Source organism: Enterobacter sp. 725m/11, from assembly GCF_011683705.1.
Classification (GTDB): Bacteria; Pseudomonadota; Gammaproteobacteria; order Enterobacterales; family Enterobacteriaceae; genus Enterobacter; species Enterobacter bugandensis.
Map to the genome: position 1 here is coordinate 57,672 of NZ_JAAQOK010000011.1, position 50,167 is coordinate 107,838.

At 58.1% G+C, this 50,167-nt stretch carries 42 protein-coding genes (1 of these 42 running past the window's edge); 12 read left to right on the forward strand and 30 right to left on the reverse strand.

What is annotated here, in order from left to right:
• Nucleotides 1–1,530: the 5' portion of a two-component system sensor histidine kinase RcsC gene (gene rcsC / locus HBA26_RS06670; RefSeq protein WP_166720828.1), read on the reverse strand. 1,317 nt of this gene lie to the left of the window's left edge; only the first 1,530 of its 2,847 coding nucleotides appear in the window; its start codon is at nucleotides 1,528–1,530; its stop codon lies beyond the left edge, outside the window.
• Between the two features lie 134 nt (nucleotides 1,531–1,664).
• Nucleotides 1,665–4,301 (reverse strand): DNA topoisomerase (ATP-hydrolyzing) subunit A, encoded by a 2,637-nt coding sequence (gene gyrA / locus HBA26_RS06675; RefSeq protein ID WP_028013903.1) that lies wholly within the window; start codon nucleotides 4,299–4,301, stop codon nucleotides 1,665–1,667.
• A gap of 146 nt (nucleotides 4,302–4,447) precedes the next feature.
• On the opposite strand from gyrA, the gene ubiG reads away from it, so the two are divergent.
• The 4 genes from ubiG (at nucleotide 4,448) to yfaE (ending at nucleotide 9,243) form a co-directional block, all read left to right on the forward strand.
• The gene (ubiG, locus tag HBA26_RS06680; RefSeq protein ID WP_020690665.1) at nucleotides 4,448–5,176 is read left to right on the forward strand and encodes a bifunctional 2-polyprenyl-6-hydroxyphenol methylase/3-demethylubiquinol 3-O-methyltransferase UbiG; all 729 of its coding nucleotides are present in this window, start codon (nucleotides 4,448–4,450) and stop codon (nucleotides 5,174–5,176) included.
• 347 nt (nucleotides 5,177–5,523) lie between these two features.
• A complete protein-coding gene (gene nrdA, locus HBA26_RS06685) occupies nucleotides 5,524–7,809 on the forward strand; it encodes a class 1a ribonucleoside-diphosphate reductase subunit alpha (protein ID WP_166720829.1) in 2,286 nt (761 codons plus the stop codon).
• A gap of 49 nt (nucleotides 7,810–7,858) precedes the next feature.
• Entirely contained in the window at nucleotides 7,859–8,989 is a 1,131-nt protein-coding gene (gene nrdB, locus HBA26_RS06690) for a class Ia ribonucleoside-diphosphate reductase subunit beta (protein WP_041908962.1), read from the forward strand.
• Entirely contained in the window at nucleotides 8,989–9,243 is a 255-nt protein-coding gene (gene yfaE / locus HBA26_RS06695; RefSeq protein ID WP_010433414.1) for a class I ribonucleotide reductase maintenance protein YfaE, read from the forward strand. The genes nrdB and yfaE overlap by 1 nt, the downstream gene beginning before the upstream one ends.
• A gap of 23 nt (nucleotides 9,244–9,266) precedes the next feature.
• Here yfaE and glpQ read toward each other — a convergent pair whose 3' ends face one another.
• Complete coding sequence (gene glpQ, locus HBA26_RS06700; RefSeq protein ID WP_126345350.1) at nucleotides 9,267–10,319, reverse strand: glycerophosphodiester phosphodiesterase; 1,053 nt, start codon at nucleotides 10,317–10,319, stop codon at nucleotides 9,267–9,269.
• 11 nt (nucleotides 10,320–10,330) lie between these two features.
• Nucleotides 10,331–11,683: a glycerol-3-phosphate transporter gene (gene glpT, locus HBA26_RS06705; RefSeq protein ID WP_028013908.1), complete on the reverse strand. Its 1,353-nt coding sequence runs from the start codon at nucleotides 11,681–11,683 to the stop codon at nucleotides 10,331–10,333.
• Nucleotides 11,684–11,933: 250 nt separating this feature from the next.
• Between glpT and glpA the strand changes: the two genes are divergently transcribed.
• From glpA to glpC, 3 genes are read left to right on the forward strand one after another with little or no spacing between them, the layout of a single operon-like run.
• Nucleotides 11,934–13,562 (forward strand): anaerobic glycerol-3-phosphate dehydrogenase subunit A, encoded by a 1,629-nt coding sequence (gene glpA, locus HBA26_RS06710; protein ID WP_028013909.1) that lies wholly within the window; start codon nucleotides 11,934–11,936, stop codon nucleotides 13,560–13,562.
• Nucleotides 13,552–14,769 carry a glycerol-3-phosphate dehydrogenase subunit GlpB gene (gene glpB, locus HBA26_RS06715; protein WP_088204778.1) on the forward strand — a complete coding sequence of 406 codons (1,218 nt, stop codon included), beginning with the start codon at nucleotides 13,552–13,554 and terminating at the stop codon, nucleotides 14,767–14,769. Before glpA ends, glpB begins: the two co-directional genes overlap by 11 nt.
• Nucleotides 14,766–15,956: an anaerobic glycerol-3-phosphate dehydrogenase subunit GlpC gene (glpC, locus tag HBA26_RS06720; protein WP_126345351.1), complete on the forward strand. Its 1,191-nt coding sequence runs from the start codon at nucleotides 14,766–14,768 to the stop codon at nucleotides 15,954–15,956. The genes glpB and glpC overlap by 4 nt, the downstream gene beginning before the upstream one ends.
• A 33-nt stretch (nucleotides 15,957–15,989) precedes the next feature.
• Here the strand turns inward: glpC and HBA26_RS06725 are convergent, their stop codons facing one another.
• The 4 genes from HBA26_RS06725 to tctD all read right to left on the reverse strand — a co-directional run bounded on the left by HBA26_RS06725 (nucleotide 15,990) and on the right by tctD (nucleotide 20,021).
• The gene (locus tag HBA26_RS06725) at nucleotides 15,990–17,189 is read right to left on the reverse strand and encodes a nicotinamide mononucleotide deamidase-related protein YfaY (RefSeq protein WP_126345352.1); all 1,200 of its coding nucleotides are present in this window, start codon (nucleotides 17,187–17,189) and stop codon (nucleotides 15,990–15,992) included.
• A gap of 93 nt (nucleotides 17,190–17,282) precedes the next feature.
• The gene (locus HBA26_RS06730; protein ID WP_028013913.1) at nucleotides 17,283–17,822 is read right to left on the reverse strand and encodes a YfaZ family outer membrane protein; all 540 of its coding nucleotides are present in this window, start codon (nucleotides 17,820–17,822) and stop codon (nucleotides 17,283–17,285) included.
• Nucleotides 17,823–17,950: 128 nt separating this feature from the next.
• Complete coding sequence (locus HBA26_RS06735) at nucleotides 17,951–19,360, reverse strand: sensor histidine kinase (RefSeq protein WP_126345353.1); 1,410 nt, start codon at nucleotides 19,358–19,360, stop codon at nucleotides 17,951–17,953.
• Nucleotides 19,347–20,021, reverse strand: coding sequence for a transcriptional regulator TctD (gene tctD, locus HBA26_RS06740; protein WP_028013915.1), 675 nt, complete (start codon nucleotides 20,019–20,021; stop codon nucleotides 19,347–19,349). The genes HBA26_RS06735 and tctD overlap by 14 nt, the downstream gene beginning before the upstream one ends.
• A 137-nt stretch (nucleotides 20,022–20,158) precedes the next feature.
• Here tctD and HBA26_RS06745 point away from each other — a divergent pair, with 137 nt between their 5' ends.
• The 3 genes from HBA26_RS06745 to HBA26_RS06755 are packed head-to-tail and all read left to right on the forward strand — an operon-like array spanning nucleotide 20,159 to nucleotide 23,108.
• Nucleotides 20,159–21,139: a tripartite tricarboxylate transporter substrate binding protein gene (locus HBA26_RS06745; protein WP_047363034.1), complete on the forward strand. Its 981-nt coding sequence runs from the start codon at nucleotides 20,159–20,161 to the stop codon at nucleotides 21,137–21,139.
• Between the two features lie 11 nt (nucleotides 21,140–21,150).
• The gene (locus HBA26_RS06750) at nucleotides 21,151–21,582 is read left to right on the forward strand and encodes a tripartite tricarboxylate transporter TctB family protein (RefSeq protein WP_048960702.1); all 432 of its coding nucleotides are present in this window, start codon (nucleotides 21,151–21,153) and stop codon (nucleotides 21,580–21,582) included.
• Nucleotides 21,583–21,593: 11 nt separating this feature from the next.
• Nucleotides 21,594–23,108, forward strand: coding sequence for a tripartite tricarboxylate transporter permease (locus HBA26_RS06755; RefSeq protein ID WP_166720830.1), 1,515 nt, complete (start codon nucleotides 21,594–21,596; stop codon nucleotides 23,106–23,108).
• Here the strand turns inward: HBA26_RS06755 and menE are convergent, their stop codons facing one another.
• From menE to HBA26_RS06795, 8 genes are all read right to left on the reverse strand, one after another.
• Nucleotides 23,109–24,470 carry an o-succinylbenzoate--CoA ligase gene (menE, locus tag HBA26_RS06760; protein WP_126345354.1) on the reverse strand — a complete coding sequence of 454 codons (1,362 nt, stop codon included), beginning with the start codon at nucleotides 24,468–24,470 and terminating at the stop codon, nucleotides 23,109–23,111.
• Entirely contained in the window at nucleotides 24,467–25,432 is a 966-nt protein-coding gene (menC, locus tag HBA26_RS06765) for an o-succinylbenzoate synthase (RefSeq protein WP_126345355.1), read from the reverse strand. The genes menE and menC overlap by 4 nt, the downstream gene beginning before the upstream one ends.
• The gene (gene menB, locus HBA26_RS06770; RefSeq protein ID WP_028013920.1) at nucleotides 25,432–26,289 is read right to left on the reverse strand and encodes a 1,4-dihydroxy-2-naphthoyl-CoA synthase; all 858 of its coding nucleotides are present in this window, start codon (nucleotides 26,287–26,289) and stop codon (nucleotides 25,432–25,434) included. Before menB ends, menC begins: the two co-directional genes overlap by 1 nt.
• Nucleotides 26,286–27,062, reverse strand: a complete 777-nt coding sequence (menH, locus tag HBA26_RS06775; protein ID WP_126345356.1) for a 2-succinyl-6-hydroxy-2,4-cyclohexadiene-1-carboxylate synthase — start codon at nucleotides 27,060–27,062, stop codon at nucleotides 26,286–26,288. Before menH ends, menB begins: the two co-directional genes overlap by 4 nt.
• Entirely contained in the window at nucleotides 27,059–28,729 is a 1,671-nt protein-coding gene (gene menD / locus HBA26_RS06780; RefSeq protein ID WP_126345357.1) for a 2-succinyl-5-enolpyruvyl-6-hydroxy-3-cyclohexene-1-carboxylic-acid synthase, read from the reverse strand. Before menD ends, menH begins: the two co-directional genes overlap by 4 nt.
• An 88-nt stretch (nucleotides 28,730–28,817) precedes the next feature.
• Nucleotides 28,818–30,113: an isochorismate synthase MenF gene (gene menF, locus HBA26_RS06785; protein WP_126345358.1), complete on the reverse strand. Its 1,296-nt coding sequence runs from the start codon at nucleotides 30,111–30,113 to the stop codon at nucleotides 28,818–28,820.
• 85 nt (nucleotides 30,114–30,198) lie between these two features.
• Nucleotides 30,199–30,504: a stress response protein ElaB gene (gene elaB / locus HBA26_RS06790; protein WP_028013924.1), complete on the reverse strand. Its 306-nt coding sequence runs from the start codon at nucleotides 30,502–30,504 to the stop codon at nucleotides 30,199–30,201.
• A 53-nt stretch (nucleotides 30,505–30,557) separates the two neighbouring features.
• Nucleotides 30,558–31,019: a GNAT family N-acetyltransferase gene (locus HBA26_RS06795; RefSeq protein WP_069733486.1), complete on the reverse strand. Its 462-nt coding sequence runs from the start codon at nucleotides 31,017–31,019 to the stop codon at nucleotides 30,558–30,560.
• Nucleotides 31,020–31,090: 71 nt separating this feature from the next.
• Here HBA26_RS06795 and rbn point away from each other — a divergent pair, with 71 nt between their 5' ends.
• Together rbn and HBA26_RS06805 are read left to right on the forward strand one after the other, a co-directional pair.
• The gene (rbn, locus tag HBA26_RS06800; protein ID WP_045629891.1) at nucleotides 31,091–32,008 is read left to right on the forward strand and encodes a ribonuclease BN; all 918 of its coding nucleotides are present in this window, start codon (nucleotides 31,091–31,093) and stop codon (nucleotides 32,006–32,008) included.
• A gap of 64 nt (nucleotides 32,009–32,072) precedes the next feature.
• A complete protein-coding gene (locus tag HBA26_RS06805) occupies nucleotides 32,073–33,077 on the forward strand; it encodes a chemotaxis protein (protein ID WP_028013927.1) in 1,005 nt (334 codons plus the stop codon).
• A 91-nt stretch (nucleotides 33,078–33,168) separates the two neighbouring features.
• Here HBA26_RS06805 and nuoN read toward each other — a convergent pair whose 3' ends face one another.
• The 14 genes from nuoN to lrhA form a co-directional block, all read right to left on the reverse strand.
• Nucleotides 33,169–34,626, reverse strand: coding sequence for an NADH-quinone oxidoreductase subunit NuoN (gene nuoN, locus HBA26_RS06810; protein ID WP_166720831.1), 1,458 nt, complete (start codon nucleotides 34,624–34,626; stop codon nucleotides 33,169–33,171).
• 6 nt (nucleotides 34,627–34,632) lie between these two features.
• Nucleotides 34,633–36,162: an NADH-quinone oxidoreductase subunit M gene (nuoM, locus tag HBA26_RS06815; protein ID WP_008500214.1), complete on the reverse strand. Its 1,530-nt coding sequence runs from the start codon at nucleotides 36,160–36,162 to the stop codon at nucleotides 34,633–34,635.
• A 76-nt stretch (nucleotides 36,163–36,238) separates the two neighbouring features.
• On the reverse strand, nucleotides 36,239–38,080 hold the full coding sequence (gene nuoL / locus HBA26_RS06820; protein WP_045629894.1) for an NADH-quinone oxidoreductase subunit L: 1,842 nt from the start codon (nucleotides 38,078–38,080) through the stop codon (nucleotides 36,239–36,241).
• Entirely contained in the window at nucleotides 38,077–38,379 is a 303-nt protein-coding gene (nuoK, locus tag HBA26_RS06825; protein WP_003861496.1) for an NADH-quinone oxidoreductase subunit NuoK, read from the reverse strand. Before nuoK ends, nuoL begins: the two co-directional genes overlap by 4 nt.
• Nucleotides 38,376–38,930, reverse strand: a complete 555-nt coding sequence (gene nuoJ / locus HBA26_RS06830; protein WP_008500212.1) for an NADH-quinone oxidoreductase subunit J — start codon at nucleotides 38,928–38,930, stop codon at nucleotides 38,376–38,378. The genes nuoK and nuoJ overlap by 4 nt, the downstream gene beginning before the upstream one ends.
• Before the next feature lie 10 nt (nucleotides 38,931–38,940).
• Nucleotides 38,941–39,483: an NADH-quinone oxidoreductase subunit NuoI gene (gene nuoI / locus HBA26_RS06835; RefSeq protein WP_003861491.1), complete on the reverse strand. Its 543-nt coding sequence runs from the start codon at nucleotides 39,481–39,483 to the stop codon at nucleotides 38,941–38,943.
• Between the two features lie 13 nt (nucleotides 39,484–39,496).
• A complete protein-coding gene (gene nuoH / locus HBA26_RS06840; RefSeq protein WP_008500211.1) occupies nucleotides 39,497–40,474 on the reverse strand; it encodes an NADH-quinone oxidoreductase subunit NuoH in 978 nt (325 codons plus the stop codon).
• Nucleotides 40,471–43,194: an NADH-quinone oxidoreductase subunit NuoG gene (gene nuoG / locus HBA26_RS06845; protein ID WP_028013932.1), complete on the reverse strand. Its 2,724-nt coding sequence runs from the start codon at nucleotides 43,192–43,194 to the stop codon at nucleotides 40,471–40,473. Before nuoG ends, nuoH begins: the two co-directional genes overlap by 4 nt.
• Nucleotides 43,195–43,249: 55 nt before the next feature.
• Nucleotides 43,250–44,587 carry an NADH-quinone oxidoreductase subunit NuoF gene (gene nuoF, locus HBA26_RS06850; protein WP_006811381.1) on the reverse strand — a complete coding sequence of 446 codons (1,338 nt, stop codon included), beginning with the start codon at nucleotides 44,585–44,587 and terminating at the stop codon, nucleotides 43,250–43,252.
• Complete coding sequence (gene nuoE / locus HBA26_RS06855; RefSeq protein WP_006176513.1) at nucleotides 44,584–45,084, reverse strand: NADH-quinone oxidoreductase subunit NuoE; 501 nt, start codon at nucleotides 45,082–45,084, stop codon at nucleotides 44,584–44,586. Before nuoE ends, nuoF begins: the two co-directional genes overlap by 4 nt.
• Nucleotides 45,085–45,086: 2 nt before the next feature.
• A complete protein-coding gene (gene nuoC / locus HBA26_RS06860) occupies nucleotides 45,087–46,889 on the reverse strand; it encodes an NADH-quinone oxidoreductase subunit C/D (RefSeq protein WP_028013933.1) in 1,803 nt (600 codons plus the stop codon).
• Between the two features lie 89 nt (nucleotides 46,890–46,978).
• Complete coding sequence (gene nuoB / locus HBA26_RS06865; RefSeq protein ID WP_003861482.1) at nucleotides 46,979–47,653, reverse strand: NADH-quinone oxidoreductase subunit NuoB; 675 nt, start codon at nucleotides 47,651–47,653, stop codon at nucleotides 46,979–46,981.
• Between the two features lie 15 nt (nucleotides 47,654–47,668).
• Nucleotides 47,669–48,109: an NADH-quinone oxidoreductase subunit NuoA gene (gene nuoA / locus HBA26_RS06870; RefSeq protein ID WP_014171000.1), complete on the reverse strand. Its 441-nt coding sequence runs from the start codon at nucleotides 48,107–48,109 to the stop codon at nucleotides 47,669–47,671.
• 630 nt (nucleotides 48,110–48,739) lie between these two features.
• Nucleotides 48,740–49,678, reverse strand: a complete 939-nt coding sequence (gene lrhA, locus HBA26_RS06875) for a transcriptional regulator LrhA (protein WP_028013934.1) — start codon at nucleotides 49,676–49,678, stop codon at nucleotides 48,740–48,742.
• Nucleotides 49,679–50,167: the final 489 nt, after the last annotated feature.

A 50,167-nucleotide genomic window follows, 5' to 3' on the forward strand; every position in this document is an offset into this window, starting at 1 on the left:
CGCCGTTACCAGCCGGTCGACGCCTTTCGGCAATTCCTTCGTCTGCAGCAGATCGAGGTTACCGATAATCCCGTACAGCGGCGTACGTAGCTCGTGACTGACGGTAGCCAGGAACATGGATTTCGACTGGCTGGCCTGCTCCGCGGCCTGCGCCATCTCCTGCAGCGACTCTTCCATCTTCACGCGCGCGGAGACATCCACCAGCACGCAAATCGCTACGTTTTCATTGCGATAGCGGGAATGAACAAAGCTGATCTGCAGGTTAGTGTGGGTGCTGGTGAGCACGTCGACAAAGTTCACCTGCTGGCCGCAGATGATTTGCGTCAGCCTTTGCCGGTCCTCGTGCGTCAGCATGTTCAGGTAGTTGTGCGCCAGCTCGTTACTCAGGATGTTGGTCCCGTCCTGGGTACGAAGAATGCAGATCCCCACCGGAGCCGAGGCGACAATCTTGCGGTTGAACTGCTCGTGCTCCTCCAGACGCTGGGCGTCACTTTCGGCGGGAATAAAGATTCTCCGCTCATACATGCGCGCCAGCGTAAACAGCGCCCCGCCCACCAGCAGGTTCAGCAGGATCGCATTCATAATAAGAATGCGTATCCGCTCAAGGACCATATCCACCGGCAGCGAGTAAACAATGCTCAGCGACGATGGCGGCAGGCTTTTTTTCAGCACCAGCTCGCGGAAGCCGGAGGTGTAGCCAAACCATGAGCGTTCCTGCATCCAGTGCGGATCGACGTTCAAACTTTTATCCGGCCCGGCGAGTGAGATCAGCTGATGCCCGTTTTCATCCAGAATGGTCACGCCCATCGGCAGGCTGCCCGGCGTGAAGAAGTTTTCCATGCGGATGGTCTGTTCAATCCCCAGCAGCGCCTGCAGGCGATTGCCCAGGTAGACCGGCGTCAGCGCGTAGAAATAGCCCACGCCCATGCGCGGCCCCTGGCTAATCCAGAAAATGTTGTTCCCGCGCTCGTCCTGCGGCGCATTGCGATATTTCACAATACGCTCGTGCAGGCTTTTCAGCGCATCATCGCGCTCGACGGGCACATCGCGCAGGCCAAAGTCAGCCATGCAGAGGTTTTCACTGCCAATCAGGAATACGCGGTTAAGGTCGTAGGCGGCGGAGAAGTTGTCGCGCCAGTAGCGCATAAACCAGGCGAGGGATTCCAGCGACCCGCGCCAGGTGCTGCTCATGGTGGAGCAATCCGAGTCCGGGAACAGCGGCTGGAAGTCCGGTACTTCGGTTTTATCATTGCGCCCGCGCAGGGCAAGAATACCGTTTTCTGCCGTCAGCCGATTTTCGGCAATATACTTCAGCTCCTTCATCACGTCAGACGTTCGCTGAATGTAGCGCTGGGCCTGATCGGAGCTTAAATTAAACTCCTGGCGGATCTCCGCTTCTTTCTGGTTCAGCGCATTGACGATGTAAAACACCGACAGCAAGGCCACCAGCAGCCAAAGCAGGAGCGCCAGCGCCCGGAACAGATAGCGAGAAACTTTCAGCGTGGTACGAAAGGAGACGAGGTATTTCAAAGGGGCGAGGCTCCGCCGTCGGGGTCAAAAGAATGTGGTTAAGGTAGCGGTAAACGCGGCTTGTCGCAACGTTCACGTATCTGCATCTGCAAAAGAAAAGGGCCGGAATCCGGCCCTTTATGCGTCAGAAGAGATTACTCGTCAGCGTCATCCGCTGCGTCGTCGTCGCTCTCTGCTTCCGGTGCGATTTCATCATCACCTTCCGCGACGCTGCCGTCGATGGAATCGAGCTCTTCGTCGTCCACCGGCTCAGCAACGCGCTGCAGACCGACCACGTTTTCATCTTCCGCCGTACGGATGAGGATAACGCCCTGGGTGTTACGGCCCACCACGCTGATCTCGGATACGCGCGTACGCACCAGCGTACCGGCATCGGTGATCATCATAATCTGGTCGGCATCGTCCACCTGCACCGCGCCCACAACAGAACCGTTGCGCTCGGTAACCTTGATGGAGATAACGCCCTGCGTGCCGCGTGACTTGGTCGGGTATTCGCTTTCCGCCGTACGTTTACCGTAGCCGTTCTGGGTGACGGTCAGGATTGCGCCTTCGCCACGTGGAACGATCAGGGAAACAACGGAGTCTTCACCCGCCAGCTTAATACCGCGCACGCCGGTCGCCGTACGACCCATTGCGCGCACGGCGTTCTCTTTGAAGCGCACCACTTTACCGGCCGCAGAGAACAGCATCACTTCATCAGAACCGGAGGTCAGATCCACACCGATCAGCTCGTCGCCTTCGTTCAGGTTTACCGCAATAATACCGGCAGAACGCGGACGGCTGAACTCGGTCAGCGCGGTTTTCTTCACGGTACCGCTGGCGGTCGCCATAAAGACGTTCACGCCCTCTTCGTACTCGCGTACCGGCAGGATGGCGGTGATACGTTCGTTCGCTTCCAGCGGCAGCAGGTTGACGATTGGACGACCGCGCGCACCGCGGCTCGCTTCCGGCAGCTGATAGACCTTCATCCAGTACAGACGGCCACGGCTGGAGAAGCAGAGGATCGTATCGTGGGTGTTAGCCACCAGCAGACGGTCAATGAAGTCTTCTTCTTTAATACGTGCCGCAGATTTACCTTTACCGCCACGACGCTGTGCTTCGTAGTCGGTCAGAGGCTGATACTTCACGTAGCCCTGGTGAGACAGGGTCACTACCACGTCTTCGCGGTTGATCAGATCTTCAATGTTGATATCAGAGCTGTTCGCGGTGATTTCGGTGCGGCGCTCGTCGCCGAACTGATCGCGGACCAGTTCCAGCTCTTCGCGGATCACTTCCATCAGGCGCTCGGCGCTACCCAGGATGTGCAGCAGCTCAGCAATTTGCTCCAGCAGCTCTTTGTACTCGTCGAGCAGTTTTTCATGCTCAAGGCCGGTCAGCTTCTGCAGGCGCAGATCCAGAATCGCCTGGGCCTGCTGTTCAGTCAGGTAGTACTGACCGTCACGCACGCCGAATTCAGGCTCGAGCCACTCAGGACGCGCGGCGTCGTCGCCCGCACGTTCCAGCATCGCCGCCACGTTGCCCAGATCCCACGGACGCGCAACCAGCGACGCTTTCGCTTCTGCCGGCGTCGGCGCACGGCGGATCAGCTCGATGATCGGGTCGATGTTCGCCAGCGCAACCGCCAGCGCTTCAAGGATATGAGCGCGATCGCGCGCTTTGCGCAGTTCGAATATGGTACGACGGGTCACCACTTCGCGGCGGTGACGCACGAACGCGCTCAGGATCTCTTTCAGGTTCATGATCTTCGGCTGACCATGGTGCAGCGCAACCATGTTGATACCGAAGGAGACCTGAAGCTGAGTCTGGGAGTACAGGTTGTTCAGCACAACCTCACCCACCGCGTCGCGCTTGATTTCAATCACGATGCGCATACCGTCTTTGTCAGACTCGTCACGCAGCGCGCTGATGCCTTCAACGCGTTTCTCTTTTACCAGCTCGGCGATTTTTTCAATCAGACGCGCTTTGTTCACCTGATACGGGATCTCGTGAACAATGATAGTTTCACGGCCGGTTTTGGCGTCCGCTTCCACTTCGGCGCGGGCACGGATGTAAATCTTGCCGCGACCGGTGCGGTACGCTTCTTCAATGCCGCGACGACCGTTGATGATCGCCGCCGTCGGGAAGTCCGGGCCCGGGATGTGTTCCATCAGCCCTTCAATGCTGATGTCTTCATCGTCGATATAGGCCAGGCAGCCGTTGATCACTTCCGTGATGTTGTGCGGCGGAATGTTGGTCGCCATACCCACGGCGATACCGGACGAGCCGTTCACCAGCAGGTTAGGGATCTTCGTTGGCATAACGTCAGGAATTTTTTCCGTGCCGTCGTAGTTATCAACGAAATCAACCGTCTCTTTTTCCAGGTCGGCCATCAGCTCATGGGCAATCTTCGCCAGACGGATTTCCGTATAACGCATTGCCGCGGCGGAGTCGCCGTCGATAGAACCAAAGTTACCCTGACCATCTACCAGCATGTAACGCAGCGAGAACGGCTGCGCCATACGGACAATGGTGTCGTACACCGCGGAATCACCATGGGGATGGTATTTACCGATTACGTCACCAACGACACGGGCAGATTTTTTGTAGGCTTTATTCCAGTCATTGCCCAATACGTTCATGGCGTATAGTACGCGACGGTGTACCGGCTTCAGGCCATCGCGGACGTCCGGCAGCGCACGGCCAACAATGACCGACATCGCATAGTCCAGATAGGAGCTTTTCAGCTCTTCCTCGATGTTAACCGGTGTAATTTCTCTCGCAAGGTCGCTCATCTAACCGCTATCCCTCTACTGTATCCCGGATTCAAAGGTCGCAAATTATAACACAGCCGCGGTGATACAGGTAAACCTATACGCTTTATTCACAGGGATTGCCTGATATACTCATTTGTCTTGCTAAATAAGGAGTAAAAGCGCCCATGAATGCCGAAAAATCCCCGGTGGCACACAACGTTGACCACGAAGAGATTGCCAAATTTGAAGCGGTGGCGTCCCGCTGGTGGGATCTCGAAGGTGAGTTCAAACCGCTGCATCGCATTAACCCGCTGCGTCTGGGCTATATCGCGGAGCGTTCCGGCGGTCTGTTCGGTAAGAAAGTGCTCGACGTCGGCTGCGGCGGCGGCATCCTGGCGGAGAGCATGGCGCGCGAAGGGGCCACCGTCACCGGCCTGGACATGGGCTTCGAGCCTCTACAGGTTGCCCGTCTTCATGCGCTGGAGTCCGGTATACAGGTGGAATATGTGCAGGAAACCGTGGAAGAGCACGCGGCAAAACATGCCCACCAGTACGATGTGGTGACCTGCATGGAGATGCTGGAGCACGTTCCGGATCCGCAGTCCGTGGTAAACGCCTGTGCAAAACTGGTGAAGCCGGGCGGCCAGGTCTTCTTCTCGACAATTAACCGCAACGGTAAAGCCTGGCTGATGGCCGTGGTCGGCGCAGAATATGTGCTGCGCATGGTGCCGAAAGGGACGCACGACGTGAAGAAGTTTATCAAGCCTGCCGAACTGCTGGGCTGGGTTGACCAGACGTGGCTTAAGGAGCAGCACATCACGGGCCTGCACTACAACCCGCTAACGGATAAATTCAAACTTGCCCCGGGCGTGGATGTTAACTATATGTTGCATACAACCGCCAAAAACGACTAACGTCATCCGTTATTCTTATAATGATTGCGCGACATCATGTTGCGCAATTCTGACCTCCCGTTGAAGAAATCAGCACTCGATCAAATTTTGAATTTTTTTTCTAAATTATTGACATCTCTTCCAGGCCTTACGGTACGAGGACTTACGCTTTTTTACCCTTTCACAACCTCAATTTAACCTCAAAATCAACCCTTGTGCTGAAAAGATTCGATACTAGAATACTCACCATATAGCGTTTTTCTTATCGCAAACCCCCTATATGTAGTATTTATCCACAGAGTTAGTCACAAGACGGATCTGTGGATAAGCGGGGGATATTTTTTATTTCACGGACAGGTAAAACCCACATGAATCAGAGTCTGCTGGTGACAAAGCGCGACGGTACTACCGAGCGTATCAATCTGGACAAAATCCATCGAGTTCTCGACTGGGCAGCAGAAGGACTGAATAACGTATCTATATCCCAGGTTGAACTGCGTTCTCACATTCAGTTCTACGACGGCATCAAAACGTCTGATATCCACGAAACCATTATCAAAGCAGCGGCGGATCTGATCTCCCGCGACGCACCGGATTATCAGTACCTCGCTGCGCGTCTGGCGATTTTCCACCTGCGTAAGAAAGCCTACGGCCAGTTCGAGCCGCCGAAGCTTTACGATCACGTGGTGAAAATGGTTGAGCTGGGCAAATACGACACGCATCTGCTGGAAGACTATACGGAAGAAGAGTTCGAGCAGATGAACGGGTTTATCGATCACTGGCGCGACATGAACTTCTCCTACGCGGCGGTGAAGCAGCTCGAAGGCAAATACCTGGTTCAGAACCGTGTGACCGGTGAGATCTACGAAAGCGCCCAGTTCCTCTATATTCTGGTGGCTGCCTGCCTGTTCTCAAACTACCCGCGCGACACCCGTCTGGACTACGTGAAGCGTTTCTACGATGCGGTATCGACGTTCAAAATTTCTCTGCCAACGCCGATCATGTCTGGCGTGCGCACCCCTACCCGTCAGTTCAGCTCCTGCGTACTGATCGAGTGTGGTGACAGCCTGGATTCCATCAACGCCACCTCCAGCGCCATCGTGAAATACGTCTCCCAGCGTGCCGGTATCGGCATCAACGCCGGTCGCATCCGCGCGCTGGGCAGCCCGATTCGCGGCGGTGAAGCGTTCCACACCGGCTGTATCCCGTTCTATAAGCACTTCCAGACGGCGGTAAAATCCTGCTCTCAGGGCGGCGTGCGCGGCGGCGCAGCGACCCTGTTCTACCCAATGTGGCACCTGGAAGTGGAAAGCCTGCTGGTACTGAAAAACAACCGCGGCGTGGAAGGCAACCGCGTGCGTCACATGGACTACGGCGTGCAGATCAACAAGCTGATGTACACCCGTCTGCTGAAAGGGGAAGACATCACCCTGTTCAGCCCGTCCGACGTCCCGGGCCTGTACGACGCGTTCTTCGCCGATCAGGACGAGTTCGAGCGTCTGTACACCAAATATGAAAAAGACGACAGCATCCGTAAACAGCGCCTGAAGGCGGTAGACCTGTTCTCCCTGATGATGCAGGAGCGCGCCTCTACCGGCCGTATCTACATCCAGAACGTTGACCACTGCAATACCCACAGCCCGTTTGATCCGGCGGTTGCGCCAGTGCGCCAGTCTAACCTGTGCCTGGAGATCGCCCTGCCGACCAAACCGCTGGAAGACGTGAACGACGAAAACGGCGAAATCGCCCTGTGTACGCTCTCCGCGTTCAACCTGGGTGCGATTAAGAGCCCGGACGAGCTGGAAGAGCTGGCCGTGCTGGCGGTACGTGCGCTGGATGCCCTGCTGGACTACCAGGATTACCCAATCCCGGCCGCTAAACGCGGCGCAATGGGCCGTCGTACCCTGGGTATCGGCGTGATCAACTTCGCCTACTGGCTGGCGAAAAACGGCAAGCGTTACTCCGACGGCAGCGCTAACAACCTGACGCACCAGACGTTCGAAGCGATTCAGTACTACCTGATGAAAGCCTCTAACGAGCTGGCGAAAGAGCAAGGCGCGTGCCCGTGGTTCAACGAAACCACCTATGCAAAAGGCATTCTGCCGATCGACACCTATAAGAAAGACCTGGATGCGATCGTCAGCGAGCCGCTGCACCTGGACTGGGAAGGCCTGCGCGAGTCCATCAAAACGCACGGCCTGCGTAACTCCACGCTCTCTGCCCTGATGCCGTCCGAGACCTCTTCGCAGATCTCCAACGCCACCAACGGTATTGAGCCACCGCGCGGCCACGTCAGCATTAAAGCGTCGAAAGACGGCGTGCTGCGTCAGGTGGTGCCGGATTACGAAACGCTGGGCAACAACTACGAACTGCTGTGGGAGATGCCAAACAACGACGGCTACCTGCAGCTGGTGGGTATCATGCAGAAGTTTATCGACCAGTCGATCTCTGCCAATACTAACTACGACCCGACGCGCTTCCCGTCCGGCAAGGTACCGATGCAGCAGCTGTTGAAAGACCTGCTGACCGCCTACAAATTTGGCGTGAAAACGCTCTACTATCACAACACTCGTGACGGTGCAGAAGACGCGCAGGACGACCTGGTACCGTCAATTCAGGACGATGGCTGCGAAAGCGGCGCATGTAAGATCTAATGAAGGGCGGGGATATCCCCGCCTTTATTTCGTAAGACAGGACACACTCATGGCATATACCACCTTTTCACAGACGAAAAACGACCAGCTCAAAGAGCCAATGTTCTTCGGCCAGCCGGTCAACGTGGCACGCTACGATCAGCAAAAATATGACATCTTCGAAAAGCTGATTGAAAAGCAACTCTCCTTCTTCTGGCGTCCGGAAGAAGTTGACGTTTCCCGCGACCGTATTGATTACCAGTCGCTGCCGGATCACGAAAAGCATATCTTCATCAGCAATCTGAAGTACCAGACGCTGCTGGACTCCATTCAGGGCCGTAGCCCGAACGTGGCACTGTTGCCGCTGATCTCGATTCCTGAGCTGGAAACCTGGGTGGAAACCTGGGCGTTCTCCGAGACGATCCACTCCCGCTCTTATACCCACATCATCCGCAACATCGTGAACGATCCGGCGGTGGTGTTTGACGATATCGTCACTAACGAGCAGATCCAGAAGCGCGCGGAAGGCATTGCGCACTACTACGACGAGCTGATCGAGATGACCAGCTACTGGCATCTGCTGGGCGAAGGCACCCACAGCGTGAACGGCAAAACCGTTACCGTGAACCTGCGCGCGCTGAAAAAGCAGCTGTACCTCTGCCTGATGAGCGTTAACGCCCTGGAAGCGATCCGCTTCTATGTGAGCTTCGCCTGCTCCTTCGCCTTTGCCGAGCGCAAGCTGATGGAAGGCAACGCCAAAATCATCCGTCTGATCGCTCGTGACGAAGCCCTGCACCTGACCGGCACCCAGCACATGCTGAACCTGCTGCGCAGCGGTACGGACGACCCGGAGATGGCGGAAATCGCCGAAGAGTGCAAGCAGGAGTGCTACGACCTGTTCGTGCTGGCGGCTCAGCAGGAGAAAGAGTGGGCAGACTACCTGTTCCGCGACGGCTCCATGATTGGCCTGAACAAAGATATTCTGTGCCAGTACGTGGAGTACATCACCAACATCCGCATGCAGGCGGTTGGTCTGGACCTGCCGTTCCAGACGCGCTCTAACCCGATTCCGTGGATCAACACCTGGCTGGTATCCGATAACGTGCAGGTTGCGCCGCAGGAAGTGGAAGTGAGCTCTTATCTGGTCGGTCAGATTGATTCTGAAGTCAACACCGACGACCTGAGCGACTTCCAGCTCTGATGACGCGCGTAACGCTGAGCCTTTCTGGCACCGAAGTGCTGTGCCAGGAAGAGCACCCGTCCCTGCTGGTGGCGCTTGAAGCGCATCAGGTGGAGGTAGAGTACCAGTGTCGTGAAGGCTATTGCGGCTCCTGCCGCTGCCGTCTGGTCGCAGGCCAGGTGGACTGGCTGACCGAACCGCTGGCCTTTATCAGTGAAGGGGAAATTTTGCCCTGCTGCTGCCGGGCAAAAGGCGATATTGAGATCGAGATGTAAAAAAGGGCCTTACGGCCCTTTTTCTATTTTAAGAACGTCACCGCTTTATCCGGGAAATCCGTAAACAGCCCGTCCACGTCCGCCTGCTTATACAACACCTCGTAAAGCTGATTCACATCGGTGGCATATGGCGGCAGCTGGTCGGCACGCACCGTGTACGGATGCACCTGCATCTTGCTGGCGTGCGCCTCTTTCACCATCGCCGTCAGCTTCACGTGGCCAGGCGTTGAGCCTTCCGCCACCAGCATGTGATAATCCGGCCCGATGCCGTCAGCGTACCGCGCAATCTGCTTCATCGCGCCCGGCTTGAACATCCAGTCGTAGCTGTAGTTCACCCACTTCCCGTCCGGCTGTTTCTCCTGGGTTTCATTCCAGTCGGTGTAGGCAATCAGCTGCACCAGATTGAGATCCATCCCCATCTTCGGCTCCAGCTCGGTTTTGATGCGCTTCAGCTCGGCGGCGTCAAAACACTGCAGGTAAACTTTGTCCTTCTTGCTGGTGTAGCCGTACTGTTTCAGCACCTCCAGCGTCTTCGCGGCAATGTCCTTTCCTTCCTGATGGTGGAACCACGGCGCTTTGATTTCCGGGTAGATACCGATGTTTTTACCGGTCGAGTGGTTGAGCCCCTGAACAAACTCAATCTCTTCCTGGAAGGTATGGATCCGGAAGTCAGATTTGCCCATCGGGAAGCGTCCCGGGTAGACCTGCACCTTCTTGCCGTTTTCAATCTCAAAGCCTTCGGTAAACTTCAGAGAGCGAATTTCATCCAGGGTAAAGTCGATGGCGTAGTAACGACCGTCTTTGCGCGCGCGGTCCGGGAAACGCTCCGCCACGTCCGTGACGCGGTCAAGATAGTGGTCATGCAGGACGACCAGCTGGTCGTCCTTCGTCATCACCAGATCCTGCTCCAGGTAATCCGCCCCCTGCGCATAGGCCATCGCTTTCGCCGGCAGCGTATGCTCCGGCAGGTAGCCGCTGGCACCGCGGTGGGCGATAACGATTTTATCCGCCGCCAGGGCAGAGCCTGTTATCAGGCCTGCCAGCAGCAGGCCGGTGGTTAATGGAGTTAATTTCATCGCAATGCTCCTTATTGACGACGCGCCAGCACTTCCGCGTGGTGACGTTTCTCGCCGATCATCACAACAACCAGCAGCAGAACCGCCAGCACGCTGCCGCCGATCATCACCATAAAGCCGCCGTCCCAGCCGAAGAAGTCAACGGTGTAGCCCACGATAGCGCTCGCCGCGACGGAACCGCCGAGGTAGCCAAACAGACCGGTAAAGCCTGCCGCCGTGCCCGCCGCTTTTTTCGGCGCCAGCTCAAGCGCGTGCAGACCGATCAGCATCACCGGGCCGTAGATCAGGAAGCCGATAACGATCATACAGGCCATGTCTACTGATGGGTTACCCGGCGGGTTAAGCCAGTAAACGACAGTCGCGATGGTCACCAGGGTCATAAAGAACACGCCCGTTGCGCCGCGGTTGCCTTTAAACACTTTGTCCGACATCCAGCCGCAAATCAGCGTGCCCGGGATCCCGGCGTATTCATACAGGAAGTACGCCCAGGAGGATTTATCCAGCGCGAAATGCTTCACCTCTTTCAGGTAGGTCGGGGACCAGTCAAGGATGCCGTAGCGCAGCAGGTATACGAACACGTTCGCCACCGCGATGTACCACAGCAGCTTGTTCGGCAGCACGTACTTCATGAAGATCTGTTTCGCGGTCAGCTCTTCTTCGTGCTTCTCGCTGTAGTCATCCGGATAGTCGTTTTTGTACTCTTCGATTGGCGGCAGCCCGCAGGACTGCGGCGTGTCGCGCATCAGGGCGAAGGCAATAATCGCCACCAGAATAGCACCAAAGGCAGGCATGTAGAGCGCCGCGTGCCAGTCGTTGAACCAGGCCATCCCCAGCAGGAACAGCAGAGGTGGAAGCCCGCCCCCGACGTTATGCGCGCAGTTCCACACCGACACAATGCCGCCACGCTCCTTCTGCGACCACCAGTGCACCATGGTACGTCCGCACGGCGGCCACCCCATCCCCTGGAACCAGCCGCAGAGGAACAGCAGCACGAACATGATGGCAATGCTGGACGTCGCCCACGGCACAAAGCCCATGAACAGCATGACCGCTGCCGCGAGGATCAGACCGGCGGGCAGGAACACGCGCGGATTCGAGCGGTCCGACACGGAACCCATGATGAATTTAGAAAAACCGTAGGCGATGGAGATCCCCGACAGCGCGAAGCCCAGGTCGCCGCGAGAGAAGCCCTGCTCCACCAGATACGGCATGGCGAGCGCAAAGTTTTTACGTACAAGATAGTACGCCGCATACCCGAAGAAGATCCCGAGGAAGATTTGCCAACGCAGACGGCGGTAGAGAGGATCGATCTCTGCCTCTGGCAGTCGCGCCCGATGCGGCGCAGGTTTGAAGATACTGAGCATAACAGCCTCCGTGGCCTTTCAAAAAATGACCAGGCATCTCGCGCCCGGTTACAGAGGCGGGGATGTTAAAAAAACATGCGGTTTGTTACTGTGAATCAACGCACAGATTGTTACAGAAATATGACAGAATGCGCAAAAAAGCGCATGAAATCACGTTTCAGTTTCGAATTTAGCGCGTTTATGTTCGAAATCAAACAAACCACACGATCTATGTGGCTAAATGCTAAAAAACGAACATAGAGGAAAGGCAATGACAATTCACGATCCACGCTACAGCGATGTGATTATCATTGGCGGTGGCGCAACCGGCGCCGGCATCGCACGCGACTGCGCCCTTCGCGGCTTAAGCGTCACGCTTCTGGAGCGCCACGATATCGCCACCGGCGCGACGGGACGTAACCACGGCCTGCTGCACAGCGGCGCGCGGTATGCAGTCACCGACGGTGAATCCGCGCGCGAATGTATCGCTGAAAACCAGATCCTCAAGCGTATCGCCCGACACTGCATAGAGCCGACCGACGGCCTCTTTATTACCCTTCCCGAAGATGACCTCGCCTTTCAGTCAACCTTTATAACCGCCTGTACTGCAGCGGGCATTCAGGCTGAGGCTATGGATCCGGCGCTGGCCCGGCGGCTGGAGCCGTCGGTGAACCCGACGCTGATCGGCGCGGTGAAGGTGCCTGACGGCACCGTCGATCCGTTCCGCCTGACCGCCGCCAACATGCTGGACGCCCGCGAGCATGGCGCGCGCATTCTGACCGGACATGAAGTGACCGGGCTTATCCGCGAGGGTCATCGCATCTGCGGCGTGCGGGTGTTTGATACGCAGTACAACGAGCACAGCGAGCTGCACGCCGCCGTGGTGGTCAACGCGGCGGGGATCTGGGGCCAGCGCATCGCGGAATACGCCGATTTATCCATCCGCATGTTCCCGGCCAAAGGTTCGCTGCTGATCCTTGACCACCGCATCAATAACCACGTCATCAACCGCTGCCGCAAACCGTCTGACGCCGACATTCTGGTGCCGGGCGACACCATTTCGCTCATCGGTACGACGTCAACGCACGTTGACTACAGCGACATTGACGTCAACCGGGTCACCGCCGAAGAAGTGGATATTCTGCTGCGCGAAGGGGAAAAGCTGGCGCCGGTGATGGCGCAGACGCGTATCCTGCGCGCCTACGCGGGCGTGCGTCCCCTTGTCGCCAGCGATAACGATCCGAGCGGACGTAACGTCAGCCGGGGCATCGTGCTGCTCGATCACGCCGAGCGCGACGGCATGGACGGGTTTATCACCATTACCGGCGGCAAGCTGATGACCTACCGGCTGATGGCCGAGTGGGCGACCGATGCCGTCTGCCGCAAGCTCGGAAATACCGAACCGTGCGTTACCGCAGAACAGCCGCTGCCGGGATCGCGCCAGTCTACCGAAAAAACGCTGCAAAAAATCATCTCCCTGCCCGCGCCGCTGCGCGGTTCGGCCATCTACCGCCACGGCGACAGAACGCCGCAGTGGCTCGGTGAAGGACGACTGAGCCGCAGCCTGGTGTGCGAGTGCGAAGCCGTTACCGCAGGCGAAGTGCAGTACGCGGTAGAGAACCTGACGGTCAACAGCCTGTTGGATCTCCGCCGCCGCACCCGCGTCGGAATGGGGACCTGTCAGGGCGAGCTGTGCGCCTGCCGTGCCGCCGGGCTGCTGCAGCGTTTTCATACCACCACCGCCACCCAGTCGCTCGATCAGCTCAGCGCGTTTTTGAACGAGCGCTGGAAAGGCATTCAGCCTGTCGCCTGGGGCGATGCTCTGCGCGAAAGCGAATTTACCCGCTGGGTCTATCAGGGACTTTGCGGCCTGGAGAAGGAGCAACACGATGAAATTTGATACCGTAATCGTCGGCGGCGGGCTGGCAGGCTTGCTCTGCGGCATCAAACTCACGAAGCAGGGGCTGCGCTGCGCCATTATCACCCGTGGCCAGAGCGCCCTGCACTTCTCGTCGGGATCGCTGGATCTGGTGGACGAAGCGTACCGCGACAGGCTGCCGCCGGAGCACCCGTATCACCTGGTTGGCGCGCAGCATATTGACCGCTTTGCGCTGGAAGCCGAAGCGCTGCTGGCGGGCTGCGGCGCGCGTCTGAAGGGAAGCGCCAGGCAAAATCACCAGCGCATCACGCCGCTCGGCACCCTGCGCTCCGCGTGGCTCAGCCCGGAGGAAGTCCCCGTGGCCCCCGTCAGCGCGGGACGAGTGCGGGTGGTGGGTATTAGCGGCTTTCTGGATTTTCAACCCCATCTCGCGGCGGCCTCGCTCTGTCGCCAGGGCATCAACGCCGACACGGCAGAAATAGAGCTGCCCGAGCTGGATGTCCTGCGCGATAACCCGAGCGAGTTTCGCGCGGTGAATATCGCCCGTTTTCTGGATAACGAGGACAAATGGCCGCTGCTGTATGACGCGCTCAGGCCGCTCGGTGAAACCTGCGAAGCCCTGTTAATGCCCGCCTGCTTTGGTTTAAACGACAACCGGCTCTGGCGCTGGCTCTCGGATCGTCTGCCCTGCACGCTCGGTTTACTGCCGACGCTTCCCCCTTCCGTACCCGGCATTCGTCTGCACACCCAGCTTCAGCGCCAGTTTGTTGCGCAGGGCGGCGTATGGATGGCGGGTGACGAGGTGAAAAAAATCACCCTGACCGACGGCGCGGTGAGCGAAATCTGGACGCGCAACCACGAGGATATTCCGCTTCGCGCCCGCTATACGGTGCTGGCGAGCGGAAGCTTCTTCAGCAACGGGCTGCTGAGCAGCCGGGAGGGCATCCGGGAAGCGATTATGGGGCTGGATGTGCGGCAAACCGCTTCCCGCGCGGACTGGTATCAGTGTGATTTCTTCACGCCGCAGCCCTGGCAGCAGTTTGGCGTAATTGTCGATAACCGGCTACATCCGCAGCTTTCCGGTATGCCCGTCGGTAATCTTTTTGCCATCGGCTCGCTGCTGGGCGGATACGATCCGATCCCCCAGGGATGCGGCGGCGGGGTTTGCGCCGTCACGGCGCTGTATGTAGCCGAGCAGATTATCCAGCGCGTGGAGGCTGAACAATGAACGATACCCGTTTCGAAAGCTGCATTAAATGCACGGTCTGTACCACCGTCTGCCCGGTCAGCGGCGTAAACCCGCGCTACCCTGGGCCAAAGCAGGCCGGGCCGGACGGCGAGCGTCTGCGCCTGAAGGACGGCAAGCTGTACGATGAAGCGCTGAAATACTGCATCAACTGCAAGCGCTGCGAGGTCGCCTGCCCGTCGGATGTGAAAATCGGCGATATTATTCAGCGCGCCCGGGCGCGGTACAGCACGCAAAAGCCGTCGCTGCGCGATGCGATCCTGAGCCATACCGATCTGATGGGCAGCGTCTCCACGCCGTTTGCCCCGCTGGTGAATGCCGCAACCTCACTCAAGCCGGTGCGTCGGCTGCTGAATGCCACGCTTAAAATAGACCATCACCGCAGCCTGCCAAAATATTCTCACGGCACCTTCCGTCGCTGGTATAAAACCGTCGCGGAGCAGCAGGCGCAGTACGACGATCGGGTAGCCTTTTTCCACGGCTGCTATGTGAACTACAACCACCCGCAGTTGGGAAAAGACCTGCTGAAGGTGCTGAACGCTATGGGAACCGGCGTACAACTGCTTAGCAAAGAAAAGTGCTGCGGCGTGCCGCTGATTGCCAACGGGTTTACCGATAAAGCGCGCAGGCAGGCCAAAAGCAACGTCAGCTCCCTGCGCGAAGCGATTGTCGATAAAGGCATGCCGGTGCTGGCGACGTCGTCCACCTGCACCTTCACCCTGCGCGATGAGTACCCGCACCTGCTGGACGTGGATAACGCCGGACTGCGCGAGCACATCGAGCTGGCGACGCGCTTCCTCTGGCGCAAGCTGGACAGCGGGCAGACGTTGCCGCTGGGAACATTGCCGCTGAAGGTGGTCTATCACACCCCGTGTCATATGGAGAAAATGGGCTGGTCGCTTTATACGCTGGAGCTGCTGCGGTTAATTCCGGGGCTGGAGCTGACGGTGCTGGATTCGCGCTGCTGCGGCATCGCAGGCACCTACGGCTTTAAGCGTGAAAACTACGATACCTCGCAGGCAATTGGTGCCCCGCTGTTCCGCCAGATTGAAGAGAGCGGCGCGGATATCGTGGTGACGGACTGCGAAACCTGTAAATGGCAGATTGAGATGTCCACCAGCAAGCGCTGCGAACATCCGATTACCCTGCTGGCGAAAGCGCTGGGCTGAACGTTGCCGGGGCGAGAGGCCCCGGCACAGGCATTACTCAACGAACAGCGACTCGACAACGTTAATCCAGCCGTGCTCGCTGGCGACCTCTTTGCCGTTGAGCCAGCGGCGCAGCATATTCAGCGCCATCATGGCGCACACCTCCTGACGCACCGCCAGGCTGTGGCGGGTGATGCTCATTTTTACCCGCAGCGCCCAGGTGCCTTCCGGCGTCGCCAGCGCGAAGTTGAGGTAATCCTCATCCAGCCCGCCGACAAACAGCGCCAGACCGGCAAAATGCTTCACCCTTCTTTCGGAAGCCCAGCGGGCGGTTTGCGCCAGGGTCTCCTGCTGAAACGGCACCACTTCGCTGGCGAGCAGCGGCGCGTTGACGCGCGACAATTGCAGCGCCAGCAGGCCACCGGTGAACTGCTCGCTTAAGGTCACGCTGAGCTGGCGAGTCTGCAGATGTTTTGCAATCTGCTCAGGCAACCCTTCCGTCCCTTCAAAAATCAGGCTTTCGCCCGCCACGCGCTGCACCTCAGGCCACAGGGCCAGCATCGCCTCTTTCTGCGTGGCCGGTCCTGTTAATTTGAGTTCAATGATCGGCATAGAGGAGCGATAGCCCATGGAGACGCCCGGCGGCAGCGGAAGGTGGTCAAGGCTCTGGGCCAGATCGCTTTCCGAGCGGCCAAAGGTGGTCAGGCGCAGGCACAGCGGAGGTTCAGGCAGAGTAAAACGCTGGCGAAGGCGCGGCAGGATCTGCTGCTCGACCATCACCTTAAATTCGGAGGGCACGCCCGGCGTGAAGAACATCAGGCAGCGGTTCAGCTGCATGGCAAACCCGCATGCGGTACCGACCGGGTTATCAACCAGCTCGGCGCTGGCGGGAATTTCAGCCTGCTTGCGGTTGCTGGGGGCCATGACGCGGCCACGTTCGGTGAAAAAGCGTTCCATCTGCGAAAGCCACGCCTCGTGCAGCATCAGCCCTTCGCCTTTTGCGGTCGCGGCGGCCAGCGCGCTGAGATCGTCACCGGTGGGGCCGAGCCCGCCGTTCACAATCAGCACGTCGCACTGTTCACTGCGCTCGCGCAAAACAGCGACCAGTGACTCCAGATTGTCGCCCACGGTATTGCGGCGCGTTAACGGTAATCCATGCTCAAAGAAAAGATCGGCAAGCCAGGCAGCATTGGTATCAATAATCTGTCCGTGCAGCACTTCGTCGCCGGTGGATAACATCTCCACGTTAATCATTGTGTTCTCCCGCTTATTTGGTCAAAACACTATAGCGCAAACGCGGGGTGGAGATGAGAGAAACTGGCGCGACGGAACGCCGCGCCGGAACGATTAGAAGCCTGCGCTCACGCCCACGTACGGGCCGTCAGCCAGCGCGTTATCGCGGTTGCCGTCTTTACCGGCCAGATTCAGATAACGGTAGCCCGCTTCGATGGTAATCGGACGCATGATGGTCCAGCGCGCGCCGGCGTTGGCTTCTTCATAGCTGTCGATGCCGCTGGAGAGGGAATCCGGAGAGTAGTAGTACTCGCCAAACAGGCCGAAGCTGTCGCCAATTTTCCACTGCAGGCCGCCGCCCACTGCCGCTGCGTACCCTTCATCACCGTCATTTGGGTTGGTGTAGATACCTTTACCGCCAACGGTGGCCAGGAATGGGCCAAGAGGAATATTCAGACCGAGGCCGAGGCTTGCCGCGTCGCCGTCGTCATCGTTGTGCGTCCAGCCGCCGGTCATTGCCAGACCGGAGGTGTCAGTACCCATGCCAAAACCGAGGTGGGTATAGTCCTGACCCGCCGAACCATTAATGCTAATGGCGTTAGCCGCCGCAGATACAACCATCAGGCCGAGGCCCAGTAATGCCACTTTTTTCATTGTCGCGATCCTGCATAATTATAGAGAAGTCCCCAAAACCGCGAGATTTTAACCTGAGTCTGCGGGGGATCAAGCACTCTGCGTGCGGCGGACAGGAAGATTGTAACGATTTGAAACCCCCGGCTTTTTTACGTAAGCAGCAGAAAGCGCATTTTGACGCAAAGGCCACCCAGCGTTTCGCTGCGAGTCAGCTGTAAATGGCTGCGGTGCAGCCGGACGATATCCCCCGCCAGCGCCAGCCCAATCCCGGAACCGGCGGCGTTCCCGACGTTGTCCAGACGGTGGAAAGGCTGCATCGCCTGGTAGATCTGATCCTCTTCAATGCCGGGGCCGCTGTCCTCAACGCTCAGCTCAACGGCACCGCCATCCACGCGCAGGAAAACGGTCACGGTCCCGCCTGCAGGCGTATATTTAATAGCGTTCTCCAGCAGGTTGGCGCACAGCTCGCCCAGCAGAACGTCATCGCCTTCGATCGTGACCGGATGCTGTACACCGTCATACCCTAAATCGATCGCCTTGCTCCGCGCCTGCGTCAGCCGGGAAAAGCAGCAGTTCTGCACCACCTGAACCAGATCCACAGGCGTAAAATGACGATCCCCCTGCTCTTTTCCCTTCACCGCTGAAAGCTGCAGCAGCCGCTCGGTGAGTACGATAGTGTCGTCCAGGGTGACATTCATTGCCCGCAGGCTCTCCTGCCACAGGGCGGGATCCTGACGCGCGAGCGCGACGGAGGCCTGGGTTTTAAGCACCGCCAGCGGCGTTTTGAGCTGGTGCGACGCATCCGCGTTAAAGCGTTCCTGACGCGAAAGCACGCCGCGCAGCCGGTCGATATAGCGGTTAAAGGCGACTATCAGCAGCCGGGTCTCGGACCAGGGCAGCAGCTCCGGCAGCGGTGCGAGCAGGCCCGGCTCGCGCCGCACCATCAGTGACGAAAGCTGGCGCATTGGGCGCAGCACGCGGCGCAGCAGCCATGCGGTCAGCACCAGCGTCAGCAGCACCAGCAGTCCCTGTGAAACCCAGGATGAAAAGAGCAGCTGGCTGGCGAGATAGCGGCGGGACTGGAGCGTCTCGGCGACGTAAATCTCCGCCATGCCAAAAACATTATCTTCATTTACGGGCTGCAGCAGGCGCGCCACCCGAATCGCCTGGCCGCGATATTCGGTGTGGTAAAACCAGGCCAGCGCCGGATAGAGCGTTGTGCGCGACGTCGCAGGCGGCATCTTTGGCAGATCGTCATAGCCGGAGATCACCCGTCCGTCGGGGTCGACCACCTTATAGTAGAGCCGGTCGTTCATGTTGAGCTCAAAGCTGTCGAGCACCACCCAGGGCACGTCCACCGCCAGCCTGCTGTTGCGCACCTCCAGCCGCTCGGAGATGGTGCGGGCAGAGGATAACAGCGTGCGATCGTAGGCCTGCGTGGCCGCCTGCAGCGCGCTAACGTAGCTGTTAAAGGCCGACAATCCCCACAGCAGCAGCAGCGGCAGACCCAGGAAAAGCAACAGCTGCAGATAGAGCGACTGCGGCTTAACCCACCTCATCGCCGCACTCCAGCACGTACCCAAGCCCCCGAAGGGTGGTGATCCGCACGCCGCTGCCGGTCAGCTTCTTACGCAGCCGGTGAATATAGAGATCGATGCTTTCAGGGCTGACGTCGTCGTTCAGGCTGAACACCTGGTCGAAAAGCTGCTGTCGTGAAACCGGACGGGTCCGGCGGTGCATCAGCACTTTCAGCAGGGAGAGCTCCCGCGGCGTCAGGGAAAGCGGTTCATCGCGCAGCAGGAAAAAGCCCTCGTCGTCATACTCCAGCTCCCCAAGGCGCTGGCGCTCCTGCGTTCGACCCTCGCTTCGGCGCAACAGGGCGCGCAGACGCGCGTCAAGTTCCTCCAGCTCAAACGGTTTTGGCAGATAGTCATCTGCCCCGGCGTTCAGTCCCTTCACCCGATCCGCCACGTTGCTGCGGGCGGTAAGAAACAGCACCGGCAGCGTTTGCCCCCGTTTTCTGAGGCGGTGGACCACTTCCAGGCCGTCAAAACCGGGCATGCCGATGTCCAGAATAGCGACCGCGTAGTTTTCACCCTGCAGCAGATGGTCGGCGGCACGTCCGTCGGAGACGCAGTCCACGGCAAAGCCTTCCTGCACCAGCGCTTTCTCCAGCCAGTGAGCCAGCTCACGATTATCTTCTGCGAGTAAGAGACGCATGTCACATCCTGTAAAGTTGGTGTCCCGTTGAAAGGGAAATGAAAGGTTATTGTTTTAACAATCACGCAACGGAACCGCTACAAGGTGGTTCACATAATCAGAAAAAAAGACCCGTACCCCCGGCGTGAGGATAAACGATGAAAAAACAATTACTTTCTACCCTTGCTGCAAGCGTGTTGCTGTTAAGTACCTCTGTCGTTCAGGCCCAGGACGCTCCGTCCCGTACCGAATGTATCGCCCCGGCCAAACCGGGCGGCGGTTTCGATCTCACCTGCAAGCTTATTCAGGTCAGCCTGCTGGAGACGAAGGCCATTGAGAAACCGATGCGCGTCACCTATATGCCAGGCGGCGTGGGCGCGGTGGCCTATAACGCGATTGTCGCGCAACGTCCGGCGGAAGCGGGAACGGTGGTGGCCTTCTCCGGCGGCTCGCTGCTGAACCTGTCGCAGGGCAAGTTTGGCCGCTACGGTGTGGACGACGTGCGCTGGCTGGCGACCGTCGGCACCGACTACGGAATGATTGCCGTGCGTGCCGATTCCCCGTGGAAATCCCTGAAAGATCTGCTGACCGCTATGGAAAAAGATCCGAACAGCGTGGTGATTGGCGCAGGGGCGTCTATCGGCAGCCAGGACTGGATGAAAGCGGCCCTTCTCGCCCAGCAGGCGAAGGTTGACCCGCACAAGATGCGCTACGTGGCCTTTGAGGGTGGCGGCGAACCGGTCACTGCGCTGATGGGCAACCACGTTCAGGCCGTTTCCGGCGATCTCAGCGAGATGGTGCCGTACCTGAGCGGGGATAAAATCCGCGTGCTGGCGGTCTTCTCGGAAAACCGTCTGCCGGGCCAGCTGGCGAACGTCCCGACCGCCAAAGAGCAGGGTTATAACCTGGTCTGGCCGATCATCCGCGGCTTCTTCGTCGGGCCAAAAGTGACCGACGCCGAGTACCAGTGGTGGGTCGACGCGTTCAACAAACTCCAGCAGACCGAAGAGTTTAAGAAACAGCGCGATCTGCGCGGACTGTTTGAGTTTAACCTGACCGGTAAGCCACTGGATGAGTACGTCAAAAAACAGGTGAATGACTACCGCGAACAGGCGAAAGCCTTTGGCCTGGCGAAATAACCGGAGGCGCTATGAGCGATCGTATTTTTGCCGGGATATGGCTGCTGCTCTGCGTTGGCGGGATGTTTGTCGCCTGGCAGATCCACAGCGAATACAGCTATGAACCCGTGGGACCCCGTCCCTTCCCGATGGGCATCGTCGGCCTGATGCTGCTCTGCTCGGTGGCGCTGCTGCTTCGCCACCCGGATACCGTCGAGTGGCCGCCGCGTCGCATTCTGCAACGTCTGCTGGTGATGGTGATTGTCCTGCTGATGTATGCCTGGGGCTTTGAGTGGCTCGGCTTCCCGGTGGCGACCGCCATTCTGACGATGGTCATCGGCATGCTGTTTAACGCCACCCTCCCCGCGGCGGGGATCTCTGGCGTGGTGATGGGGATTTTACTGTGGTACGCCTTTGACCGCCTGCTGGACGTGACGTTACCGCTCGGCGTCTGGCTTAATTAACGGAGCACGCTATGGATACCTGGATTTACCTCTCGCAGGGGTTCGCCGTGGCGATGACCCCGGAAAACCTGGTGATCGCCCTGATCGGCTGTTTCGTGGGCACGATTGTCGGCCTGCTGCCGGGCCTTGGGCCGATCAACGGCGTGGCGATTTTACTCCCGCTGGCGTTTGCCCTGCATCTGCCTGCGGAATCGGCGCTGATCCTGCTGGCAACGGTCTACATCGGCTGTGAATATGGCGAACGCATTTCGTCGATCCTGCTTAACGTGCCGGGGGATGCGGCGGCGATCATGACCGCGCTGGACGGCTACCCAATGGCGCGGCAGGGACGCGGCGGCGTGGCGCTCTCCATCTCTGCGGTCAGTTCATTCTTTGGCTCACTGATTGCCATTGGCGGCATCATTCTGTTCGCTCCTGCGCTGGCCCAGTGGTCGCTGGCGTTTGGTCCGGCAGAATATTTTGCCCTGATGGTGTTCGCCATTGCCTGCCTCGGCAGCATGATGGCGCAAAATCCGCTGAAGTCGTTTTTATCCGCGCTGATTGGCTTAGGGTTAGCCACCGTCGGCGTGGATGCCAACACCGGGGTCTATCGCTTTACCTTCGACAGCGTTCACCTGTCCGATGGCGTGCAGTTCATTGTCGTCGTGATCGGCCTGTTCTCTGTCTCTGAGATCTTACTGATGCTGGAGCATACCAGCAGCGGGCAGACGCTGGTGCGCAAAACCGGCCGGATGCTCTTTAGCGCTAAAGAGGGCGCGCAGTGCATCGGCGCCACGCTGCGCTCGTCGGTGATTGGCTTCTTCGTCGGCATCCTGCCGGGCGCCGGGGCCACTATCGCCAGCGCCATCACCTACATGACCGAGAAGAAGCTCAGCGGCAATAGCGACAGCTTTGGTAAAGGCGATATTCGCGGCGTCGCCGCGCCTGAGGCGGCCAATAACGCCTCGGCCTGCGGCTCGTTTATCCCGATGCTGACCCTGGGCGTGCCGGGATCCGGCACCACGGCGGTGATGATGGGCGCGCTGACGCTCTATAACATCACGCCCGGCCCGGCGATGTTTACCGAGCAGCCTGATATTGTCTGGGGGCTGATTGCCGCGCTGCTGATCGCCAACGTCATGCTACTGGTGATGAATATCCCGCTGATTGGGCTGTTCACCCGCATGCTGACGATTCCGCTGTGGTTCCTGGTGCCCGCCATTGCCGCCGTCTCTGCGGTGGGGGTTTACGCGGTGCACAGCACCACGTTTGACCTCGTGCTGATGGTGGTCCTCGGCGTGTTCGGCTACATCCTGCGAAAAATGCACTTCCCAATGTCTCCGCTGATTTTGGGCTTTGTGCTGGGTGAGATGCTGGAGCAGAACCTGCGCCGCGCCCTGTCCATCAGCAACGGTAATGTGTCGATACTGTGGGACAGCAGCGTCGCGAAGGTTCTGTTAGCGCTCGCGGTCATGGTGATTGTGGTGCCGCCGGTGTTGCGCCTGCTGCGTCGTCGCCAGCGCAAACCGGAGCCGGATATCGGCTAACTATACGGACAGCTGGGCATTGACCCACTGCTTTAACGCCTGGCGGGAGATCTTAATCCCGCCATTTTTTAGCTCAGCCGGCAGCACCAGCCAGTGAACGGGCTGCTCAAAGCGCGCCAGCCTGCCCTGTACCCAGGTCGGGAAACGGGTGATATCCGTTCCCGGCTCGCACTCCACCACCGCCACCGGACGCTGTCCAAACTCGGCGTCATCCAGCGGGACGATAAACACCTGGTTAATCTGCGGATGCGCGGCGATAACGCGCTCCAGCGATTCCGGCTGGATCCCCTCTCCACCGCTGAAAAAGAGATTGTCCATGCGGCCTAAAATCGTCAGACGGTCGCCATGCCATTCCCCGCGATCGCGAGTGGCAAACCAGCCCTGCGCGTTGATCAGCGGTATCAGCGCGCCGTCCCGCCAGTAGCCGGAAGCCATGCTCTGCGCTTTGATCCAGACTTCACCGTTAACGACCTGCACCTCTCTGCCCGGCAGCGCACGGCCCACGTCCGGATCGCCGTCAGCCTCTTTTGCGCAGACGGTAGAGGCAAACTCGGTGAGGCCATAGCCGCAGTACGTCCGAACGCCCTGTTCCCGGGCCTTTTGCGTCAGCGTCACGGGAATGGCCGCCCCGCCGAGCAGCACCGCTTTCAGTGCGATGTGGCTTTCGCTATTGAGGAGACGCCAGAGCTGGGTCGGCACCAGCGAGGCGTGGGTGCAGCCGCGTAGCGCCTGCTCCAGCGGCTGCTTCTCGCGCACGGTTAAGCGCGCACCGGCATGCAGCCAGCGCCATAAAATCCCCTGGCCGGAAACGTGAAACAGCGGCAGCGAAAGCAGCCAGTCGTCATTATCCCCGTAGGGCATCAGCGACAGCACGCCGCGGGCGCTGGCAAGATGGGCGGCGCAGGTATGCACCGCCGCCTTCGGCAGCCCGGTGGAGCCGGAGGTGAGCGTCATGGTGGCCAGCCGCGCCGGCTGCCACGCAGCGCAGTACGCATCCGCTGGCTCGCACATGCTCAGGCCGTGAAGGCCGTCGTAGCTGCCGTCCAGCACCAGCGCAAAGCGCAGCGTCATCTGCGGGATCAGCACGTCGAGCAGCGGGCGCGGCAGCTGCGGATTAACGGGAAGAATACGTGCCCCGCACTGAAGCAGCGCCAGCCATGCCAGCAGCGTTTGCGGGTGGTTATAGGCCAGCAGCAGTACGCCGTCGCCCTCCGCCACGCCCTGCTGGTGAAACCCTGCCGCAAGGCGCTCGACGCGCGCGCACAACTGCTGCCAGGTAAGCGCTTCATCATTCAGTCTCAGGGCCGGTTTATCGGCAAAAAGCGCGCGCCAGTGACGCCAGGGCCAGTCGGTAAAACTCATAGCAACGGCTCCAGCGCCTCTGCGTCGAGGCACGGCAGCGTGCTGGCAGGCCACTCGCGGAGAAGCTGAGCCTGCATCAGGTTCAGCGTGTCGAGGCCGGGAACCGTGTCCGGCGTTAACCAGGCGGCAATGCGCGCCAGCTGGGTCAGCCCCAGGCTGGACTCTATCGACGAGCTGATCACCGCCGTCAGCCCCAGCGCGTGCGCCGCCGAGATCTGCTCGCGCACCTTCGTCAGGCTGCCGGTTAGCGTCGGCTTAATCACCACCGCGCTGACGCCGGGCTCGGCGACAAATTCAAAATCGTCCTCGCGCAGGCTTTCATCCCAGGCGATGGCGATCCCCGTTTCGCGGGCAAAGGCGCGCGAATCATCGCGGGTTTTGCACGGTTCTTCGAGGAAGGCAATGCGGCTGCGGTACGCCGGGTTAACGTACTTCGCGAACTGCAGCGCCTTAAGCGGCGTCCACGCGCGGTTGGCATCCAGACGCAGGTGCAGATCGGGAATTGCTTCCAGCAGCAGGTTGGCGACCATGCCGTCACGCACCGCTTCGTAGAGACCGACTTTGATTTTCGCCACTTTCTCGCCCGGCATGGCGGCAAGCAGCGCGAACAGCTCGTCCGGGTCGCCCGTGCAGAGTGGTGCCGCGCGATAGTTAGCCTCTTCCGGCAGGCTACCGTCCAGCTCCGCCAGCGCGCAGCTGATGCCAAAGGCGGCGGAACGCGCGTCCGGTAATGCCGGGTTTACGCCCTCACGCCACGCCTTTACCCACGTCAGCAATGCAGACTGCGCGTCATCCAGCGACTCCAGGCTAAAGCCCGGCAGAGGCGAAATCTCGCCCCAGCCTTCCTGCTCGTCCTGCTGAAGATGCACGAAGAAGCCGTCACGGGTTTTTAACCGCCGTTCACGCAGCACCACGCCCGCGTCCATCGGTATCTGCCAGCGGTAAACCTGCGCGAGACGCATTACGGATTCCGTTTGTATTTGCTGAAGTCTGGCTGGCGTTTTTCGTTAAACGCGTTGCGTCCTTCCTGACCCTCTTCGGTCATGTAGAACAGCATGGTGGCGTTACCCGCCAGCTCCTGCAGACCCGCCTGACCGTCACAGTCGGCATTAAGTGCCGCTTTCAGGCAGCGCAGCGCCATCGGGCTGTTTTGCAGCATCTCGCGGCACCAGCGCACGGTCTCTTTTTCGAGATCGGCAAGCGGCACCACGGTATTCACCAGGCCCATATCCAGCGCTTCCTGTGCGTTGTACTGGCGGCACAGGAACCAGATTTCGCGGGCTTTTTTCTGCCCGACGATGCGCGCCATGTAAGAGGCACCCCAGCCGCCGTCGAAGGAGCCCACTTTCGGGCCGGTCTGGCCGAAGATGGCATTTTCAGCAGCGATGGTCAGGTCGCACATCATGTGCAGCACGTGGCCGCCGCCGATGGAGTAGCCCGCCACCATCGCCACCACCGGTTTCGGGCAGGTGCGGATCTGGCGCTGGAAATCGAGGACGTTCAGGTGGTGCGTGCCCGCATCATCCTGGTATCCGCCGTAGTCGCCGCGCACCTTCTGATCGCCACCGGAGCAGAAGGCCTTCTCGCCTTCACCGGTCAGCACGATCACGCCGATACTGTCGTCGTAGCGCGCATCCGCCAGGGCCTGAATCATCTCTTTGACGGTCAGCGGACGGAAGGCGTTACGCACCTGCGGACGGTTGATGGTGATTTTGGCAATGCCGTCGGCGGATTTGTGGTAACGAATGTCAGTGTAGCCTTCGGAGCAGTCCTGCCATTCAACCGGCGCATAAAGCATGTGTTCATCAGGATAGATCATAGAGTGTCCTTTATTCGAAGACGCAGTATCTGAGCCAGACTCGCGGCAACCGCGTCGGGGTTTTCCCGGTGGGCGTTGTGTCCGGCGTTTGGAATCGCATGGCGAACGGCGTCCAGTTCAGCGGCCAGGGCCGCGAACTTCTGGTCACGTTCACCGTAGATATAGTCAAAAGGGAAATTGCATACGCTAATCGCGGCACGTAAATCGGGCTGCACGGCCAGCGACGTTGCTTCGAGCATCTTCGCCAGCGTCGCGCCGTTGTTCTGGCTGCGCAGGGCAATAAGCGCCTTGCGCTGGTGGTCAGCGAGGGAAGCAAATACCGGCTGTTGATACCAGTCGGTAAAGACCTTTTCCAGCGGTTCGGTGCGAAAACGCGTCGCCCAGCGGCGGTCGGATGTCCACCGCGCGTGACGCTCATCCTCATCCTGCAGGCCCGGATGTCCACCTTCAACGATCACCCCCAGCAGCCCCTTTGGCTGCTGGCAAGCATGAAACATCGCAATGCGGCCGCCGAGGGAGTACCCCACCAGCCAGTAGTTCAGTATGTTGTAACTAAGTAGAGTTCGGGTAAGTAACGTGCTCATCTCGTCGAACCCCGTCACGGCAATATCCCCGGACGCACCGTGGCCCGGCAGGTCAAGATAGAGCCGGGAATACTCGCCAAGTTGCTTCCCGACAGCCTGCCACTCGCGGCAGTCGCCGGAAAAACCGTGCAAAAAGACCAGCCAGGGATAGCCCGGTTTTCCGGCCTGCTGCACGCCCGAGAGGATCACAGCTGGCTCACCTGCGCCAGCAGGCTTTGCAGGGTCTGCGCGCCGTCGGCCTCGTTCACCACCAGCTCAATCAGCGTCGCGCCCGGCTGCTTCCAGGCGGTGCTTAACGCCGCTTCCAGCTGTTCCCAGCTTTCCGGGCGATGGTATTTCAGGCTGAACATCGCCGCGGCGTGTTCAAACTGCACGTTCTGCGGCATCAGGTAGAAGCGCTCGCGCTCGCTCTGGGGCGTTGGTAACAGGGAGAAAATCTGCCCACCGTTGTTGTTGACCACAATCAGCACAAACGGCGCGGACGCCTGACGCAGTAGCGCCAGCGCGTTGAGATCGTAGAGCGCGGAGAGATCGCCCACGATCGCCAGCGTCGATTTCGCGCTGGCGCGCTGCACCCCCGCCGCCGTCGAGATCAGCCCGTCGATGCCGCTGGCACCGCGGTTGCTGTACACCGGGTAGCCCACCGGCAGCTTCGAAAAGGCATCGATCAGCCGCACGACCAGGCTATTGCCGACAAACAGCTGCCCCTGTTCTGGCAGGTATTGGCGAATACGGTGCGCCAGCCCGGCCTCGCTGAATGTCTCACAGCGCGCTTTGGTGATTTCCCACGCCTGACGCGACAACTCAGGGATCGCCACCGCCCAGGGCTGACGTTTTTCCGCCGGGTGCAGTTCCAGCCAGCTATCAATTTTGCTCACCAGACGACGGCCACGATGGTGCGCCGGGTCGAGCCGCCCTTCCAGCGCGTCCACCACCCAGTACTCTTCCGGCGTGCAGGTCGCCTGCCACTGCAGCAGACGTTTTCCGGTCAGGCTTGCGCCGATCTGGACCACAATCTGCGCCTGCGAAAGCTCAGTAACCGCTTTCGCGTTACCCAGCCAGAGATCGGCGCACGGCAGCGGCTGGCCGGTCTGGGAAAGCACGTCGCCAATCAGCGGCCAGCCGAGGGTTTGCGCCCATTCAGCGACCAGCCTGCCTTCGGCAGCGCTCATGCGCCCGGCGATGACCACGCCTCGCTTCTGCCGCCAGAAGAACCAGTCGCGCTGTTTCGCGCTCTCAAGATGCGTCTGCTCGCGCAGCCACGGCTTTTCGCTCTGCCACCATTCGCCGAGCGACCGCTGCCAGTCAAGGCCGGTATCGTCCAGCTCGCCGTACAGCGGCTCGGCAAACGGGCAGTTGATATGCAGCGCCCCGCTGCGCAATGTCGCCATGGCGTGATCGACGGTGGAGACCAGCCAGCTTGCAGGAATATCCTGGGTGGGACGCGGTAACGAAACCGTCTGCGAAGGGTGCGTAGAAAAAAGTCCGGGCTGGCGAATAGCCTGATTGGCGCCGCAGTCGATTAGCTCAGGCGGACGGTCGGCCGTCAGCAGGATCAGTTTTTCACCGGTTAACCCGGCTTCAATCAGGGCCGGATAGAGGTTCGCCACGGCGGTACCGGAAGTGACAATCACCGCCACGGGTTCTTTGCTGACCTTCGCCAGCCCGAGCGCGAGATGTCCCAGACCTCGCTCGTCAAAGTGGGTGTGGTGAACAAACGCCCGGTTTTCAGCCGCCGCCAGCGTCAGCGGCGTTGAGCGAGAACCCGGTGCAATACACACGTGCCTGACGCCATGGCGCGTCAGGGCTTCAAGGATCACCGCCGCCCAGCGTCGGTTAAAAGAACTTACTGACATGAGATTGTCCGGTATCAAGAATGCGACACAGTATAAATAATAGAAAAAATTGGAATTTTGATATGAATCGGGATTGCGCGAATCAGTATTAATCCCTTAGGAGCAGAGAGCGCAATCCGGCGGCTTTGTTTTCGATCTCCTGCCACTCCTGCTCCGGGTCAGAGCCGCTGACAATGCCCGCTCCGGCGTAAAGCCGCAGAGCGTCTTCCTGTACGCGCGCCGAGCGCAGCGCCACGCAGAATTCGCTTTGTTGGGGGGATAAATACCCGGCCGAACCGGCGTACCACTCGCGGTTAAAGGGTTCAACGTGCTGAATAAACTCGCGCGCTGGCTGTCGCGGAAGCCCGGCAACCGCCGCCGTCGGCTGTAGCACGTGCAGGCACAGCTCATCGTCGGCCTGCTTGAGCTCGGTCCAGATACAGCGGCGTAAGTGCTGCACTTTGCGCAGGCGGACGACCTGAGCCGGCAACACCTCCAGCGTCTGCGTATGGTGTTGAAGACGCTGGCAGATATCTTCCACCACCAGCATATTTTCGCGCTGGTTTTTATCGTCATTCAGCAGCCACTCGCCCAGACGCTGCGCCTGTTTATCGTCAGTATGGCTGGCGACGGTGCCCGCCAGCGCTTCGGTGCGCAGCAGCTTGCCGCGCCGCCGCCAGAGACGCTCGGGCGTGGAGCCGAGAAACGCGTTGCTGGCGTCGAATATCATGCAGAAATGATAGCAGTTTAAATTCAGGGCGCGGCTGGCGGCCATCAGCGCGACGGGGTTAACGCGCTGTTTACACTGCAGGTCGGTTGCTCGGGCGAGAACGACCTTTTCGAAATCACCGCGTGCAATCGTCTCTGTCGCTTTGCCGATAAGGCTAAGCCATTGCGGTTTTTCCGGGTGATGGGTTTCGCGCTCAACCTGCACGGAGAGCGGACGGATCGGTCTGGCGGGAAGCAGTTGCTGTAAGAACGCCCGCGCGGTGTCGGCATCGTCCTCAAGCGAGCTGTCGCTCCACAGCTGCAGACGCAACGTGGCGTTGCCAGCGGTACGTCGCCACAGCAGACGCGGTAAAAAGAGGCTGCCCTGCTCCGGGTTAAACGCGTTCAGGCCGCAGATTCGGGTATCTTCAGGGGCGTGCTGCGCACTTAAAAACTGCGAGGCTAACGCCAGAGAGGAGAATTGGACGACCGCTCCCAACGCGGCCAGCTCTTCATCGCCGTTACGCTGTTGCCAGTAAAACTGGGGATAGCACTGCTGCTCGCCCAGCCAGGCAAGGGGATCGAAGGCATCGTTTAACGGGAAAGAAACGTCGAAATGACGCAGGCCGGATGTGGCAGGTAACGCTTGCGAAAGATGGCTACGCAATTGTTCCAGCGCGAGGAAAATCGAATTCACGCGAACCTCTCCCTGTTAAAACCTCATATTATACGGGGTACCATAAGAAATATCAGTACCCACGTATAGGGAGTGGTTAAACGGCTTAACGACGGGCCAGCAGCAGACCCAGCACCAGCCCTACGGCTGCGCCCACCCCAATGCCCTGCCACGGTTTTTCATGGACGTAATCATCGGCACGATAAACCGCTTTTTTGGCGCGGTAGTAGTAAGTATCAGACGCATGGCTGACGCGGTTTTTAACGTCGTGGAGCGCCTGCTCGGCACGGGCTTTCAGCTCGATATATTTCTGATCGGCAGGGTCGCCCGAGGAACGTAACACCTCTTCCAGCGTTTCGCTCAGTAAGGTCAGGTCGTCGTCGATACGGGTATCCCAGGATTGAAATGACATATTTTTCTCCATGTTAGTACACCAGTCCGCTAACTATAGACAACGACGCGCCATTACGCCTGTTTCGCTTCCCGCGCCATGCCGATGTGCGGAATACCGTCTTCGTCGTAGATGTCGGTGACCGGCATAAAACCGAAATGACCATAGAAGGATTGCAGGTGCGCCTGCGCGCCCAGGTATAACGCCTTGTCCGGCCACTGTTTCTGGCATGACTCCAGCGTTTTTTCCATCAGCTGATAGCCCAGTTTCTCACCCCGCGCGTGACCGCTGATAATGACGCGGCCTATCACCACGGGCTCGACATCGTCCTCGCTTTTCAGAATCCTCGCATACGCCACCAGCTCGTTATCCTTCCAGCCGAGGATATGGCGGTTTTCGCCAACGAGGTCATCCCCGTCGATGTCCTGATACGGGCACGTCTGTTCAACTACAAACACTTCGCAGCGCAGTTTAAGCAGCGCGTAGAGCGAATGAACGGTGAGTTCACTATGATGTAAATCTTGCCACTGGATCATCTCTTTCTCCTTCCTGGGGTTCATCACGTTATACTAAACCCCTCCCCGTTCGGCAAAGGGCTGATTGCGTTATGGAACTGATTTTTCTGGGTACGTCCGCTGGCGTGCCAACCCGCTCACGAAACGTGACGGCAATTCTGCTGGATCTTAAGCACCCCACCCGCGGCGGGCTGTGGCTGTTTGACTGCGGTGAAGGGACGCAGCATCAGCTGCTGCACACCGCGTATCACCCCGGCAAGCTGGATAAAATTTTTATTACTCACCTGCACGGCGACCATCTGTTTGGCCTGCCGGGCCTGCTGTGCAGCCGCTCCATGGCCGGCAACGCCAATCCGCTGACGATTTACGGGCCTGCGGGTGTGCGTGAATTTGTTGAAACCGCGCTGCGCCTGAGCGGGTCGTGGACCGACTATCCGCTGGAGATCGTTGAGATTAGCGAAGGCCTGGTTTTCGATGACGGTGATTATAAGGTGAGCGCGCAGCCGCTGAATCATCCCGTTGAGTGCTATGGCTATCGCATTGAAGCGCATGACAAACCCGGCGCGCTGGACGCCGCCGCGCTGATGGCCGCTGGCGTAAAACCCGGACCGCTGTTCCAGCGCCTGAAGCACGGCGAGACCGTCACGCTGGAGGACGGTCGCGTCATCAACGGTCAGGATTATCTCGCCGCGCCCGAGCCGGGCAAGAAGCTGGCTATCTTTGGCGACACGGCGCCGTGCCCTGCCGCCCTTCAGCTTGCCCAGGGCGTTGACGTGATGGTGCACGAAGCCACGCTGGAAACGGCGATGGAAGAGAAAGCCAACGGCCGCGGCCATAGCTCAACGCGTCAGGCGGCGCAGCTTGCCCGCGACGCGGGCGTCGGGAGGCTGATCGTCACTCACGTCAGTTCCCGCTACGACGCGCGGGGGTGTGCAAGCCTGCTGGCAGAGTGCCTGGCGGTGTTCCCGGCGTGCGAGCTGGCCGAAGATTTCGCTAAGGTCAGCGTTTAGCCCTTCATTTTTCTCTCAGAATGCCGATAACGATTAAAAGGTCAGCATTTCTCTCGAGGGTAGAATGGATAATTTCCAGAAAGATATTGATGACAGGGCGAATCTCACCCTGTCGAACCGTTTTGAACTGTTGCTGTTCCGTCTTGGCACCTCTCTGAACGAAAATAAATCCGAGCTGTTTGGCATTAACGTCTTTAAGCTGCGTGAAATTGTGCCGATGCCGGAATTCACAAAACCCGCCGGGATGAAATCACCGCTGATGGGGATGGTGAATATTCGCGATCAGGTGATCCCGGTGATCGACCTGGCCGCCGTGGCGGGCTGTAAGCCTACCACCGGGCTGAACATCCTGCTTATCACCGAATATGCCCGCAGCGTGCAGGCCTTTGCCGTGGAGTCGGTTGAGAACATCATGCGTCTGGACTGGAAGCAGGTGCACGCGGCGGAAACCGCCGTCAGCGGCCGCTATATCACCAGCATTGCCTGCCTGGATGAGAAAACGGATACCAACGATCTGGCGATGGTGCTGGACGTTGAGCAGATCCTGTATGACATCACCCCGGCCAACCACGATCTGCACGCCACCAATCTGAAAACCACCAAGTTCAACATCAAGCCGGGCGCAGTCGCGATTGTGGCGGAAGATTCCAAAGTGGCGCGTTCAATGCTGGAGAAAGGTCTGCAGGCGATGGAGATCCCAGCGCAGCTGCACATCACCGGCAAAGACGCGTGGGAAAAAATTGGCGTGCTGGCCGCACAGGCGCAGGCTGAGGGCGTGCCGATCACCGATAAGATCGCTCTGGTGCTGACCGACCTCGAAATGCCGGAGATGGACGGATTTACGCTGACGCGCAAAATCAAAACCGACCCGGTTCTGAAGGATATTCCGGTAGTGATCCACTCCTCCCTTTCCGGCAACGCCAACGAAGATCATATTCGCAAGGTTAAGGCGGACGGGTACGTGGCGAAGTTTGAGCTGAACGAGCTGTCGTCGGTGATTGAGGAAGTGCTGGATCGTTCGATGAAGAAGATTGGCGGGCCGCTTATAAGCAGGAAGCAGCTGGCTTAGGTTCTGTGCGGGCTGGTGCCCTCACCCCATCCCTCTTCCACAGGGAGAGGGCGCAAACCATAAAAAACCCGCCGAGGCGGGTTTTTTGTTTTTACATTAATGGCATCGCTCGCTGCACGATATCAATCAGCGGCTGCGGATAGATACCAAAGATCAGCACCAGCAGCGCGGAGATAAGCACCACGATACCACCGGCGCTGTACTGCCAGTTGCCTGGAGCATCACGGTTGAGCTGCTGAGGCGCGCTCAGGTACAGGCTCACGGCCACACGCAGGTAGTAGTAGAGGCCAATCGCGGAGCCGATAACGACACCGGCAGTCAGCCACCACAGGTGCGCCTGCACACCGACGGCCAGCACGTAGAACTTACCGATAAAGCCCAGCGTCATCGGGATACCCGCCAGAGAGAGCATCATCACGGTCATTACCGCGGACAGAATTGGACGGTGCCAGAACAGACCACGGTAGGAGAACAGTGAATCGGCATCCGGACCACGGTACGGACTGGACATCAGGCTCACCACGCCGAAGGCGCCGAGGCTGCTGAACAGGTAACCGGCCAGATACACGCCTACGGCTTCCATCGACATCTCACCGCTCTGCAGCGCAATCAGCGCCACCAGCAGGTAGCCCAGATGAGAGATGGACGAGTAGCCCAGCAGACGCTTGATGTTGGTCTGGCTCAGCGCCATCAGGTTACCGAAGATGATGGAGACGAACGCGATGATGCCCAGCACCACGCGAACGGCTTCACTATCACCCACCGGCGCGTACAGGAACAGACGCATGACCACACCGAAGATAGCGATTTTGCTCGCCGTCGCCAGGAAGGTAGAGACCGGTGCAGGCGCCCCCTGGTATACGTCCGGCGTCCACAGGTGGAACGGAACCAGAGAGAGCTTGAAGCCGAGGCCAACGATCATCATGCCCAGACCCGCCAGCAGCAGCGGCTCATGGAGCATGCCGTCGCCGAGGCTCTTGCCGAGCGCCATCAAGGAGAGGTTACCGGATTGTGCGTACAGCAGCGCAATACCAAACAGCAGGAAGGATGACGCGGCAGCAGACAGAATGGTGTACTTGATGCTCGCTTCCAGAGAGCGCTTCTGACGGAAGGCGTAACCAATCAGGCCGAACAGCGGCAGAGAGATCAGCTCAATACCGAGGAACAGCGCGGCCAGATGGTTGGCATTCGCCAGCAGAATGCCGCCCAGCGCGGCAATCAGTACCAGCAGGTAAAACTCTTCTTTGTTGTCGTTGTAGCCTTCGAGCCACGGGTAAGCAAAGGTACAGGTTGCCAGGCTCGCCAGCAGCACCAGCCCGGTGTAGAGCATGGCGTAACCGTCAACGCGCATCAGCGGGGTGACGTCCATCGCCCCGCCCTGGCCAACAAACCAGAGTGAGACTAACGCGGCATTCAGGCCGATGACCGACAGCGTGGCATTCAGGAAGTGATTGCGTCGCCACGCAATGGAGAGCATCACAACCACCACCGTCAATCCGACGATCAGCAGCGGTAGCAGCGCGATCAGTTGTTGTGGAGTTATTGTCATGGCGAATTACGGCCTTGTAGTAGAAACAGAATTAACAAACCACTGCTGGATATTGCCCATCGCGCTGTGCGAGGTATCCAGAATCGGCTGCGGGAAGAAGCCCAACAGCACCAGCAGTACGACCAGCAGCAGGATGATGAACAGCTCACGCAGCGACATCCCCGGCAGTTCTTGTGCAGCAATTTCGCTCTTCGCTTTACCGAAGTAAGCGCGGTGCAGCATCGCCAGCGAGTACACGGAAGCGAACACCAGACCAAAGGTGGAGATCACGGTAATCACCGGTACCACTTTGAAGCTGCCGAACAGAATCATGAATTCGCCGACGAAGTTACCGGTACCCGGCATCCCCAGGGTAGCCACCGCGAAGAACATGGAGAGCGCTGGCAGCCATTTAATTTTGCTCCACAGACCACCCATCATACGCATGTCGCGGGTATGCAGACGTTCGTACAGCTGGCCGCACAGGATGAAGAGACCGGCTGCGGACAGACCGTGCGCAATCATCTGGATCACCGCGCCCTGGTACGCCAGCTGGCTGCCGGTGTAGATAGCAATCAGCACGAAGCCCATGTGGGAAACGGAGGTATAAGCAATCAGACGCTTGATGTCGTATTGCGTGAAGGCCATCCAGGCACCGTAGAAGATACCGATCACACCCAGCCACATGGCAATCGGAGCGAACTCCGCGGAGGCATTCGGGAACAGCGGCAGTGCGAAACGCAGCAGACCGTAGGCCGCCGTTTTCAGCAGGATGCCCGCCAGGTCAACGGAACCCGCCGTTGGTGCCTGGGAGTGCGCGTCTGGCAGCCAGCCGTGCAGAGGAACCACCGGCATTTTCACCGCGAAGGCAATGAAGAAGCCCAGCATCAGCAGGTATTCAACGCCGTGTGACATCGGGGTCTTCAGCAGGTCTTCGTAGTTGAAGGTCCATGTGCCGGTTGCGTTGTGATGAACGAACACCAGCGCCAGAATGGCAATCAGCATTACCAGACCGCTCGCCTGGGTATAGATGAAGAACTTGGTTGCCGCCGTGATACGCGTTTTACCGTCGGACGCCTTGTGGCCCCACAGCGCGATCAGGAAGTACATCGGCACCAGCATCATCTCCCAGAAGAAGAAGAACAGGAACATGTCGATGGCAAGGAACACGCCGATCACGCCGCCCAGGATCCACATCAGGTTCAGGTGGAAGAAGCCCTGGTATTTTTCGATTTCTCGCCAGGAGCAGAGTACCGCCAGAACGCCGAGCAGACCGGTCAGCACCACCATCAGCAGCGACAGACCGTCAATCGCCAGGTGGATCGTAATGCCGAAACGCGGGATCCACGGCAGGATGAACTCAGACTGCCACTGCGGAATGCCCGCAGACTGGGTCAGTGAGTAACCGCCCTGCAACCACAGTTGCAGGCCAAGCGCGAGCGTCAATCCCATGGTGATCAGCGCGATCCAGCGCGGCATCTTCACGCCAAAGCGTTCGGTCTGCCAGCACAGGAAGCCGCCGATGAAGGGAATTAATATTAGCCAGGGTAGTAACATGGCGATTTACATTCCTTTTTAAGGCCCCCAGCAGGGGCCTGATTTTCAACGAATTCGAATAAAATTCACTTAACGATCAACGCAATACCATCAGCAGCGCCAGCACGACAACCGCACCAATGCTCATGGACGCCACATACCAGCGCAGGTAACCGTTCTCGCTGTACAGCAGGCCTTTACCTGCAAAGCGGGAGAGGATCGCCGGGATGTTCATCAGGCTGTTCAGCGGGTCGCGCTTCAGCAGCCACGCAACGCCCAGGAACGGCTTAACGAAGATCATGTCGTACAGCCAGTCGAAGCCCCACGCGTTGTACCACCAGGTGCCCAGCAGGCGGCCCGGCGCACTGTTGGCCACGGCAGTGACCAGCGTACGTTTGCCCAGCCACAGCCATGCCGCAATCAGGATACCCGCGATAGCGACCACACCGGAGGTGATTTCAAGCGTCAGAACGCGACCGTGCTCAAGCTCGGTGGTGTCTGGCAGTACGCCCTGCAGCGGTGGCACAATCATCGCGCCAACGAAGGTGGACAGTACCAGCAGCACAATCAGCGGCAGGTGGTGGGTAATCCCCTTCCCTGCGTGAGCGTGAATTTGTTCTTTACCGTGGAATACGATGAAAATCATACGGAAGGTATACAGGGAGGTCATGAACGCACCGACCAGACCCGCAACCATCAGATTGATATGACCATTCGCCATGGCACCCGCAAGGATTTCGTCCTTACTGAAGAAGCCCGCGGTGATCAGCGGCAGTGCCGCCAGCGCCGCGCCGCCCACCAGGAAGCAGACATAGACCAGCGGGATGGACTTACGCAGTCCGCCCATCTTGAAGATGTTCTGCTCGTGATGGCAGGCCAGAATCACCGAACCGGATGAGAGGAACAGCAGCGCTTTGAAGAACGCGTGCGTCATCAGGTGGAAAATGGCCGCGTCCCACGCCTGAACGCCCAGCGCCAGGAACATGTAACCAATCTGGCTCATGGTTGAGTACGCGAGAACGCGTTTGATGTCGGTCTGCACCAGCGCGGCAAAGCCTGCCAGCACCAGCGTGACCGCACCGACGATACCCACCAGATGCAGAATTTCCGGGGTCATCAGGAACAGGCCATGGGTACGCGCAATCAGGTAGACACCGGCGGTGACCATGGTCGCAGCGTGGATCAGCGCGGAGACAGGGGTTGGACCCGCCATCGCGTCTGCCAGCCATGTCTGCAATGGCAGCTGCGCGGATTTACCCACGGCACCACCCAGCAGCATCAGCGTTGCCCACCACAGCATATTGTTTCCTGCGGCGAAGTGCGCTGGCGCCAGTTCCACCATTTCGCGGAAGTTCAGCGTGCCCAGTTCGTTGTAAAGAATGAACAGCGCGAACGCGAGGAAGACGTCACCCACGCGGGTCACGACGAACGCTTTCATGGCCGCTGCGCCATTCTTCGGATCGGTATAGTAGAAACCGATCAGCAGGTAAGAGCACAGGCCCACGCCTTCCCAGCCCAGATACATCAGCAGCAGGTTATCGGCCAGCACCAGAACGACCATGCTGGCAATAAACAGGTTGGTGTAGGCGAAGAAGCGGGAGTAACCCTCTTCACCGCGCATGTACCAGGAGGCAAACATGTGGATCAGGAAGCCGACGCCGGTGACCACGGAGAGCATGGTCAGCGAGAGGCCGTCCAGCACCAGGTTGAAACCGATGTTGAAATCACCGACCGACATCCAGGTCCACAACGGCACGCTGAAAGGCTGGCGTCCGTTGTTAAAGAAGTCGATACCCGCATACGCTGTGACCAGCGCGGCCAGGCCGACAGAGCCCATGCCAACGGTCGCGGACAGATTCTCAGACCAGCGGCCGCGAGAAAACGCCAGCAGCACGAAGCCAATCAGCGGAAAAATAATGGTTAAGGCAAGCATGTTCATCCACGCAACTCACTTACTGAATCGATGTTCAGATTCTGGCGGCGACGATGGAGCTGCAGCAACAGCGCCAGGCCAATACTCGCTTCAGCAGCCGCGAGGCTGATGGCGAGAATGTACATCACCTGACCATCGGTCTGGCCCCAGTAGCTTCCGGCGACCACGAAGGCCAGCGCGGAGGCGTTAATCATGATTTCCAGGCCGATCAGCATAAACAGCAGATTGCGGCGGATAACCAGACCGGTCAGACCCAGAACGAATAAAATCGCAGCGAGGATCAGTCCATGTGTTAAGGGGATCATGCGCGCTCCTCCGTTTTTCTTTTCGCGCGGTCGTCAGTGCGGTTGCTCAGCACCTCGCCAGCACGCTCTTCGCGGCCAACGTGGAAAGCCACAACCAGGCCTGCCAGCAGCAGCATAGAGGCCAGTTCCACCGCCAGAACGTATGGGCCAAAGAGCGTGATACCCACCTCTTTCGCACCAATTGGCGTGCCGTCGATGCCCTGATCGTTCACGCCCAGAATGGCGTAAACGATCACCACCAGCATGATGGCCGACAAAATTGCCGGGCCAATCCACACCTGCGGTTTTAACCACTGACGTTCCTGCTCAATTTCAGAGCCGCCCAGGTTCAGCATCATCACTACGAACACGAACAGCACCATGATGGCCCCGGCGTAAACGATGATCTCCAGCGCACCGGCGAAGTGCGCGCCCAGCGCGAAGAACACCCCGGAAATAGCCAGCAGCGAAATGATTAAGTACAGCAGCGCATGCACCGGATTGGTGTGCGTAATCACTCGCAGCGTAGCCAGGATGGCGATAAGGCCACAGATATAAAAAGCGAATTCCATTGCCCTCTCCTTACGGTAACAGGCTCTTGACGTCGATAGGCTTAGCTTCGTTCTCTGCTTCGCCCTTATCTTTGCCGTCGATTGCCATACCCGCCATCCGGTAGAAGTTATATTCCGGGTATTTGCCCGGACCGGAAATCAGCAGATCCTCTTTCTCGTACACCAGGTCCTGACGCTTGTACTCACCCAGCTCGAAGTCTGGAGTCAGCTGAATCGCCGTGGTTGGGCACGCTTCTTCACACAGACCGCAGAAAATGCAGCGTGAGAAGTTGATGCGGAAGAACTCAGGGTACCAGCGGCCGTCTACCGTCTCGGCTTTCTGCAGAGAGATACAGCCGACCGGACACGCTACCGCACACAGGTTACAGGCAACGCAGCGCTCGGAGCCGTCAGGGTCGCGCGTCAGCACGATACGGCCACGGTAGCGCGGCGGCAGATATACCGGCTCTTCCGGGTACATCCGGGTTTCGCGTTTAGCAAACGCGTGCAGGCCGATCATCCAGATACTGCGTACCTGGGTACCGAAACCTACCAGTAATTCTTTTAAGGTCATGGTCTATAGCCCCTTATGGCTGCTGCCAGAGAATGACAGCTGCCGTTACCAACAAGTTGACGAGCGTCAGCGGCAGGCACACTTTCCAGCCGAAGGACATTACCTGGTCATAACGTGGACGCGGTAACGCTGCGCGAATCAAAATGAACATCATCATGAAGAACGCGGTTTTCAGCGCGAACCAGATGAACGGCGGTAAGAACGGGCCATGCCAGCCACCAAAGAACAGCGTTACCATCAACGCGGAAATGGTGACGATACCGATGTACTCGCCCACAAAGAACAGACCGAACTTCATGCCGGAATATTCGATGTGGTAACCGTCGGCCAGTTCCTGTTCGGCTTCCGGCTGGTCAAACGGGTGACGGTGACACACGGCCACGCCCGCGATAGCAAAGGTAATAAACCCAAAGAACTGCGGGATAACGTTCCAGATGTCGGCCTGGTTGTTGACGATGTCGGTCATGTTGAATGAACCGGCCTGCGCCACCACGCCCATCAGGGAGAGTCCCAGGAACACTTCGTAGCTCAGCGTCTGCGCGGAAGCACGCATCGCACCCAGCAGCGAGTATTTGTTGTTACTGGACCAGCCTGCGAACAGGACCGCGTAAACCGCGAGACCTGCCATCATCAGGAAGAACAGAATGCCGATGTTCAGGTCAGCGACCACCCAGGTCGGGCTGACCGGAACGATAGCAAACGCCAGCAGCAGCGAGGTGAAGGCGATCATCGGTGCCAGAGTAAAGATCACGCGATCAGAGAAGCGCGGGATCCAGTCCTCTTTAAAGAACATCTTGATCATGTCCGCGACCAGCTGGAGTGAACCACCCCAGCCCACGCGGTTCGGTCCGTAACGGTTCTGGAACAGACCGAGAAGACGACGTTCACCAAAGCTCATGAACGCGCCGCAGGTGACCACCACCAGCAGGATCACAATCGCTTTCAGAATGCTCAGCAGGATGTCGATAAGATCCGGCGTTAACCAACTCATGCTTTTGCCTCCTGCAGATTATCAAGACGCGCACCCGCCAGAACCGGCGCGATGCCAGGCATACCCATCGGCAGACCGACCTGCCCTGCTGTCAGATTTTCAGAAATAATCAGCGGCAGGCTGATGGTCTGGCCGTCATAGCTAAAGGCGATGTTCGCGCCCGCGTTAACGCCAAGCTTCGCGGCATCCGCCGGGTTGAGCTTGATGTAAGGCTGCGGCATACGGGTCTGGAAGACCGGTGAACGCTGGGACAGCTCGTCGCTACCGAACAGGTGGTAGTACGGGGCAATACGCCAGCTACCGTCCTGCGCCTGGAAGCTCGCCGGTACGGTGGTGAAGAAGTCCAGACCGGTTTCGGAAGCTTCAATCAGACGCACGCCCGGATCGCCGTGGCGCAGGGAGCCGCCCACTTCAGCCTGGAACTTGTTCCAAGCCTGCGGGGAGTTCCAGCCCGGAGCCCATGCGAACGGGATTTGCGAACGCGGGGCAGACGGCTGGTTGTTCCCTTCCATGGAGAAGGCGAACATGGTGTCTTTATCCTGCGGCTGGCGCGGTTCGTGCACGCTGATGTTGGCACGCATCGCGGTACGGCCGCTGTAGCGGTGCGGTTCACGCGCCAGCTTCTGGCCGCGGATGCGGAAGCTTGCTTCAGGTGCGGCATCTTTAATGCCTGCCAGCTGAGGCAGTTTTTCCACGACCGCGTCGATAACGTGGTCGAGCTGCGTCCAGTCCACTTCACGGCTCTGCACGGTGCTGTGCAGGGAGTGCAGCCAGCGCCAGCTTTCCAGCATCACGGTGTTGCTGTCGTAGTACGCCGGGTCATAAACCTGGAAGAAACGCTGGGCGCGGCCTTCGTTGTTGATAACGGTACCGTCGCTTTCTGCGAAGCTTGCCGCAGAGAGCACCAGGTGCGCTTTGTCCATGATCGCGGTGCGCTGATGGTCAATCACCATCACCAGCGGCGCTTTGGAGAGCGCGGCGTCAACGCGAGCGGCAGACGCGTGGCGGTGCAGATCGTTTTCCAGCACCACAACGGCGTCAGCGGCACCGGATTCCAGTTCGCTTAACGCTTCTTCCAGCGAGCCGCCGCCAATCATGCCCAGACCGATGCTGTTTACCGCACGGGCAATCATGGTCACGCCGACGTCTGCACCGCGGCCTTTCAGGGCTTTGGCAACGTTCGCGGCGGCCTGAATGATTTCAGCGCTACCGGCGTTGGTTCCGGAGATAATCAGCGGTTTCTTCGCACCTGCGAGGGCCTGAACAATCACGTCGACCTTGTTTTGCAGGTCGCGATCCAGCTCAACGGCCGGTGAGCTGTTGTCCAGCGCGTGGGCAATGGCAAAGCCAAGACGCGCCTGGTCTTCAACCGGCGCGCAGTAGGTCCACGCCGCGATATCGTCCAGACGGGTATTGTCGACGTTAGTCACAAACAGAGGATGCTTCGCACGCTGGCCGATGTTGAGGATCGCCGCAATCTGCCAGTCAGCCACTTTCTGCGCCGCTGCCATTTCACGTGCTTTACCCTTCACCGCTTGACGAACCGCCAGAGCCGCGCGGGCGCCGGTCTGCGTCAGGTCTTCACCCAGCACCAGGACCGCATCATAGGATTCAATTTCGCGCAGCGCAGGGGTATGGATACCGCCTTCACGCAGCACTTTCAGTACCAGCTGCAGACGTTCCTGCTCGCCCTGGGCGATGCCGGTATAGAAGTTTTCCGCCCCGACCAGCTCGCGCAGCGCGAAGTTGCTTTCGATGCTGGCGCGCGGGGAGCCGATACCGATCACTTTCTTCGACTGGCGCAGGATATCTGCCGCGCCCTGCATCGCCTGTTCAGCGTTCAGGGTAATGAAGTCGTCGCCACGGCGCTGAACCGGCTGACGCGGACGGTCTTTCAGGTTCACATAGCCATAGCCGAAACGACCGCGGTCGCACAGGAAGTAGTGGTTAACGGTACCGTTGTAACGGTTTTCGATACGACGCAGTTCGCCGTAGCGCTCACCCGGACTGGTGTTACAACCGAGGGAACACTGCTGGCAGATGCTTGGCGCAAACTGCATGTCCCATTTACGGTTGTAACGCTCGGAGTGGGTTTTATCCGTGAATACGCCGGTCGGACAGATTTCTACCAGGTTACCGGAGAATTCGCTCTCCAGCACGCCGTCTTCCGGACGGCCGAAGTAGACGTTGTCGTGTGCGCCATACACGCCCAGATCCTGACCATCCGCGTAGTCTTTGTAGTAACGCACGCAGCGGTAGCAGGCGATGCAGCGGTTCATTTCGTGAGAGATGAACGGCCCCAGATCCTGGTTACGGTGGGTACGCTTGGTAAAGCGATAGCGACGGAAGCTGTGACCGGTCATCACGGTCATATCCTGAAGGTGGCAGTTACCGCCCTCTTCACAAACCGGACAGTCGTGCGGGTGGTTGGTCATCAACCACTCCACCACGCTTTCGCGGAACTGTTTGGCTTCTTCGTCATCAATCGAAATAAAGGTGCCTTCGGTGGCTGGCGTCATACAGGACATCACCAGGCGACCACGCGTGTCTTCCGCGTTTTGATATTGCTTCACCGCACACTGGCGGCAAGCACCGACGCTGCCCAGCGCCGGATGCCAGCAAAAGTACGGAATATCGAGGCCAAGAGACAGACAAGCTTCCAGCAGGTTGTCCGCCCCGTTGACTTCGTATTCTTTGCCGTCTACATGAATCGTAGCCATTAGCATGCTTCCAGTTGGCTCAGTCGAAACCGAGCGTTAATCAAAATTCTTGTCGTTACCAGCGCGCTTTCAGCAGGTTCGGCTGAATACCATTGATCGAATGGGTATTGCTGAACGGCTGCTTGATGCCTGCTTCGAATTCGTCGCGGAAATATTTAATCGCGCTCTGCAGCGGCTCGACGGCACCCGGTGCGTGGGCGCAGAAGGTTTTACCTGGCCCTAAGAATCGACACAGTTGCTCAAGCGTCTCGATATCGCCAGGCTGGCCTTCGCCGCGCTCGATGGCGCGCAGGATCTTCACGCTCCACGGCAGACCGTCACGGCACGGTGTACACCAGCCGCAGGACTCGCGAGCAAAGAACTCTTCCAGGTTACGTACCAGCGAGACCATGCCGATCTCGTGGTCGACGGCCATCGCCAGCGCCGTACCCAGACGGCTGCCTGCTTTCCCAATGCTTTCGAATTCCATCGGCAGGTCAAGGTGGGCTTCGGTCAGGAAGTCCGTCCCTGCCCCGCCCGGCTGCCAGGCTTTAAATTTCAGGCCATCGCGCATGCCGCCGGCGTAGTCTTCAAGAATTTCGCGTGCGGTGGTACCGAACGGCAGTTCCCAGACGCCAGGGTTCTTCACGCGCCCGGAGAAGCCCATCAGCTTGGTACCGGCATCTTTGCTTGAGGAGATGCCCTGATACCACTCCACGCCGTTGGCGAGGATAGCCGGGACGTTACACAGGGTTTCGACGTTGTTTACGCAGGTCGGTTTACCCCACACGCCGGAGCTTGCCGGGAACGGTGGCTTGGAACGCGGGTTCGCACGGCGGCCTTCCAGGGAGTTAATCAGCGCAGTTTCTTCACCGCAGATGTAACGCCCGGCACCGGTGTGCACGAACAGTTCGAAGTCAAACCCGGTACCCAGGATGTTTTTACCCAGAAGGCCGGCTTCGGTGGCTTCGGCAATCGCGCGACGCAGGTTTTCTGCCGCTTCGATGTACTCACCGCGCAGGAAGATGTAGCCACGGTACGCTTTCAGCGCAAACGCGGAGATCAGCATGCCTTCCACCAGCAGGTGCGGCAGCTGCTCCATCAGCAGGCGGTCTTTATAGGTGCCTGGCTCCATTTCATCGGCGTTACACAGCAGGTAACGGATGTTCATGGATTCGTCTTTTGGCATCAGGCTCCACTTCAGACCGGTGGAGAAGCCCGCGCCGCCACGGCCTTTCAGGCCGGAATCTTTCACCGCATTAACGATGTCGTCCGGCGCCATGCCGCCGAGGGCTTTACGCGCACCGGCATAGCCGTTTTTGCTCTGGTATTCGTCGAGCCATACCGGCTGTTTGTCATCGCGCAGACGCCAGGTCAGCGGATGCGTCTCAGCAGTACGAATTACAGTTTTCATTTGTACTGCTCCAGCAGGTCAGGAATCGCTTCCGGCGTCAGATGGCTGTGAGTGTCCTCATCAATCATCATGGTCGGCCCCTTGTCGCAGTTACCCAGGCAGCAGGTTGGCAGCAGAGTAAAGCGTCCATCGAACGTGGTCTGGCCCGGCTTAATATTGAGCTTTTTCTCAATCGCAGCCTGAATGCCCTGATAGCCGGTAATGTGGCAGACGACGCTGTCACAGTAGCGGATCACATGGCGGCCTACCGGCTGACGGAAGATCTGGCTGTAGAACGTGGCTACGCCCTCTACGTCACTTGCCGGAATGCCCAGCACTTTTGCGATCTCGTAAATCGCCCCATCCGGCACCCAACCACGCTGTTTCTGTACGATTTTCAGCGCTTCAATGGACGCCGCACGCGGGTCTTCGTAGTGGTGCATTTCGTGCTCAATGGCGGCACGCTCTGCTTCACTCAGCTCAAAAGCCTCGGTTTGTGGTTGTTGATTCTCGTGCATAATTAGCGGTCCACATCTGACATAACAAAATCGATACTACCCAGATACACAATCAGGTCAGAGACCAGACTGCCGCGGATGGCGGACGGGATCTGCTGCAGGTGCGCAAAGCTCGGCGTACGCACGCGGGTACGGTAGCTCATGGTGCTGCCGTCGCTGGTCAGGTAGTAACTATTAATACCCTTGGTCGCTTCAATCATCTGGAAGGATTCTTGCGCCGGCATGACCGGGCCCCAGGAAACCTGCAGGAAGTGGGTGATCAGGGTTTCGATATGCTGCAGCGTGCGCTCTTTCGGCGGCGGCGTCGTCAGCGGGTGATCCGCCTTGAACGGGCCTTCCGGCATGTTGTTGAGGCACTGCTCGAGGATGCGCAGACTCTGGCGCAGCTCTTCCACTTTCAGCATCACGCGGGTGTAGCAGTCGGACACACCGCCGCCCACCGGGACTTCAAAGTCGAAGTTCTCGTAGCCAGAGTAAGGACGGGCTTTACGCACGTCGAAATCAATACCGGTCGCACGCAGACCTGCACCTGTGGTCCCCCACTCCAGCGCTTCTTTCGCGCCGTAGGCAGCAACGCCCTGGGAACGGCCTTTCAGGATGGTGTTGCGCAGCGCGGCTTTCTCGTAAGACGCCAGACGCTTCGGCATCCAGTCGAGGAATTCACGCAGCAGGCGGTCCCAGCCGCGCGGCAGATCGTGCGCCACACCGCCAATACGGAACCAGGCCGGGTGCATACGGAAGCCGGTAATCGCTTCCACCAGATCGTAGATTTTCTGACGATCGGTGAAGGCGAAGAAGACCGGCGTCATCGCGCCGACGTCCTGAATGAACGTGGAGATGTACAGCAGGTGGCTGTTGATGCGGAACAGTTCTGACAGCATAACGCGAATCACGTTAACGCGATCCGGTACGGTGATGCCTGCCAGTTTCTCAACTGCCAGCACGTATGGCATTTCGTTTACGCAGCCGCCGAGGTACTCGATACGGTCGGTATACGGAATGTAGCTGTGCCAGGACTGACGCTCGCCCATCTTCTCAGCACCGCGGTGGTGGTAGCCGATGTCAGGGACGCAGTCGACAATCTCTTCGCCATCAAGCTGAAGAATAATACGGAATGCACCGTGCGCAGACGGGTGGTTCGGACCGAGGTTGAGGAACATGAAGTCCTCGTTTTCAGTACCGCGCTTCATGCCCCAGTCTTCCGGCTTGAAGGTCAGCGCTTCCATCTCCAGATCCTGCTTGGCTTTGGTCAGCTCAAACGGATCGAATTCGGTCGCACGTGCCGGGTAGTCTTTACGCAGCGGGTGGCCGGTCCAGGTCTGCGGCATCATGATGCGCGTCAGATGCGGGTGGCCGTCGAAGGTCATGCCGAACATTTCCCAGGTTTCACGCTCATACCAGTTAGCGTTCGGGAAAAGTTTGGTGATCGTCGGCAGATGCATGTCGTTTTCAGACAATGCCACCTTGAGCATGATATCCGTGTTGCGGTCTATTGAGATCAGGTGGTAGAAAACGGAAAAATCCGCAGCAGGGAGACCCTGGCGGTGCGTTCTCAGACGTTCGTCCATGCCGTGTAAGTCAAACAGCATGACGTAAGGTTTTGGCAATTTCTTGAGGAAATCGACAACTTCCAGCAATTGTTCACGCTTCACCCAAACAACGGGTACCCCGGTGCGGGTCGCCTGAACGGTAAAGGCATCCGGCCCAAAACGGTTGCGCAGTTCGCCAATAACGGGGTCATCAAGATGATCCCGGGTCTGCCAGGCGGCTTCTTGCGCGGTTAAGTCGGTCATATTGTTCACCATTGCAAATGGTCCGTGGTGACTGTTAAGCCTGGCTTCGCGCTATTTGAGTAGTGATATGCGAAGGTTTTCTCCAGGCCTACAGGCGCAAATTAAATTTCGTCAGGCGTACGCAGGTTGGTGACGGCAATACGTTCACCACGTTTACGCTCGCGCTCGGACTGCATGTTCGCGCGATAGACACCCTGATCGCCAACAACCCATGAGAGTGGGCGACGTTCTTTACCGATAGACTCCTGCAGCAGCATCAGCGCCTGCATATAGGCTTCTGGGCGCGGCGGGCAGCCCGGGATGTAAACATCCACCGGAATGAACTTATCAACGCCCTGCACAACGGAATAAATGTCGTACATACCGCCGGAGTTTGCACATGCGCCCATGGAAATAACCCATTTTGGCTCCAGCATCTGGTCATACAGACGCTGAATAACAGGTGCCATTTTGGTAAAGCAGGTACCGGCCACCACCATCAGGTCAGCCTGACGCGGGGAAGCACGAAGTACCTCGGCCCCAAAACGCGCAACGTCATGCACCGCAGTGAATGACGTCACCATTTCAACGTAGCAGCAAGAAAGGCCAAAGTTGTATGGCCAGATGGAGTTCTTACGACCCCAGTTGACCATATCGTGCATGGCATGTTCGAGTTTGCCCATGTACACGCTTTTGTTGACTTCTTGCTCCAGGGGGTCGGTTACGATCTCCTGTTTTTGCAGGGGGTAACGGTCATTCTCACCGTTAGGATCTATGCGGGTGAGCGTATAATCCATCTTATTGCCTCGCTGTTACTGCTGACGATTAGAGATACTGTTTTCCGGGTTGATGTGTTCACGACGTGAACGCGCAGGCGTCCAGTCAAGCGCGCCAATACGCACCAGATAAACCAGACCGGCCAGTAGCACTAAAATGAAAATTGCGGCCTCGACAAAGCCCACCCAACCACTTTCGCGAATGGAGGTCGACCATGCGAACAGGTAGAGCGCTTCCACGTCAAAGATGACGAAGAACATCGCTACCAGATAGAACTTGGCAGACAGGCGTAAGCGAGCGGAACCTACTGAATCAATACCTGATTCGAAAGGTGTGTTTTTGTGCCTTGCACGGGCGCGACCGCCCAGGAACCAGCCGCCGACTAACATCAGGCAGCACAGGCCAATGGCTACAATAAGAAAGATTGCGAATGCCCAGTGATGAGCGATGACTTCTGTGGATGTTGACATACTCATTGCTTACTCATCAAAAGTGATACCGACGACACTGCTCTTGCTGGCAGATGGGCATCACATCGATTCATGGGGAGGAACAAATAACCTTACACTAACTGTCTGAAATGAGACGTAGACAGCAAAATGATGGGGTTTTTTACTCCTTTCTATAACCTATTGTCAACTTTAACAAAGGTTTCTTCACATTAAATTACATCGAGCGATTCTCATTAACATTTGGTGCCCTTTAACCCTGGTGGTTACCTGACTTTTCGTCAAATGCATGTTGTTGAATCGTGTCCGTTTTGGAAGTAAAAAAAATAACCCTCCTATTTTGACAGGATTTGCCAACGATTCCTCCCCCCAAATAGGAGTATTTTCTTGATCTGAGACACGCTTTTGTTAATTCACCCAAAAAACCGGCAACATATTTGCTGCTTTTTTAACATCAAGGGGTTATGGATGAAGTTAGAACGGAAAGTGAACAAGATTTAAGCAGAAGCATTTATTCCCTTGATATGTATGTTTTATTTATGAAAACCCTGTAACGAAAGAGGATAATAATGGCAAAAAAAAGCCACTGCGTGCGAAAACGGCACGAGTGGCTTTTTTTTACACTTACAATTTGTTACCAGAATTTTGAGCTTTTGATCACTCAAAGTCACCTTCAACGATCAGGGAATCATCCCCCCCTTCGGAGGTAACATGCTCGAACTGCCATGGGTTATGGTAATTTTCCATCGCCTCAAACACCACCTTCGCCAGCTCGTTATGACTGGACGCGTTATGGCAAAGCAGATACTCGGTATCCGGCAGCGCTGGGAGACCATCAGATTTACCGAGAACGCGCAGATCGGGGCTCATCATCTCTACCGGACGGGCCGTTACGCCAAGACCCGCTTTCACGGCGGCACGCACCGCAGGCAGCGTGGACGCTACATAGGCCAGACGCCACGGAATGTTGGCTTCATTTAACGCCGTAAGCACCATATCCCGGAAAGGACTCGGATCGTCCAGTAAAACCAGCGGTACGGGTTCCCCTTTTTGCAACACGTATTCCGCTGCGCAATACCAGTGCGTTGGCGATGTGCGCAAGGTCAGACAATCAAACTGTCCGGGACGATGCGTCGTGACCACCAGGTCGACCTTGTTCTCATTTAACATCTCAACCATAAAGGCATTACGTTTTACGCTCACATCCAGCGCAAGCTTCGGATAAACCGAGCTAATTCGGTTGAGAAGAAACGGCAATATTGTATCCGCTGACTCATCAGATGCCCCTAAGGTTAACACCCCCTGAAGGTTGCTAAACATTAATGACATACATGCTTCATCATTAAAGCGAAGAATTTTCCTGGCATAACCCAGTAGCTGAATACCGTGTTCCGTTAAGAGCTTATTACGCCCGTGACGGGCAAAAAGCTCTTTCCCAACCAGTTGCTCCAGCCGCTGCATTTGCTGGCTAACGGCGGACTGAGTTCGGCAGACGGCGGCAGCAGCTGCTGCAAAAGTGTTGAGATCGGCGACCGCAACAAACGTTCTCAGCAGATCGAGGTCGAGATTCATTATCGGACGATTTGCATTTATCATATCTATTCACTTTCAGGTTGCTCGTGCGGAGCTGCCCGGGTTGAAGCTGTGTGTAACAGTTAAGCAATTCCTTCTGAAGGTTTTCCCTCGCATCCCGGCCCGGCAGACTGCCTGACAGATAGTTATTGTGCTGCTTTATATCAACAGTCAGAAAGCACGTTTCATGACGTTATTTTTATTCTCTTAAACGTTCAGGATATTTAGATGTTCGCAGGGTTATGTAAATTACATTAAAGGCGTAACACTTTTTCTGCCATCTTTTTCGCAGCGCTGTCAACGTAGCAGGAGATGTTTGACACATTCCAGCCAGAGATAACTCCAACAATAACAATCAATTAAATCGGAAAATCAGTTTCAAAAATGCAAAACCACTGCATCTTTCTACTGCTTTCCGTATAGACATCTTAACCCAAATCCACTTTATTTATAAGTCTTATTGCAATATTCAGGATCTGTCTCTTATACACATCTGACGCTGCCGACGACGGA

Bases quoted from the DNA above. Each gene is read 5' to 3' on its own strand.
- gyrA (WP_028013903.1), bottom strand. From the start codon at position 4,301: ATGAGCGACCTTGCGAGAGAAATTACACCGGTTAACATCGAGGAAGAG.
- ubiG (WP_020690665.1), top strand. From the start codon at position 4,448: ATGAATGCCGAAAAATCCCCGGTGGCACACAACGTTGACCACGAAGAG.
- nrdA (WP_166720829.1), top strand. From the start codon at position 5,524: ATGAATCAGAGTCTGCTGGTGACAAAGCGCGACGGTACTACCGAGCGT.
- nrdB (WP_041908962.1), top strand. From the start codon at position 7,859: ATGGCATATACCACCTTTTCACAGACGAAAAACGACCAGCTCAAAGAG.
- yfaE (WP_010433414.1), top strand. From the start codon at position 8,989: ATGACGCGCGTAACGCTGAGCCTTTCTGGCACCGAAGTGCTGTGCCAG.
- glpQ (WP_126345350.1), bottom strand. From the start codon at position 10,319: ATGAAATTAACTCCATTAACCACCGGCCTGCTGCTGGCAGGCCTGATA.
- glpT (WP_028013908.1), bottom strand. From the start codon at position 11,683: ATGCTCAGTATCTTCAAACCTGCGCCGCATCGGGCGCGACTGCCAGAG.
- glpA (WP_028013909.1), top strand. From the start codon at position 11,934: ATGACAATTCACGATCCACGCTACAGCGATGTGATTATCATTGGCGGT.
- glpB (WP_088204778.1), top strand. From the start codon at position 13,552: ATGAAATTTGATACCGTAATCGTCGGCGGCGGGCTGGCAGGCTTGCTC.
- glpC (WP_126345351.1), top strand. From the start codon at position 14,766: ATGAACGATACCCGTTTCGAAAGCTGCATTAAATGCACGGTCTGTACC.
- HBA26_RS06725 (WP_126345352.1), bottom strand. From the start codon at position 17,189: ATGATTAACGTGGAGATGTTATCCACCGGCGACGAAGTGCTGCACGGA.
- HBA26_RS06730 (WP_028013913.1), bottom strand. From the start codon at position 17,822: ATGAAAAAAGTGGCATTACTGGGCCTCGGCCTGATGGTTGTATCTGCG.
- HBA26_RS06735 (WP_126345353.1), bottom strand. From the start codon at position 19,360: ATGAGGTGGGTTAAGCCGCAGTCGCTCTATCTGCAGCTGTTGCTTTTC.
- tctD (WP_028013915.1), bottom strand. From the start codon at position 20,021: ATGCGTCTCTTACTCGCAGAAGATAATCGTGAGCTGGCTCACTGGCTG.
- HBA26_RS06745 (WP_047363034.1), top strand. From the start codon at position 20,159: ATGAAAAAACAATTACTTTCTACCCTTGCTGCAAGCGTGTTGCTGTTA.
- HBA26_RS06750 (WP_048960702.1), top strand. From the start codon at position 21,151: ATGAGCGATCGTATTTTTGCCGGGATATGGCTGCTGCTCTGCGTTGGC.
- HBA26_RS06755 (WP_166720830.1), top strand. From the start codon at position 21,594: ATGGATACCTGGATTTACCTCTCGCAGGGGTTCGCCGTGGCGATGACC.
- menE (WP_126345354.1), bottom strand. From the start codon at position 24,470: ATGAGTTTTACCGACTGGCCCTGGCGTCACTGGCGCGCGCTTTTTGCC.
- menC (WP_126345355.1), bottom strand. From the start codon at position 25,432: ATGCGTCTCGCGCAGGTTTACCGCTGGCAGATACCGATGGACGCGGGC.
- menB (WP_028013920.1), bottom strand. From the start codon at position 26,289: ATGATCTATCCTGATGAACACATGCTTTATGCGCCGGTTGAATGGCAG.
- menD (WP_126345357.1), bottom strand. From the start codon at position 28,729: ATGTCAGTAAGTTCTTTTAACCGACGCTGGGCGGCGGTGATCCTTGAA.
- elaB (WP_028013924.1), bottom strand. From the start codon at position 30,504: ATGTCATTTCAATCCTGGGATACCCGTATCGACGACGACCTGACCTTA.
- HBA26_RS06795 (WP_069733486.1), bottom strand. From the start codon at position 31,019: ATGATCCAGTGGCAAGATTTACATCATAGTGAACTCACCGTTCATTCG.
- rbn (WP_045629891.1), top strand. From the start codon at position 31,091: ATGGAACTGATTTTTCTGGGTACGTCCGCTGGCGTGCCAACCCGCTCA.
- HBA26_RS06805 (WP_028013927.1), top strand. From the start codon at position 32,073: ATGGATAATTTCCAGAAAGATATTGATGACAGGGCGAATCTCACCCTG.
- nuoN (WP_166720831.1), bottom strand. From the start codon at position 34,626: ATGACAATAACTCCACAACAACTGATCGCGCTGCTACCGCTGCTGATC.
- nuoM (WP_008500214.1), bottom strand. From the start codon at position 36,162: ATGTTACTACCCTGGCTAATATTAATTCCCTTCATCGGCGGCTTCCTG.
- nuoL (WP_045629894.1), bottom strand. From the start codon at position 38,080: ATGAACATGCTTGCCTTAACCATTATTTTTCCGCTGATTGGCTTCGTG.
- nuoK (WP_003861496.1), bottom strand. From the start codon at position 38,379: ATGATCCCCTTAACACATGGACTGATCCTCGCTGCGATTTTATTCGTT.
- nuoJ (WP_008500212.1), bottom strand. From the start codon at position 38,930: ATGGAATTCGCTTTTTATATCTGTGGCCTTATCGCCATCCTGGCTACG.
- nuoI (WP_003861491.1), bottom strand. From the start codon at position 39,483: ATGACCTTAAAAGAATTACTGGTAGGTTTCGGTACCCAGGTACGCAGT.
- nuoH (WP_008500211.1), bottom strand. From the start codon at position 40,474: ATGAGTTGGTTAACGCCGGATCTTATCGACATCCTGCTGAGCATTCTG.
- nuoG (WP_028013932.1), bottom strand. From the start codon at position 43,194: ATGGCTACGATTCATGTAGACGGCAAAGAATACGAAGTCAACGGGGCG.
- nuoF (WP_006811381.1), bottom strand. From the start codon at position 44,587: ATGAAAACTGTAATTCGTACTGCTGAGACGCATCCGCTGACCTGGCGT.
- nuoE (WP_006176513.1), bottom strand. From the start codon at position 45,084: ATGCACGAGAATCAACAACCACAAACCGAGGCTTTTGAGCTGAGTGAA.
- nuoC (WP_028013933.1), bottom strand. From the start codon at position 46,889: ATGGTGAACAATATGACCGACTTAACCGCGCAAGAAGCCGCCTGGCAG.
- nuoB (WP_003861482.1), bottom strand. From the start codon at position 47,653: ATGGATTATACGCTCACCCGCATAGATCCTAACGGTGAGAATGACCGT.
- nuoA (WP_014171000.1), bottom strand. From the start codon at position 48,109: ATGAGTATGTCAACATCCACAGAAGTCATCGCTCATCACTGGGCATTC.
- lrhA (WP_028013934.1), bottom strand. From the start codon at position 49,678: ATGATAAATGCAAATCGTCCGATAATGAATCTCGACCTCGATCTGCTG.